The organism is Loktanella sp. Alg231-35, from assembly GCF_900143545.1.
In the GTDB taxonomy this organism is placed as follows: domain Bacteria; phylum Pseudomonadota; class Alphaproteobacteria; order Rhodobacterales; family Rhodobacteraceae; genus Yoonia.
In genome coordinates, this window is sequence record NZ_FREV01000001.1 from 114,702 (window position 1) to 171,610 (window position 56,909).

Annotated in this window: 56 protein-coding genes (2 of these 56 cut by a window edge); 39 read left to right on the forward strand and 17 right to left on the reverse strand. The window is 56.0% G+C overall.

The window, feature by feature from the left end:
• The 4 genes in view from dnaQ to DHN10_RS00575 are tightly spaced (each overlapping or abutting the next) and all read right to left on the reverse strand, a layout consistent with a single transcriptional unit that may run on beyond the window.
• On the reverse strand, window positions 1-632 hold the 5' portion of the coding sequence (gene dnaQ, locus DHN10_RS00560; protein WP_108813315.1) for a DNA polymerase III subunit epsilon. The gene continues 100 nt to the left of window position 1, outside the view; the window shows 632 of its 732 coding nt (coding positions 1-632); its start codon is at window positions 630-632; its stop codon lies beyond the left edge, outside the window.
• Entirely contained in the window at window positions 625-1,215 is a 591-nt protein-coding gene (gene coaE, locus DHN10_RS00565; protein WP_108813316.1) for a dephospho-CoA kinase, read from the reverse strand. Before coaE ends, dnaQ begins: the two co-directional genes overlap by 8 nt.
• Window positions 1,212-2,039, reverse strand: coding sequence for a shikimate dehydrogenase (locus DHN10_RS00570; RefSeq protein WP_108813317.1), 828 nt, complete (start codon window positions 2,037-2,039; stop codon window positions 1,212-1,214). Before DHN10_RS00570 ends, coaE begins: the two co-directional genes overlap by 4 nt.
• On the reverse strand, window positions 2,036-2,635 hold the full coding sequence (locus DHN10_RS00575; RefSeq protein WP_108813318.1) for a Maf family protein: 600 nt from the start codon (window positions 2,633-2,635) through the stop codon (window positions 2,036-2,038). The genes DHN10_RS00570 and DHN10_RS00575 overlap by 4 nt, the downstream gene beginning before the upstream one ends.
• Before the next feature lie 408 nt (window positions 2,636-3,043).
• On the opposite strand from DHN10_RS00575, the gene hemJ reads away from it, so the two are divergent.
• From hemJ to DHN10_RS00610, 7 genes are all read left to right on the forward strand, one after another.
• On the forward strand, window positions 3,044-3,493 hold the full coding sequence (gene hemJ, locus DHN10_RS00580) for a protoporphyrinogen oxidase HemJ (protein ID WP_108813319.1): 450 nt from the start codon (window positions 3,044-3,046) through the stop codon (window positions 3,491-3,493).
• 119 nt (window positions 3,494-3,612) lie between these two features.
• Complete coding sequence (gene rho, locus DHN10_RS00585; RefSeq protein WP_108813320.1) at window positions 3,613-4,884, forward strand: transcription termination factor Rho; 1,272 nt, start codon at window positions 3,613-3,615, stop codon at window positions 4,882-4,884.
• A 29-nt stretch (window positions 4,885-4,913) separates the two neighbouring features.
• Complete coding sequence (gene mnmE / locus DHN10_RS00590) at window positions 4,914-6,194, forward strand: tRNA uridine-5-carboxymethylaminomethyl(34) synthesis GTPase MnmE (protein WP_108813321.1); 1,281 nt, start codon at window positions 4,914-4,916, stop codon at window positions 6,192-6,194.
• 3 nt (window positions 6,195-6,197) lie between these two features.
• Window positions 6,198-8,069, forward strand: coding sequence for a tRNA uridine-5-carboxymethylaminomethyl(34) synthesis enzyme MnmG (gene mnmG, locus DHN10_RS00595; RefSeq protein WP_199910611.1), 1,872 nt, complete (start codon window positions 6,198-6,200; stop codon window positions 8,067-8,069).
• Window positions 8,070-8,072: 3 nt separating this feature from the next.
• Window positions 8,073-8,693 (forward strand): 16S rRNA (guanine(527)-N(7))-methyltransferase RsmG, encoded by a 621-nt coding sequence (gene rsmG / locus DHN10_RS00600; RefSeq protein ID WP_108813323.1) that lies wholly within the window; start codon window positions 8,073-8,075, stop codon window positions 8,691-8,693.
• The gene (locus tag DHN10_RS00605; RefSeq protein ID WP_108813324.1) at window positions 8,683-9,492 is read left to right on the forward strand and encodes a ParA family protein; all 810 of its coding nucleotides are present in this window, start codon (window positions 8,683-8,685) and stop codon (window positions 9,490-9,492) included. The genes rsmG and DHN10_RS00605 overlap by 11 nt, the downstream gene beginning before the upstream one ends.
• Window positions 9,493-10,380 carry a ParB/RepB/Spo0J family partition protein gene (locus DHN10_RS00610; protein ID WP_108813325.1) on the forward strand — a complete coding sequence of 296 codons (888 nt, stop codon included), beginning with the start codon at window positions 9,493-9,495 and terminating at the stop codon, window positions 10,378-10,380.
• Here DHN10_RS00610 and hemW read toward each other — a convergent pair.
• The 3 genes from hemW to rph are packed head-to-tail and all read right to left on the reverse strand — an operon-like array spanning window position 10,377 to window position 12,842.
• A complete protein-coding gene (hemW, locus tag DHN10_RS00615; protein ID WP_108813326.1) occupies window positions 10,377-11,534 on the reverse strand; it encodes a radical SAM family heme chaperone HemW in 1,158 nt (385 codons plus the stop codon). The genes DHN10_RS00610 and hemW overlap by 4 nt on opposite strands.
• Complete coding sequence (gene rdgB, locus DHN10_RS00620; protein ID WP_108813327.1) at window positions 11,527-12,135, reverse strand: RdgB/HAM1 family non-canonical purine NTP pyrophosphatase; 609 nt, start codon at window positions 12,133-12,135, stop codon at window positions 11,527-11,529. Before rdgB ends, hemW begins: the two co-directional genes overlap by 8 nt.
• A complete protein-coding gene (gene rph / locus DHN10_RS00625) occupies window positions 12,135-12,842 on the reverse strand; it encodes a ribonuclease PH (RefSeq protein WP_108813328.1) in 708 nt (235 codons plus the stop codon). The genes rdgB and rph overlap by 1 nt, the downstream gene beginning before the upstream one ends.
• 115 nt (window positions 12,843-12,957) lie before the next feature.
• Here rph and hrcA point away from each other — a divergent pair, with 115 nt between their 5' ends.
• Genes hrcA through DHN10_RS00640 form a run of 3 tightly spaced genes read left to right on the forward strand, consistent with a single transcriptional unit; the run spans window position 12,958 to window position 15,640 of the window.
• Window positions 12,958-14,022: a heat-inducible transcriptional repressor HrcA gene (hrcA, locus tag DHN10_RS00630; RefSeq protein WP_108813329.1), complete on the forward strand. Its 1,065-nt coding sequence runs from the start codon at window positions 12,958-12,960 to the stop codon at window positions 14,020-14,022.
• An 11-nt stretch (window positions 14,023-14,033) separates the two neighbouring features.
• Window positions 14,034-14,591, forward strand: a complete 558-nt coding sequence (locus DHN10_RS00635) for a nucleotide exchange factor GrpE (RefSeq protein WP_108813330.1) — start codon at window positions 14,034-14,036, stop codon at window positions 14,589-14,591.
• Window positions 14,591-15,640, forward strand: coding sequence for a TPM domain-containing protein (locus DHN10_RS00640; RefSeq protein ID WP_108813331.1), 1,050 nt, complete (start codon window positions 14,591-14,593; stop codon window positions 15,638-15,640). Before DHN10_RS00635 ends, DHN10_RS00640 begins: the two co-directional genes overlap by 1 nt.
• A 3-nt stretch (window positions 15,641-15,643) precedes the next feature.
• On the opposite strand, the gene mutS is transcribed toward DHN10_RS00640, so the two are convergent.
• Complete coding sequence (gene mutS / locus DHN10_RS00645) at window positions 15,644-18,271, reverse strand: DNA mismatch repair protein MutS (protein ID WP_234416938.1); 2,628 nt, start codon at window positions 18,269-18,271, stop codon at window positions 15,644-15,646.
• A 123-nt stretch (window positions 18,272-18,394) separates the two neighbouring features.
• On the opposite strand from mutS, the gene DHN10_RS00650 reads away from it, so the two are divergent.
• On the forward strand, window positions 18,395-20,650 hold the full coding sequence (locus tag DHN10_RS00650; protein ID WP_108813872.1) for an NADP-dependent malic enzyme: 2,256 nt from the start codon (window positions 18,395-18,397) through the stop codon (window positions 20,648-20,650).
• Window positions 20,650-21,516, forward strand: a complete 867-nt coding sequence (locus DHN10_RS00655; RefSeq protein WP_108813332.1) for a ribokinase — start codon at window positions 20,650-20,652, stop codon at window positions 21,514-21,516. Before DHN10_RS00650 ends, DHN10_RS00655 begins: the two co-directional genes overlap by 1 nt.
• Here DHN10_RS00655 and msrA read toward each other — a convergent pair.
• Window positions 21,510-22,139 (reverse strand): peptide-methionine (S)-S-oxide reductase MsrA, encoded by a 630-nt coding sequence (msrA, locus tag DHN10_RS00660; RefSeq protein ID WP_108813333.1) that lies wholly within the window; start codon window positions 22,137-22,139, stop codon window positions 21,510-21,512. The genes DHN10_RS00655 and msrA overlap by 7 nt on opposite strands.
• 132 nt (window positions 22,140-22,271) lie before the next feature.
• On the opposite strand from msrA, the gene DHN10_RS00665 reads away from it, so the two are divergent.
• Together DHN10_RS00665 and DHN10_RS00670 are read left to right on the forward strand one after the other, a co-directional pair.
• Entirely contained in the window at window positions 22,272-23,171 is a 900-nt protein-coding gene (locus DHN10_RS00665) for a D-amino acid aminotransferase (protein ID WP_108813334.1), read from the forward strand.
• A complete protein-coding gene (locus DHN10_RS00670; protein WP_108813335.1) occupies window positions 23,168-23,863 on the forward strand; it encodes a sulfotransferase family protein in 696 nt (231 codons plus the stop codon). Before DHN10_RS00665 ends, DHN10_RS00670 begins: the two co-directional genes overlap by 4 nt.
• On the opposite strand, the gene DHN10_RS00675 is transcribed toward DHN10_RS00670, so the two are convergent.
• Both DHN10_RS00675 and DHN10_RS00680 read right to left on the reverse strand, forming a co-directional pair.
• Window positions 23,860-24,321 (reverse strand): GNAT family N-acetyltransferase, encoded by a 462-nt coding sequence (locus tag DHN10_RS00675; protein WP_108813336.1) that lies wholly within the window; start codon window positions 24,319-24,321, stop codon window positions 23,860-23,862. The genes DHN10_RS00670 and DHN10_RS00675 overlap by 4 nt on opposite strands.
• Before the next feature lie 10 nt (window positions 24,322-24,331).
• Window positions 24,332-25,546 carry an argininosuccinate synthase gene (locus DHN10_RS00680; RefSeq protein WP_108813337.1) on the reverse strand — a complete coding sequence of 405 codons (1,215 nt, stop codon included), beginning with the start codon at window positions 25,544-25,546 and terminating at the stop codon, window positions 24,332-24,334.
• A 166-nt stretch (window positions 25,547-25,712) separates the two neighbouring features.
• On the opposite strand from DHN10_RS00680, the gene DHN10_RS00685 reads away from it, so the two are divergent.
• Window positions 25,713-26,507 (forward strand): hypothetical protein, encoded by a 795-nt coding sequence (locus tag DHN10_RS00685; protein ID WP_159086883.1) that lies wholly within the window; start codon window positions 25,713-25,715, stop codon window positions 26,505-26,507.
• Here the strand turns inward: DHN10_RS00685 and DHN10_RS00690 are convergent.
• A complete protein-coding gene (locus DHN10_RS00690) occupies window positions 26,496-26,933 on the reverse strand; it encodes an NUDIX hydrolase (RefSeq protein ID WP_108813339.1) in 438 nt (145 codons plus the stop codon). The two genes, DHN10_RS00685 and DHN10_RS00690, sit on opposite strands and share 12 nt — an antisense overlap.
• Window positions 26,934-27,009: 76 nt before the next feature.
• Here DHN10_RS00690 and hslO point away from each other — a divergent pair, with 76 nt between their 5' ends.
• From hslO to DHN10_RS00730, 8 genes are all read left to right on the forward strand, one after another.
• Entirely contained in the window at window positions 27,010-28,002 is a 993-nt protein-coding gene (gene hslO / locus DHN10_RS00695; RefSeq protein ID WP_108813340.1) for an Hsp33 family molecular chaperone HslO, read from the forward strand.
• The gene (locus DHN10_RS00700; protein ID WP_108813341.1) at window positions 27,995-28,579 is read left to right on the forward strand and encodes a CoA pyrophosphatase; all 585 of its coding nucleotides are present in this window, start codon (window positions 27,995-27,997) and stop codon (window positions 28,577-28,579) included. The genes hslO and DHN10_RS00700 overlap by 8 nt, the downstream gene beginning before the upstream one ends.
• Window positions 28,576-29,712 carry a CCA tRNA nucleotidyltransferase gene (locus tag DHN10_RS00705; protein ID WP_108813342.1) on the forward strand — a complete coding sequence of 379 codons (1,137 nt, stop codon included), beginning with the start codon at window positions 28,576-28,578 and terminating at the stop codon, window positions 29,710-29,712. The genes DHN10_RS00700 and DHN10_RS00705 overlap by 4 nt, the downstream gene beginning before the upstream one ends.
• On the forward strand, window positions 29,705-30,286 hold the full coding sequence (locus tag DHN10_RS00710; RefSeq protein ID WP_108813343.1) for a LysE family translocator: 582 nt from the start codon (window positions 29,705-29,707) through the stop codon (window positions 30,284-30,286). Before DHN10_RS00705 ends, DHN10_RS00710 begins: the two co-directional genes overlap by 8 nt.
• Window positions 30,287-30,333: 47 nt before the next feature.
• The gene (locus tag DHN10_RS00715) at window positions 30,334-32,181 is read left to right on the forward strand and encodes an ABC transporter ATP-binding protein (protein ID WP_108813344.1); all 1,848 of its coding nucleotides are present in this window, start codon (window positions 30,334-30,336) and stop codon (window positions 32,179-32,181) included.
• Window positions 32,178-34,010: an ABC transporter ATP-binding protein gene (locus DHN10_RS00720; RefSeq protein WP_108813345.1), complete on the forward strand. Its 1,833-nt coding sequence runs from the start codon at window positions 32,178-32,180 to the stop codon at window positions 34,008-34,010. Before DHN10_RS00715 ends, DHN10_RS00720 begins: the two co-directional genes overlap by 4 nt.
• Complete coding sequence (locus tag DHN10_RS00725) at window positions 34,011-35,213, forward strand: class I SAM-dependent RNA methyltransferase (RefSeq protein WP_108813346.1); 1,203 nt, start codon at window positions 34,011-34,013, stop codon at window positions 35,211-35,213.
• 90 nt (window positions 35,214-35,303) lie between these two features.
• Complete coding sequence (locus DHN10_RS00730) at window positions 35,304-35,792, forward strand: L,D-transpeptidase family protein (RefSeq protein ID WP_199910613.1); 489 nt, start codon at window positions 35,304-35,306, stop codon at window positions 35,790-35,792.
• Here DHN10_RS00730 and DHN10_RS00735 read toward each other — a convergent pair.
• Window positions 35,789-36,340, reverse strand: a complete 552-nt coding sequence (locus DHN10_RS00735) for a CAP domain-containing protein (protein WP_108813347.1) — start codon at window positions 36,338-36,340, stop codon at window positions 35,789-35,791. The two genes, DHN10_RS00730 and DHN10_RS00735, sit on opposite strands and share 4 nt — an antisense overlap.
• A 171-nt stretch (window positions 36,341-36,511) precedes the next feature.
• Here DHN10_RS00735 and DHN10_RS00740 point away from each other — a divergent pair, with 171 nt between their 5' ends.
• Window positions 36,512-37,093, forward strand: a complete 582-nt coding sequence (locus tag DHN10_RS00740; protein ID WP_108813348.1) for a L,D-transpeptidase — start codon at window positions 36,512-36,514, stop codon at window positions 37,091-37,093.
• A 79-nt stretch (window positions 37,094-37,172) separates the two neighbouring features.
• Here the strand turns inward: DHN10_RS00740 and DHN10_RS00745 are convergent, their stop codons facing one another.
• The 3 genes from DHN10_RS00745 to DHN10_RS00755 all read right to left on the reverse strand — a co-directional run bounded on the left by DHN10_RS00745 (window position 37,173) and on the right by DHN10_RS00755 (window position 40,654).
• On the reverse strand, window positions 37,173-38,426 hold the full coding sequence (locus DHN10_RS00745; protein ID WP_108813349.1) for a serine/threonine protein kinase: 1,254 nt from the start codon (window positions 38,424-38,426) through the stop codon (window positions 37,173-37,175).
• Between the two features lie 266 nt (window positions 38,427-38,692).
• Window positions 38,693-39,778, reverse strand: a complete 1,086-nt coding sequence (hemH, locus tag DHN10_RS00750; protein ID WP_108813350.1) for a ferrochelatase — start codon at window positions 39,776-39,778, stop codon at window positions 38,693-38,695.
• Between the two features lie 51 nt (window positions 39,779-39,829).
• Window positions 39,830-40,654, reverse strand: coding sequence for an SAM-dependent methyltransferase (locus DHN10_RS00755; RefSeq protein WP_108813351.1), 825 nt, complete (start codon window positions 40,652-40,654; stop codon window positions 39,830-39,832).
• A 22-nt stretch (window positions 40,655-40,676) separates the two neighbouring features.
• Between DHN10_RS00755 and DHN10_RS00760 the strand changes: the two genes are divergently transcribed.
• Genes DHN10_RS00760 through DHN10_RS00775 form a run of 4 tightly spaced genes read left to right on the forward strand, consistent with a single transcriptional unit; the run spans window position 40,677 to window position 42,960 of the window.
• Complete coding sequence (locus DHN10_RS00760) at window positions 40,677-41,399, forward strand: double zinc ribbon domain-containing protein (protein WP_108813352.1); 723 nt, start codon at window positions 40,677-40,679, stop codon at window positions 41,397-41,399.
• 33 nt (window positions 41,400-41,432) lie between these two features.
• Window positions 41,433-41,690: a glutaredoxin 3 gene (grxC, locus tag DHN10_RS00765; RefSeq protein WP_108813353.1), complete on the forward strand. Its 258-nt coding sequence runs from the start codon at window positions 41,433-41,435 to the stop codon at window positions 41,688-41,690.
• The gene (locus DHN10_RS00770; RefSeq protein ID WP_108813354.1) at window positions 41,687-42,517 is read left to right on the forward strand and encodes a carbon-nitrogen hydrolase family protein; all 831 of its coding nucleotides are present in this window, start codon (window positions 41,687-41,689) and stop codon (window positions 42,515-42,517) included. The genes grxC and DHN10_RS00770 overlap by 4 nt, the downstream gene beginning before the upstream one ends.
• The gene (locus tag DHN10_RS00775; RefSeq protein ID WP_108813355.1) at window positions 42,517-42,960 is read left to right on the forward strand and encodes a MarR family winged helix-turn-helix transcriptional regulator; all 444 of its coding nucleotides are present in this window, start codon (window positions 42,517-42,519) and stop codon (window positions 42,958-42,960) included. Before DHN10_RS00770 ends, DHN10_RS00775 begins: the two co-directional genes overlap by 1 nt.
• 55 nt (window positions 42,961-43,015) lie before the next feature.
• Here DHN10_RS00775 and ubiG read toward each other — a convergent pair whose 3' ends face one another.
• Complete coding sequence (ubiG, locus tag DHN10_RS00780) at window positions 43,016-43,759, reverse strand: bifunctional 2-polyprenyl-6-hydroxyphenol methylase/3-demethylubiquinol 3-O-methyltransferase UbiG (RefSeq protein ID WP_108813356.1); 744 nt, start codon at window positions 43,757-43,759, stop codon at window positions 43,016-43,018.
• Between the two features lie 51 nt (window positions 43,760-43,810).
• Between ubiG and pip the strand changes: the two genes are divergently transcribed.
• From pip to DHN10_RS00835, 11 genes are all read left to right on the forward strand, one after another.
• Window positions 43,811-44,806 (forward strand): prolyl aminopeptidase, encoded by a 996-nt coding sequence (pip, locus tag DHN10_RS00785; protein ID WP_108813357.1) that lies wholly within the window; start codon window positions 43,811-43,813, stop codon window positions 44,804-44,806.
• Window positions 44,807-44,865: 59 nt separating this feature from the next.
• Window positions 44,866-45,858, forward strand: coding sequence for an ABC transporter permease (locus tag DHN10_RS00790; RefSeq protein WP_108813358.1), 993 nt, complete (start codon window positions 44,866-44,868; stop codon window positions 45,856-45,858).
• The gene (locus tag DHN10_RS00795) at window positions 45,855-47,054 is read left to right on the forward strand and encodes an ABC transporter permease (RefSeq protein WP_199910615.1); all 1,200 of its coding nucleotides are present in this window, start codon (window positions 45,855-45,857) and stop codon (window positions 47,052-47,054) included. Before DHN10_RS00790 ends, DHN10_RS00795 begins: the two co-directional genes overlap by 4 nt.
• Window positions 47,051-48,700 carry an ABC transporter ATP-binding protein gene (locus tag DHN10_RS00800; RefSeq protein ID WP_108813359.1) on the forward strand — a complete coding sequence of 550 codons (1,650 nt, stop codon included), beginning with the start codon at window positions 47,051-47,053 and terminating at the stop codon, window positions 48,698-48,700. The genes DHN10_RS00795 and DHN10_RS00800 overlap by 4 nt, the downstream gene beginning before the upstream one ends.
• Window positions 48,701-48,775: 75 nt before the next feature.
• On the forward strand, window positions 48,776-50,326 hold the full coding sequence (locus DHN10_RS00805; protein WP_108813360.1) for an ABC transporter substrate-binding protein: 1,551 nt from the start codon (window positions 48,776-48,778) through the stop codon (window positions 50,324-50,326).
• Between the two features lie 191 nt (window positions 50,327-50,517).
• Window positions 50,518-51,198, forward strand: a complete 681-nt coding sequence (locus tag DHN10_RS00810) for a hypothetical protein (protein WP_108813361.1) — start codon at window positions 50,518-50,520, stop codon at window positions 51,196-51,198.
• A 175-nt stretch (window positions 51,199-51,373) separates the two neighbouring features.
• On the forward strand, window positions 51,374-51,949 hold the full coding sequence (gene rimP, locus DHN10_RS00815) for a ribosome maturation factor RimP (protein ID WP_108813875.1): 576 nt from the start codon (window positions 51,374-51,376) through the stop codon (window positions 51,947-51,949).
• Complete coding sequence (nusA, locus tag DHN10_RS00820; RefSeq protein ID WP_108813362.1) at window positions 51,949-53,562, forward strand: transcription termination factor NusA; 1,614 nt, start codon at window positions 51,949-51,951, stop codon at window positions 53,560-53,562. The genes rimP and nusA overlap by 1 nt, the downstream gene beginning before the upstream one ends.
• A 23-nt stretch (window positions 53,563-53,585) precedes the next feature.
• The gene (locus DHN10_RS00825; RefSeq protein WP_108813363.1) at window positions 53,586-54,218 is read left to right on the forward strand and encodes an RNA-binding protein; all 633 of its coding nucleotides are present in this window, start codon (window positions 53,586-53,588) and stop codon (window positions 54,216-54,218) included.
• Window positions 54,215-56,698 (forward strand): translation initiation factor IF-2, encoded by a 2,484-nt coding sequence (infB, locus tag DHN10_RS00830; protein WP_108813364.1) that lies wholly within the window; start codon window positions 54,215-54,217, stop codon window positions 56,696-56,698. The genes DHN10_RS00825 and infB overlap by 4 nt, the downstream gene beginning before the upstream one ends.
• A gap of 150 nt (window positions 56,699-56,848) precedes the next feature.
• Window positions 56,849-56,909, forward strand: partial view of a universal stress protein gene (locus DHN10_RS00835; protein WP_108813365.1) — the start only. Its footprint extends 386 nt past the window's final position; only the first 61 of its 447 coding nucleotides appear in the window; it begins with the start codon at window positions 56,849-56,851; its stop codon lies off the right edge, out of view.

The following is a 56,909-nucleotide window of genomic DNA, read 5'->3' on the forward strand; positions in this document are numbered from 1 at the left end:
GGGCGTGCAGATGGCCGCCAATCATCCAATCCACCATTCGCAGATTTACTACCGCTATCAGTGGCTAGCGCGAAATCGGGTTGTCGCCCACCGATAAGCTCAAGATAGACCTCGGCCAGAATCTCACTGTCGAGCAACGCCCCGTGCAGGGTGCGGGAACTGTTGTCGATGGCAAAGCGTCGGCAAAGCGCATCAAGCGATGCGGGGGAGCCGGGAAATCTTCGCCGTGCGATGGCCAGCGTATCAATGGCTTGATCCATGGGCAGCAACGGACGATCAACCCAGCCCAGTTCGGCATTCAGGAACTTCATGTCAAAGGCGGCGTTGTGGATGATCAGTTTTGCATCACCGACGAAATCGACAAATTCTTGCGCGATATCTTTGAAAAACGGCTTGTCGCGGAGCGTTTCCTGTCCCGGCTCTGGCTTTTGCGGCGGCTCGAGCAAATCCGGGCCGATGCCATGCACGCCAAAGGCTTCTGCGGGCATGGATCGTTGCGGGTTTATATATTGGTGATAGGTTCGTCCGGTTGGCACATGTCCCATCAGTTCAACCGCGCCGATTTCGACAATCCGGTCGCCCTCACCAGGTTCAAATCCTGTGGTTTCGGTATCGAGGACGATTTCACGCATCACTTGGCCCTATCAATTCAGCAATCAGATTTTGCACCGCTTTGCGGGTCGCGTCCATATCGTGGGTCTCTATCACATGATCCGCGCGGCTTCGTTTTTCTGTATCAGAGATTTGCAGGTCCAGAATCCGCTCAAACTGGTCTTCTGTCATGTCGGGTCGCGCCATGACGCGGGTCTTTTGAACTTCTGCCGGGACAGAAACAACAAGCACCGATGATAACCAGTCCTGTGCGCTGGTTTCAAACAGCAATGGGATATCAAGGACAACAAGTGGTGCGTCGGTTTCCTTAAGAAAATCCGTGCGGTGTTGGGCGACAAGCGGGTGCACTATTTCTTCGATTTTGCCGATGAACCCCAGATCATCTGCGATCATGGTGCGCAGGACATTTCGGTCAACGGCGCCGCCGACAACCGCATCCGGCATCGCCTCTTGGAAGGCAGGCACGGCGGCGCCCCCTTTTGCGTAGAGTTCATGCACTGCGGCGTCCGCATCCCAAACGGGAACACCTTCATCGCGAAACATCTGTGCTGTTGTCGACTTTCCCATGCCGATGGAACCGGTCAAGCCCAACAGATGTGTCATTCCAAAACTGCACGGCGGGTTGCTTCATCGACTTCAGGTCGCTGCCCAAACCAGCGCTCAAATCCGGGCACACCCTGATGCAACAGCATGCCAAGGCCATCCACTGTCGTGCAGCCTTTTTCCTGAGCTGCTTCAAGGAAGGGTGTGCGGAGCGGGTTGTATACAATGTCGGTCACAACAGCCTCTGGGCGCAAACTGTCGAGCGAGACCTTGAATTCCTGCCCGCCAACCATGCCAAGCGACGTTGTGTTGATGACGGTATTGGCGTCCTCCAACATCTTATCGGCCTGAACCCAATCCATCACAGTCACCCGTGCGCCAAAATCAGCACGTAGTGCTTCGGCTTTGGGACGGGTGCGGTTTGAAATGATGATCTCTGGAACGCCGGCGTCAGCCAAGGCCACGATGATCGCGCGGGCGGCACCGCCTGCCCCGAAAATAGCGGCAGGTCCCGCCTTGGGATCCCAATCAGGCGCACTTTGGCGCAGATTGGCCATAAACCCGTAACCATCTGTATTATCAGCGAAAATTCGACCATCTTCTTTGAAGATCAATGTGTTCGCGGCCCCAATCAGCGTTGCCCGATCAGTGATCTGATCAGCGAATTGCATCACGCTGACCTTATGCGGGATCGTGACGTTGGCGCCGATGAAGCCCTGTTTTGGCAGGTCCCGCAGCGTCGATTCCAACGCGTCTTCGGTCACTTTGATTGCCGTATACTCGCCATCCAACCCATAGCGGTTCAGCCAATAGCTGTGCAATTTAGGTGATAGAGAATGGCTGATCGGGTTTCCGATTACGGCGGCGCGTGGCAGATTGGTCATGTCGGCAATGTTCCGCGAAGTGTCAGATATGACAAGAGTTCGAGAAGCGGCAGACCCAGAACATTGAAATAATCTCCTTCAATGCGTGTAAAAAGTCGCACTCCTTCTTCTTCGAGTTTGTAAGCGCCGACAGCATGGCGGATGCTGTCCCAGTTCCGAGCGACGTAATCTTCTAGATAGCTGTCGGATGCATCACGCATGTGCAGGCGCACAATGCCCACATGCCGCCAAAGCGGTTTGCCATCACCATAAATCACGGCGGCTGAAAGAAGTTGGTGCCGTTGACCGCGCAGCGACTGAAGTTGCGACAACGCCTCGGCTGGTGTTTCAGGTTTAGCCAAGATTTCGCGACCATGGGCAAGGATCTGATCACAGCCGATCACAAGGGCTTCTGGGTGTTTGGCGGCAATGCGCTGGGCCTTCATTTCGGCCAGGGTGTCGGCGATGTCGCGGGGCGAGGCATCCTCGGCCTGAAGAGAGGCGCGGATGGCAGTTTCGTCGATGCGTGCTATGATCACGTCGAAAGTAAGCCCGGCGTTTTGAAGCAATTGGGCGCGGATTTCGGAGCCGGAAGCCAATATGATCCGATCGTTCATGTGGATAACCTTTGGGATAATCTCTGTGTCGTCGTTCGGGTGGTTCTGGGCATATCTAACACGATCAGCCGGACCGTGGAGAAGGTTCGTGTTTCAATTCCGTTCAGTTCATTTTTTCCACGGTGGACGGGGATAAGTAGGGGTTGTGGAAGAATCTGGTCTGGCTGGCCTGTCAAGTGGAACAGTTCGGGTTTTTTGATCCAAAGGTGTTGACGTAAAGTGTTGTTATATTTGTATTTATTTGATGTTTCTTCTTCGTTCTTTATGAAACATTTTGTTGGTTCGCCTTGGGATAACTCTGCGGATGAATGGACAACCCACAGGAAATCGTTGCTCTATCTACAACATCATCTTTTCTTTCTTTTAATATTTATTAGGAAGAGAAGACCGTAGAGAGCAGGAAGAGCGATGATCGGATTTTTGGACAGTATCTATCCCTGGATTAAGGCCCTGCATGTTATGGCTGTGATCGCCTGGATGGCGGGCTTGTTCTATTTGCCAAGATTGTTTGTCTATCATGCTGAGCGGGCCAGTGTCGGGTCTGAGCTTGATCATACGTTTCAGGTCATGGAAGAAAAACTGCTGCGGGTGATTATGAACCCTGCGATGATTGTGGCATGGATCGCTGGCTTGATCATGATCGGTCTTGGGGCGTTTGATTGGGGCGCTGCATGGTCTTGGGTCAAGATAGTGGCTGTGATCGCTATGACCGGTGCCCATGGTTGGATGAGTGCGAGGCGCAAAGAGTTTGTAGCGGGTACCAATACGCGAACCGGGCGGACGTATCGGTTGTTCAATGAGGTGCCGACTGTTTTGATGGTGTTCATTGTCGTCGCTGTGGTTGTACGGCCGTTTTAAGCCACTGATTGACTCTGGCAGGCACACTGCCTATGTCTGACGCCGCTGCCCGTCCGGGATAGCGGTTTCCATTCCAATACTAGAAATGCAGGCCTGATGCGCCTGCAATGGATTTATGTATGTCACAGCACCGTCTGAACCTTGCTGATCTGAAGGCCCAAAGCCCGAAGGATCTTTTGTCTTTGGCTGAAGAGCTAGAGATTGAAAACGCCTCGACCATGCGGAAGGGCGATATGATGTTCGCCATCCTCAAAGAGCGGGCGGATGAAGAGTGGGTCATCGGTGGTGACGGTGTGTTGGAAGTTTTGCAGGACGGGTTTGGCTTTTTGCGGTCGCCTGAAGCAAACTATCTTCCGGGCCCAGATGATATTTATGTCTCTCCTGATATGATCCGTCAGCATTCGTTGCGTACCGGTGATACGGTCGAAGGTGTGATGAAGGAACCCAACGACACTGAGCGTTATTTTGCGCTGACGTCGGTGGAGACCATCAACTTTGAAGAGCCTGAGAAAGCCAAGCACAAAGTTGCCTTTGATAACCTCACACCGCTTTATCCTGATGAGCGTCTGAATATGGAAGTGGCTGATCCAACGGTGAAGGATCGATCCGCTCGGATCATTGATCTGGTGTCGCCGATTGGTAAGGGGCAGCGGTCGCTGATCGTGGCACCGCCACGTACGGGTAAGACGGTGCTGCTGCAGAACATCGCGAATTCCATCGAGAAGAACCACCCTGAGTGTTACCTGATTGTGTTGTTGATTGATGAACGTCCCGAAGAAGTGACGGACATGCAGCGGTCAGTGAAGGGTGAGGTTGTGTCTTCGACTTTTGATGAGCCTGCGTCACGTCACGTGGCTGTGTCAGAAATGGTCATTGAGAAGGCCAAGCGTCTGGTAGAGCATAAGCGTGATGTTGTGATCCTGCTGGATTCGATCACGCGGTTGGGTCGGGCGTTTAACACGACTGTACCGTCCTCTGGTAAGGTGCTGACCGGTGGTGTGGATGCCAATGCTTTGCAGCGTCCAAAGCGGTTCTTTGGTGCGGCACGGAATATTGAAGAAGGCGGGTCGCTGACCATCATCGCGACGGCCTTGATTGATACCGGTAGCCGGATGGATGAAGTGATCTTTGAAGAATTCAAAGGTACGGGCAACAGCGAGATTGTTCTGGATCGCAAGGTCGCAGACAAGCGCGTGTTCCCGGCGATGGATATCCTCAAGTCTGGGACGCGGAAAGAAGAGCTGTTGGTGGATAAGGGTGATCTGGCGAAGACATATGTGTTGCGTCGGATCCTGAACCCGATGGGCACCACGGATGCAATCGAGTTCCTGATCGGGAAGCTGAAGCAGACCAAGACCAATTCGGACTTCTTCGATTCAATGAACACGTAACTTATTGTTATAAAACAATGGGTTAGGATATGGATACCATTTTTGCTTTAGCGACTGCGCAGGGTCGTGCCGGGGTTGCGGTTGTCCGTCTGTCAGGGCCTTCAGCTGTTTCCGCTGGTGGGCGGCTGTGTGGTGATGTGCCTGCACAAAGGGGGCTGCGTGAGGTCCGGGATGTGGATAGTGCCTTGCTTGATGAAGCGCTTGTGCTGCGGTTTGCAGAAGGCAAGAGCTTTACCGGCGAAGAGGTTGTTGAACTACATCTGCATGGAAGCCCGGCCATTGTTAAAGCTGTGTTGCGGGCCTTGGCGGCAATGCCGGGGTTGCGGCAGGCGGAGGCTGGTGAATTTACCAGACGTGCATTGGAGAATGGGCGGCTCGATCTTGCTGAGGTTGAGGGGTTGGCCGACCTCATTGATGCGGAGACAGAGAGCCAGCGGAAGCAGGCGGTGCGGGTGTTTTCTGGTGCTTTGGGGGCCCTGGCCGATACGTGGCGGCGCAAACTTATCAGAGCGGCGGCTTTGCTTGAGGCGACGATCGATTTTGCCGATGAAGAGGTGCCGGTTGATGTGAGCCCGGAGGTTCTTTCGCTGTTGTCAGCGGTCATGGATGAAATGCAGCGCGAAGCCGAGGGTGTGATGATTGCCGAACGGCTTCGGGATGGTTTTGAGGTGGCGATCATTGGCGCGCCAAATGTCGGAAAGTCGACGTTGCTGAACCGTTTAGCAGGCCGAGATGTAGCGATCACGTCCGAGATAGCCGGAACGACGCGGGACGTGATCGAGGTGCAGATGGATCTGGGCGGGCTGCCGGTAACGGTGCTGGATACGGCTGGACTGCGCGAGACGGAAGATCGGATTGAGGGGCTGGGTGTTGCTAAGGCGCGGGAGCGTGCGGCGCAGGCGGATCTGCGGATACACTTGATTTTGTCAGGGCATCTCCTGCCGGATGCGCTGGGCGACGATGATCTGGTTGTTTTGGCAAAGGCTGATCTGGGTGAAACAGAACGCCTTGCGGTTTCTGGTAAGACCGGTGCGGGAGTTGATGAGCTAATCTTGGCTGTGTCCAAAAGGCTGAATGTAAAGGTCGCGCGGATTGGCATCGCCATGCGAGAGCGGCATCGGGTGGCAATGCTGGATGCGATAGCGTTTCTCGCTGATGCCGAAATGGCGATGCGCTCTGAGGAGGGTATGACGGATTTGATCGCAGAAGATCTGCGCAGTGCTATCCGCGCCGTGGATAGCATCGTGGGCCGAGTTGATGTAGAGCATGTGCTGGACGAGATTTTTGCTAGTTTCTGCATCGGAAAGTAGGGAGTGTTTCACGTGAAACATCATGACTACGACGTGATTGTTATTGGTGGTGGCCATGCCGGCGCAGAGGCTGCGCATGCTGCTGCACGTATGGGAGTCCGCGTGGCGCTGGTGACATTGACCCAACAGTCGATTGGTGTGATGTCCTGTAACCCAGCCATTGGTGGCTTGGGCAAGGGTCACCTTGTCCGAGAGATTGATGCGCTTGATGGTGTTATGGGGCGTGTGGCCGACAAGGCTGGAATCCAGTTCCGTCTTTTGAATCGCAAGAAGGGCCCCGCTGTACAGGGACCGAGGGCGCAAGCTGACCGTGAGATTTACCGGACAACGATGCAAGAAGAGCTCGCGGCCCTTAAAAACCTGACGATTGTTGAGGGTGAAGCCGTTGATCTGATGATGCAGGATGGTCGCGTCACCGGGGTTAAGATGCGTGATGGCGCCACACTGCGTGCCGATGGCGTCATTCTAACGACGGGAACATTCCTGCGCGGTATTATTCATATTGGTGATGTGTCGCGTCCTGGCGGACGGATGGGCGATGATCCATCCGTCAAGATGGCGGAACGGCTGGATAGTTTCGGGTTGCCTCTGGGGCGGCTCAAAACGGGGACGCCACCGCGTCTGGACGGGCGCACAATTGCTTGGGACAAACTGGAAGTGCAGCCAAGTGATGCGGACCCCGTGCTGTTTTCATTCCTTTCAAAGGGCGTGTCCGCCAAGCAGATAGACTGCGGTATCACCCATACGAATGCACGAACACATGAGATTATCAGAGCAAACCTTGGCCGCTCTGCGATGTATGGTGGGCAGATTGATGGGGTTGGGCCACGCTATTGTCCGTCGATCGAAGATAAGGTTGTGCGCTTTGCCGACAAAGAGTCGCATCAGATATTCCTCGAGCCTGAGGGGGTTAGCGACCACACGGTTTACCCCAATGGCATCTCGACATCGCTGCCAGAAGATGTCCAAAAAGAGTATGTGCGGTCGATCTATGGTCTTGAAAATGCAGTGATTTTGCAGCCTGGCTATGCGATTGAATACGATTACGTTGATCCACGCGCTTTGCGCGCGACGCTTGAAATACGCGATGTGCCAGGTCTCTATCTGGCTGGACAAATCAACGGGACAACCGGTTATGAGGAGGCCGCCGCCCAAGGTTTGGTCGCTGGATTGAATGCAGCCGCAAAGGCAAAGGAAGCAGAGTCGATTACCTTTAGCCGTCGGGAATCCTATATCGGAGTGATGATTGACGATCTGATCACGCGCGGTGTGTCAGAACCTTACCGCATGTTTACCTCTCGAGCCGAGTTTCGGCTGTCCCTGCGGGCAGACAATGCCGATCAGCGGTTGACAGAACGTGGGCGTCGGCTTGGTTGTGTTGGTGATGACCGTTGGGCACAGTTTTCGGCGAAAATGGATCAGATCAAGGCAGCCAAGGAACAATTATCAGATATGAGCCTTTCTGCCCGCGAAATGGCTGAACTTGGTATCAAACTCAACGCTGATGGGCCACGGCGCAATGCGCTGGATGCTTTGGCGCTGACTGACTTTGGGTTCGCGCATCTAAAGGAATTGGGACAAGATATTGATAGAATTCCTGGTGACATACAAGATCAGGTAAAGAAGGACGCGCTGTATGCCCATTACATCGCCCGACAAGAGCGTGACATTGCGGCGATGGAGCGGGATGAAAACCACATAATTCCCGACGGTTTGGATTTTGGATCAATCAAGGGCATCTCGAATGAGTTGCGTACCAAACTTAACGCTGCACGCCCGGCGACGATTGCGCACGCTGGCCGGATTGAGGGCATGACCCCTGCTGCGTTGATGTTGTTGATCGGAGCGACCAAGAAACACGCAAAGGCGGTCTGATTGATGACTGGTCAAATTGCCTGTGTGGATGTTTCACGTGAAACAATAGCAGATTTAGAGAGTTTTGCCGCGCTCACTACTAAATGGACGCAGAAGATCAATCTCATTTCCCGGAACACGTCTGATGCGATCTGGGACAGACATATCGTCGACTCGGTTCAGATCTACCGGTATGCGCCAAAGGTTTTCACAAAGTGGGTCGATCTGGGAAGCGGCGGTGGCTTTCCAGGCATCGTCATGGCGATTCTCGGCAAAGCGCGGCATCCGGAAGCGCAGTTTACCTTGATCGAAAGTGATCAACGCAAGGCAGCTTTCTTGCGCACAGCCGCAAGAGACCTGTCATTGAAGGTTGATGTCATTGCAAAGCGCGTCGGTGATGTTGCCCCCCAAGAGGCAGATGTTGTATCTGCCCGTGCGCTTGCACCACTATCTGCCCTTCTGGGCATGACGTCCCGCCATCTGCACACAGATGGCGTCGCACTTCTTCCCAAAGGAAAGCAGGCCCAACAAGAAATCGCCGAAGCGCAAAAATCATGGCGCTTTCAGCTTGAAGATCATGCTAGTTTCACTGATCCTGAAGCCTGCATACTTGCCATTCAAAGGATAGAATCCCGTGGTCAATGACACCCACACCGGGCCGCTTATCATTGCGATTGCCAACCAAAAGGGCGGAGTCGGCAAAACGACGACCACAATAAACCTCGGCGCTGCGTTGGCAGAGCAAGGTAAAGAAGTGTTGTTGATCGACCTAGACCCGCAAGGCAACGCCTCGACCGGCTTGGGGATCGACCATGATCAGCGCGAGGTGACGACCTATGATCTGCTGTCTGGTGAGGTTTCACTGACTGATGCGATCCAGAAAACCAACGTTGATCACCTTACCATCGTGCCCGCAACAACTGACCTCAGTTCGGCCGATATAGAGCTGATGGATAACGCCAAACGCAGTTTTCTGATGCGGGATGTCTTGCGCGCCGAGACATCAGACACCAGTGAATACGACTACATATTGATCGATTGCCCGCCATCCCTCAACATATTGACAGTGAACGCCATGGTGGCCGCGCACTCTCTTATCGTGCCACTGCAAAGTGAATTCTTCGCGCTCGAAGGTCTCTCGCAGCTAATCCTGACGGTCCGCGACGTTCGACAAACCGCAAACCCTGATCTACGGATCGAGGGCATCGCTCTCACCATGTACGATCAGCGCAACAACCTCTCGCTCCAGGTCGAAGACGACGCACGCGAAAACATGGGCGATATGGTGTTCAACACGGTGATTCCCCGCAACGTGCGCCTAAGCGAGGCCCCCTCCTTCGCGATGCCGGTGCTTTCCTACGATAGTGGCTCCAAGGGCAGCAAGGCCTACCGGGCGCTTGCCGGTGAATTGATCGCCCGCACAACTGACAAAAAGGTCGCATAGATGGCACGGACACCCGCAAAATCTCGTGGTTTGGGCCGTGGCCTTTCGGCGCTCATGTCGGACGTATCGGCGGATGAGGCACCAACAAACGCGCCCAAACGACCCGATTTCGTCGTCCCCGTCGAACAGGTGCAGCCAAACCCAGACCAACCCCGCCGCACCTTTGCTGAAGGTGCGCTGCAGGAACTTGCCGCATCCATCGCGGAAAAAGGGATCATTCAACCTCTCATTGTGCGCGCCGCCCCTGGTAAAACCGACACCTACGAAATCGTCGCAGGTGAACGCCGCTGGCGGGCTGCTCAGATCGCGAAACTGCACGATGTACCTATCGTCGTGCGCGACTACAACGACACTGAAGTCCTCGAAATTGCGATCATCGAGAACATCCAACGTGCCGATCTGAACCCCGTGGATGAGGCCGCAGGCTATAAGCAACTGATGGATCGTTTTGGATATACGCAAGACCAAATGGCCACCGCGCTGGGCAAAAGCCGTAGCCACATCGCCAACCTGCTTCGCCTGCTAAATTTGCCCGATGAAGTCCAGAACTACTTGATCAGCGGTCAGTTTTCGGCAGGCCACGCCCGCGCTCTTGTGGGCCATGATCAGGCTGTGCGGTTGGCGCGCGAAGTGTTGCAACGCAAACTTTCTGTGCGCGAAACAGAAAAGCTCGCGAAAAAGGGCCCCGCCATCAAAAAACGGTCAGTGCCCGGCGCGCCAGTTCCCAAAGACGCGGACACCGTACAGATCGAGAATGAGCTGACCGCAACTCTTGGCATGAAAGTCACGATCGATCATTCAGCCGGTGCCGAGGGCGGCAAACTGGCGATCAGCTACAAATCACTTGAACAGCTCGATGATCTATTACGGGCCCTTTCGGGCGGCTAAACGTCCAACAACGCGCGCAAGACAGCATTAAGAACAGGTCTACCCGGCGGCGTGATCCGTAACACATCTGCGTCCAGCGCTAGCATGTCAATTTCACTCAAGTATTTGATTTTATTCATATATTTTGCGTTGGACAGCTCAGGAAAACGGCGTACATCCACGCCGTCCGTCAATCGCAATCCCATCAACAAGAACTCAGAAAGCTGCGCCTCGTCATCCAGTGCTTCACGGGCCAATTCGCCATGCTCTAGCCTATTCACCTGCTGCAACCAAGCACCCGGCGCTTTCGGCGCCTCTGTTGCAAATCGCCTGCCCCCAAGGGTCAGCCGTCCATGCGCCCCCGGCCCGATCCCGGCATAATCACCATAGCGCCAATAGATTTTGTTATGAACGCTCTCAAAGCCCGGCCGCGCATGGTTCGACACCTCATAACCCGCAAGCCCGGCTGCCGCGCAAATTTCCTGAGTCGCCGCATACATATCAGCCGAAACATCGTCATCCGGCAGCCCGCGCAACTTACCAGCGGCGTAACGATCACCAAATGCTGTGCCCTCTTCAATCGTCAGCTGGTACAGCGACAGATGATCCACGGCGAGCGACAGGGCCTGACGCAACTCTGCTTGCCAATCTGAAACGCTCTGCCCTTGACGGGCATAAATGAGATCAAAACTCACCCGGTCAAACACCCCACGCGCGACATCAAAGGCCGCCATCGCATCCGCCGCCGAATGTAACCGCCCCAGCGCCTTCAAATCACGATCGTTCAGCGCCTGAATCCCCATCGACACCCGGTTTACACCGGCATCGCGATACCCTGCAAACCGCCCTGCCTCAACAGAGGTTGGGTTGGCCTCCAGCGTTACTTCCAGATCATTTGCGATAGGCCATGTTGCGCGTACCTTAGTTAAGATCGCATCAACAACACCCGGATCCATCAGGCTTGGAGTGCCGCCACCAAAGAACACTGATCGGAGCACCCGGCCCTCGGTTTCGGCCCCAACCCGATCAATCTCGCTCACATAGGCCGCGGCCCAGGCAGTCTGATCAATCTGCGCCACCACATGAGAGTTGAAATCGCAATAAGGGCATTTCGCTTGGCAGAATGGCCAATGAATATAAAGGCCAAAGCCCCCATTCTCCCAGTCTTCAGGCAAAACAACCCGCAATCAATTTGGCAAAGGCATCCGCCCGGTGACTGATCTTGTTCTTTTCCCAACGGTCCATTTCACCAAAAGTGATGTCATATCCATCAGGTTGGAAAATTGGGTCATACCCATGCCCTTGATCGCCGCGCATGGGCCATACAATTTGGCCCGGCATGACACCGGGAAACACCTCGTCATGGCCATCTGGCCAGGCCAGAACCAACGTGCAACAGAACCGCGCTGTTCGCGGAAATGGAGCGGAAACAGTCTCTAACTCTGCCCAACTCCGCTCCATCGCCATCTTGAAATCACGACCATCGGGTGTTTCGGCCCAATCTGCGGTGTAAACGCCAGGCGCCCCACCAAGCCCGTCAATTTCGATCCCGCTGTCATCGGATAACGCAGGCACGCCTGTTGCTTTCGCCGCCGCATGCGCCTTGATCCGGGCATTTCCGACAAAGGTGGTTTCGGTCTCCTCGGGCTCTGGCAATCCATGATCGGCATTCGACGTCAAAGACACACCATAGGGCGACAGCAGATCAGCGATCTCCACCAGCTTCCCCTTGTTGTGGGTCGCAATCACTAGATCTTTGCCGTCAAAGCGCCGCATCAGCCGACTGCCGCTATCTGCGCAGCAGTCAACTCAGCCACACCTTTTGCCGCCAGATCCAGCAGCTTATCCATCTGATCGCGGGTATACGTCGACCCTTCCGCAGACATCTGCACCTCGATCAGTTTCCCGCCGGTCATGACAAAGTTCCCGTCAACGCCCGCTTCGCTATCTTCGGGATAGTCGAGATCAAGCACCTCCTGCCCCGCATAAATCCCGCATGAAATCGCGGCAACAGGATCAACCAGCGGATCGGAAATCACATCGCCCGCCTTCATCAACTTTTGCACTGCCAACTTCAACGCAACCCAACCGCCGGTGATAGACGCACAGCGCGTCCCGCCATCGGCTTGGATTACATCACAATCCACAACGATCTGACGCTCGCCCAGCGCAACGCGATCCACGCCAGCCCGCAAAGAGCGGCCAATCAATCGCTGAATCTCTTGTGTCCGGCCAGATTGGCCATTCTTCGCCTCACGGCGCATCCGTGTATTGGTTGCCCGTGGCAGCATGCCATACTCGGCAGTGACCCAACCAAGGCCTGAGTTTTTCAGAAACGGCGGCACGCGTTCGTCAATCGTCGCTGTACACAGCACATGGGTATTCCCACATTTGATCAGGCACGACCCTTCTGCATGCATCGTCACGCCCGTTTCGATCAAGATTTCGCGCATTTCATTTGTCTGACGGCCGGATGGGCGCATGGGATCACTCCTGTTGGTTGCACTCCTCGGATACGCTGCCCACATATGAAATCCAACCCCGATTGACGCCCCGGCAGGTTTCGTTTTAATTGCCCAGCCTTCATCAGAGGATGTGATGACCGAACAACCGCCAAATATCGACGAAATGAACCACCGTTCGCGCGAAGTGTTTCGGCGCGTGGTTGAGGGCTACTTGGAAAGCGGTGCGCCCGTTGGATCACGCACGCTGACCCGTGATTTCTCGGAAAAAATCAGCGCGGCTACAATTCGCAACGTGATGCAGGACCTCGAATACCTAGGGCTGGTGGGTAGTCCGCACGTAAGCGCCGGGCGTATCCCCACGCAGCTTGGCCTGCGCATGTTTGTTGATGGTCTGCTTGAAGTCGGCGATCTTGACGGTAAAGACCGTGAAACAATCGACCGCACGCTCACGTCAAACGATCAGGATGTCACTTCGATGCTTGATCAGGTGGGCACCGCACTATCCGGCGTGACCCATGGCGCCAGCCTCGTGCTGACCCCAAAGCATGAAGCGCCGATCAAACATATTGAATTTGTCTCGCTCTCGCATGACCGCGCCCTTGTTGTACTGGTCTTTGCGGACGGGCACGTGGAAAACCGCGTGTTTACCCCGCCGCCGGGGCAAACGCCCTCGTCCATGCGCGAGGCCGCGAATTTCCTCAATGCCATTGCCGCGGGACACACGCTTTCCGAACTCGGCGCTGTTATCGCACGCGAAATTGCCGCCCGTCGTCAGGAAATCGATGCCCTCGCCGCCGAACTGATCGCCGACGGCTTTGCGCTTTGGGAGAACGAAGGCGAAGCGACAGAGCGATTGATCGTTCGCGGTCGCGGAAACCTTCTGGGCGAAGGCGAAAACGAAGACGATCTTGCGCGCATCAGAACCCTCTTTGATGACCTAGAACGCAAGCGCGATATTGCCCAATTCCTTGATCTGGCCGAGGACGGCGACGGGGTGCGCATTTTTATTGGCTCAGAGAACAAATTGTTCTCACTTTCGGGTTCATCTCTCGTCGTTTCCCCTTATATGAACGCCGACCGCAAGATTATCGGTGCAGTGGGTATCATCGGGCCAACCCGGCTTAACTATGGACGCATTGTGCCAATCGTGAATTACACCGCCAAACTGGTTGGCAAAATGATCGCCGACCGGGCGTGAAGGGAAAATACATGCCTCAGAAAGAAGAACCATTGCAAAGCCTTGATGAACTCGCCGCAGAGGGCGATGAGATTGATTTTGACGTAGCTGCCGCCAGCTTTGACGAGATTGAGGCGCTGCGCGCAGAACGCGATGATTTCCGTGACAAATTCATGCGTGCCTTGGCGGATGCAGAAAATACACGCAAACGGGCCGACCGTGACCGTCGTGAGGCGGAAAACTATGGCGGTTCTCGGCTCGCCCGTGATTTGCTGCCGGTTTACGACAACATGCATCGCGCATTGACCGCCGCCAAAGAAGGCGAAGAGAAAGTGCCGGATTCCCTGCTGGAAGGGATTGAGCTGACGATGCGCGAGTTGATCAACGTCTTTAAAAAGCACGGCATCGACACGATCACACCAGAAGTCGGCGACCGTTTTGACCCCAAAATGCACGAAGCGATGTTTGAAGCTCCATTGCCTGGCACCAAAGCGGGCGACATCATTCAGGTTTCCACGAATGGTTTCATGTTGCACGACCGCTTGCTGCGCCCTGCGCAAGTTGGGGTGTCATCGACACCAAAATCATAATGCGGATTTGGCAAGCAGCCGTCGCGCTTTGGCTGCTTGTCGTTCCGCCGCTCGCGGCACAGACGTTTCCCGAAGACGCTGATTTTTACGTCAATGACTACGCGGATATTCTGACCGATGCGCAAGAAGATGACCTCGCCGCTGTGCTTGAGGAACTCTTTCAGGCCCGCGACATTGAATTCACGGTTCTGACGATCCCGCGGATGGCGGACTATGGTCACACTGGTAGCATCGAAAACTTCGCAACGGCGCTTTTCAACACATGGGGCATCGGCGATGCCGATCGCAACGATGGTCTGCTGTTGCTTGTCTCACGATTTGACCGCGAACTGCGGATCGAGGTCGGTGCAGGTTACGGCGACACGCTGAACGCACCGATGAAACGGGTAATTGACAACAAAATCACCCCCTACTTCCGCCTTGATGACTACGCCAAAGGCATTCGCTTCGGTGTGGATGAGGTGATCTATGAAGTCACGAACCGCTATCCGGGCGAATATGATAATTCCGGTCCAGCGCAGCTTTGGGCGAACTTCAAACGCTTTCTGGTGAATCTCGGATGGTGGCTACTTGCCCCTTTCGCGGCGGTGATGCCCTTTGCGGTCAAGCTGTTCCGTCGTTTCCAACGCAACAAACCACGGATCTGCCCCAACGACGGAAATCGCATGCGCCGCTATCTCGAAGAAACCGAGGATGGAAGCCTATCCGCCGGCCAACTTGCCGAAGAGCGTCTTGAGAGCGTGGACTATGACGTTTGGTATTGCGACCGCTGCGAGCATGTAACGATTGAAGCTTATCGCAAATGGTTCTCTCGCTATGGGGCGTGTCGCGAGTGCGGTTTTCGCACGGTTGAGGGAGACAGCCGCACCATTCGATCAGCCACATATTCGTCAACGGGCCTGAGGGAAACCGACTACAACTGCCACCACTGCAATGCCCACTACACAGTGCAAAAGACTATTCCCAAAAAGACCCGCAGCTCCAGTTCCAGCTCAGGCGGTCGCGGCGGCGGCAGTTCAAGCGGTGGTGGTGCCAGCGGTAGTTGGTGACGATTAGAGCAAATCACGCAGTTCATAGATCAGCGCCAAGGCCTCTTTCGGCGTTAGCTCATCTGGCAAGACGGTCTTCAACTTCTCTTCAACTTCGGATTCCGCCGCCTGAATGGTTTGTGGCGCTGGTGTTGCAGCAAACAGCGGCAAATCATCAATCACGGCCTTACGCGACGCCCCACCTTCACGCTCGCCCTTTTCCAGTGCCTCCAAAACAACCTTTGCACGCTCGACTACCATTGGCGGCAGCCCGGCCAATCGTGCCACCTGAACGCCATAACTCCGGTCCGCCGTTCCGCGCTTCACCTCGTGCAGGAAAATCACGTCGCCGTCCCATTCTTTGACGGTCACAGTGGCGTTCTCAACCCCATCCAGCTTGTTCGAAAGTGCCGCCATCTCGTGATAATGGGTGGCAAAGAGCGCGCGGCAGCGGTTCACATCGTGCAGATGCTCCAAGGTTGCCCATGCGATGGATAAGCCATCATAGGTCGCTGTGCCGCGCCCGATTTCATCCAAAATTACCAACGCACGATCATCGGCTTGATTAAGGATCGCAGCCGTTTCCACCATTTCCACCATAAAGGTCGAACGCCCACGAGCGAGATCATCCGACGCGCCCACACGGCTGAAAATCTGACTGACAATCCCGATATGCGCCTCTGCGGCAGGCACAAAACTCCCCATTTGTGCCAAAATCGCAAGCAACGCATTCTGCCGTAAGAACGTCGATTTACCTGCCATATTTGGCCCGGTCAGCAGCCATATCGGTGCATCGGTCAACCCGCAATCATTGGCAATGAAGGGCGCACCGTCCTTTTGCAGTGCTGCCTCGACCACTGGATGCCGCCCGCCTGTGATGTCAAAAGACCGACTATCATCGACCTTGGGTCGCACCCAGTTTTCAGTCACAGCCAGATGGGCAAGTGCAGTCGTCAGATCAATCTCTGACAGCGCGCGCGCCAATGCGCCAAGCGGTCCCGCTTGCGCAATAATTGCCTGTTTTAGGCTGGAATAGAGTCTCTTTTCAATCTCAAGCGCCCGTCCGCCAGCGTTCAATATCCGGGTTTCAATCTCGGATAGGTCCACGGTGGTAAAGCGCACCTGATTGGCAGTTGTCTGGCGATGAATGAAAGTCTCGCTCAATGGCGCTGCCATCATTTTGTCGGCGTGGGTTGCTGTGGTTTCGATAAAATACCCCAGCACGTTGTTGTGCTTGATCTTCAGCGACGACACGCCGGACGTCTGGATATACTCGGCCTGCATGCCCGCAATCACGGACCGGCCTTCGTCGCGTAGTTTGCGGGCCTCATCCAGTTTTGCATCATACTCTGGCGCGATGAACCCGCCATCGCGCGACAAAAGCGGGGGCTCTGCGACCAAAGCCTGATCAAGTAGGTCGAGCAGCGCGTCATGCCCTGTCAAATCCTTGGCCGCATCTGCCAAGACCAGGGGCAAATCACCGGATAGCGCCTCTGACAGATCCGTAGCCTGCCCGATCGTGTTGCGAATGGCCGCCATATCGCGTGGTCCGCCGCGATCCAGTGCTAGCCGCGATAAAGCGCGATCCAGATCATGCACGCCGCGCAGGATCTCGCGGATATCTTCGGCAAGGCGCGAATTATCAATCAACGCGACCATGGCATCGTGCCGTTTGGCAATCACATCGACACTGCATGACGGTGACGACAGCCGCCGTTCCAGCAAACGCGCTCCGCCTGCCGTCACGGTGCGATCAATGCAATGCAAAAGCGAGCCCTGGCGTCCGCCGCCCAACACATGGGTCAGTTCCAATGATTTACGGGTCGCGGCATCGATCTGCATCGCCGCGGATTGGCCTTCTTGCACCGGCGGGCGCAGTAAGGGCAGGTTCCCTCGCTGGGTGATATCAAGGTATTCAGCAACAGCGGACATCGCCGCCACTTCGGCGCGGCTAAACCCGCCAAAAGCATCAAGCGAGCCGACATTATAGAGACTGCACAGGCGTTTTTCCCCCGCCGTGCTATCAAATGCGGCGGCGCCCAATGTGGTGAGCGTGGCGCCTGAATCAGACACTATTTCAGCCCAACTGATCTCTGATCCATCCACGACAATCACCTCACGTGGGGTCAGCCGTGCAAGCTCTGGACCCAAAGCGGCCCCCGCGCAGGGCATCACGTGAAATGCCCCGGTCGAGATATCAACCCAGGCCAACGCGCCCTCATCCCGAACCACATGAAAGGCGGCCAGAAAGTTGTGGCGGCGCGCGTCCAGCAGCGAATCTTCGGTCAGGGTGCCGGGCGTGACCAAACGCACCACCTCGCGTTTGACGACGGCCTTGTAGCCACGCTTTTTTGCCTCGGCGGGGCTTTCCATCTGTTCGCAAACGGCCACGCGAAACCCTTTGCGGATCAGCGTCAGAAAATACCCTTCGGCGGCATGGTGCGGCACGCCGCACATTGGGATGTCTTCGCCGTCATGCTTGCCGCGTTTGGTCAGCGCAATATCCAGCGCCTCTGCGGCGGCCACGCCATCATCAAAAAACATCTCGTAGAAATCGCCCATACGATAGAACAGCAAGGCGTCAGGATGATCGGCTTTGATCTCCAGATACTGTGCCATCATTGGCGTGACGGTGTTCTTGGTGCTGCTCATGCATCCCCCGGATCATTCCGCGCACATTAGCAGTCCAAGATGGCGGCGAAACCCCGAAATCAACCCGTTGCGGCCTGCCATCGGAACCCGCTATATCTGGCTGATCAATTTTGGGGGAGCATGATGCAAAAGAACAAACACACGCGCGAAGATGCACTGCAGTTTCATATGCATCCCAGCCCCGGCAAATGGGAGATCCAAGCAACGGTTCCCATGACCACGCAGCGTGATCTATCCTTGGCCTATTCCCCCGGCGTCGCCATCCCATGCGAAGAAATAGCCGCTGATCCTGCAACGGCGTATGATTATACCAACAAGGGAAATCTGGTCGCTGTCATTTCAAACGGCACGGCTGTTCTGGGCCTTGGCAACCTTGGCGCGTTGGGCAGCAAACCGGTGATGGAAGGCAAATCAGTGCTTTTCAAACGCTTCGCTGATGTGAATTCCATCGATCTGGAACTAGATACCGAAGACCCTGAAGAGTTCATCAAGGCGGTCCAGCTGATGGGTCCGACCTTTGGCGGTATCAATCTGGAAGATATCAAAGCACCAGAGTGCTTTATTATCGAACAAACGCTCAAAGAGCAGATGGATATCCCTGTCTTCCACGATGACCAGCACGGCACGGCGGTGATTTGTGCCGCTGGACTGCTGAACGCGCTGCATCTGTCGGGCAAGAAAATCGAAGAGGTCAAGATTGTCCTTAACGGTGCAGGGGCCGCTGGCATTGCCTGTCTTGAGCTGCTCAAGGCGATGGGCGCCCAGCATGACAATTGCATTATGTGCGACACCAAAGGTGTCATCTACCAAGGCCGGACCGAGGGGATGAACCAATGGAAATCTGCTCATGCCGCCAACACCAAGGCGCGGTCGCTTGATGATGCGATGAAGGGTTGCGACGTGTTTCTGGGGGTCAGTGCCAAAGGTGCTGTGACGCAAGAAATGGTGTCTAATATGGCGAAAAATCCTGTTATTTTCGCCATGGCTAACCCCGATCCCGAGATTACACCCGAAGATGCACATGCCGTCCGCGAGGACGCGATTGTTGCCACCGGGCGCAGCGATTACCCCAATCAGGTGAACAACGTGTTGGGGTTCCCATACCTTTTCCGCGGCGCTCTCGATATCCATGCGCGCGCCATCAACGACGAGATGAAGATCGCCTGCGCCGAAGCGCTTGCCGCCCTCGCCCGCGAGGACGTGCCGGATGAGGTCGCAATGGCCTACGGCAAGAAACTGACTTTCGGACGTGACTACATCATCCCGACGCCATTTGACCCGCGCTTGATCCACCGCATCCCAACGGCGGTGGCGCAAGCTGGCATGAAAACAGGCGTCGCCCGCAGGCCCATCATCGACATGGACGCTTATGAGCTCTCACTGAAATCGCGCATGGACCCAACGCAATCTATCCTGCGCAGTCTGAACGCGCGGGCGCGGGCCAACCAATCGACGGTTGTCTTTGCCGAGGGTGATGATCCACGCGTGCTTCGTGCTGCTGTGCTTTATCAGCGTTCAGGCATGGGCAAGGCGCTTGTCGTCGGGCGCGACGATGATGTGAAAGAAAAGCTGACCGCTGAGGGGCTAGCGGATGCGTTTGAAGAACTGGAAGTCGTCAACGCCGCCATGACGCCGCATCTGGAGACGTATAAGGCATTTCTTTACGAGCGCCTGCAACGCAAAGGATTTGATGCCCAAGACGTGCATCGACTTGCCGCACGTGACCGGCATGTTTTTGCGTCGCTGATGCTTGCCCACGGGCATGCCGACGGCATGATTACCGGGGCGACACGCAAATCGGCCCATATTCTTGAATTGATCAATCACGTCTTTGATGCGCAACCACATGACGGCGCGGTTGGTGTTACAGCCGTGCTGAACAAAGGGCGGATTGTGTTGATCGCGGACACGCTGGTGCATGAATGGCCGGATGAGAACGATCTGGCAGACATTGCCGAGCGCGGGGCGTTTGTGGCGCGCGAACTGGGTCTGGAACCACGGGTCGCGTTCCTGTCTTTCTCGACCTTTGGCTATCCGGTGTCCGAACGCGCCGAAAAAATGCATGTTGCCTCAACCGTATTGGACGGACGCAAGGTTGATTTCGAATACGAGGGCGAGATGACTGTGGACGTGGCGCTCAACACTCAGGCACAGGAAAGCTATCCGTTCCAACGGCTGACTGGCCCTGCCAACGTGTTGGTCGTTCCGGCGCGGCATTCGGCTTCGATCTCGGTCAAGCTCATGCAGGAAATGGGGGGCGCGACGGTCATCGGGCCAATCCTGTCAGGCATCGGCAAACCCGTGCAGATCTGCTCAACCGTTTCAACTGTGAATGACATCCTCAATATGGCGGTCATTGCTGCCTGCAAAGTCGACTGATGGCGATCTGGAATCTGGGATCAATTAACGCCGATTTTGTCTATGCAGTGCCGCATGTGCCTGCACCGGGCGAGACGCTGTCGTCCACCGGACGGCAGGTGTTTCTTGGTGGCAAAGGGGCCAATATGTCCGTTGCGGCAGCGCGCGCTGCGGCCCGCGTTCACCACATCGGGGCTGTTGGCGAAGACGGGCGCTGGGCCACACAGCGTCTGCTCGAATACGGTGTCGATACACGCAATATCGCTGAAATAGACACTGATACAGCGCAAGCGATCATCATGGTCGACCCGCAGGGCGAGAATGCCATCCTACTGCACCCCGGCGCCAATGCCGAGATTCCGCAGGTCACCTTGCAGGCCGCCATGGCCGAAGCTGAAACTGGCGATTGGCTGGTCATACAAAACGAAACCAATCTGCAACGCACGGCGGCCCAAATGGGCAAAAAGCTGGGGCTACAGGTGGCCTATGCCGCAGCTCCTTTTGATGCGGAACGGGTACAGGCGGTTCTGCCGCATCTTGATTTCCTGATCCTGAATGCGGTTGAAGCCCAACAGTTGCAAGATGCCACCGGGCAAGCACCGCAGGACTTGCCGGTCCGCGATGTGATCGTGACGCTTGGCGGTGATGGTGCCGATTGGTACGGCGCCGAAGGTAAGACGCATTTTCCAGCGATCAAAGTTGACCCCGTTGATACAACAGGTGCCGGAGATACCTTTACCGGCTACGTGCTGGCAGGGTTGGATCGGGACATGCCAATGGCGCAAGCCATCAAACTGGCAACCAAAGCGGGGGCATTGATGGTCACCCGCCATGGTACGGCGGATGTAATCCCTGATCTATCCGAAGTGCAGGCCTTTATTCAGTGATCAGCAAAGGGTGCCGCATCACCCCAAAGCTGCGTTACCCGCTGATCGCGGCCACAGGCATTGCGATAGAACGCATAGGCGTCTGACTGCACCTTGATCCCGCGCCGGGTAATGACCCGGTTTTCACCACGATAGTAGTTCTGGTGATAGTCTTCGGCATCATAAAAGGTGGCGGCATCCAGAATTGGGGTGACAATCCGCTGACCCAGATCGCGGCGGGCCTGTGTCTTGGCGGCCTCGGCAGCAGTGCGTTCCGCCGGGTTAGAGACGAAAACAGCGGTGCGATAGCTGTCGCCACGATCACAGAACTGGCCGCCAGCATCGGTCGGATCAACTGACCGGAAGAAAGCATGTAGCAACTGGCCATAGCTGACAACATCCGCGTCATATGTGATCTCTACCGCCTCATAGTGGCCAGAGCCCTTGAGCGTTTCATAATTTGGATTGGCCGTCGTGCCGCCAGTGTAGCCTGAAACGACCTCTTGCACGCCCTGCACTTTTTCAAAGTCGCTTTCGACGCACCAGAAACAGCCACCTGCGACAATCGCGGTCTGGATGTCTTCGGCAACGACCGTTTGGGCAACGGGGAAAATGGCAAGCGCCAAGGCAATGGATCTGAACATCTGGAATCTCCTTTGCTCGTACCCTTTCAGGCAACCATGGCGCGGCGCAACGACCTCGCGCCGGTATCACGCGCTCTTTACCTCTTGGAACATTTCGGCGGCTGTCCTAGCGTTCGCAGAAAGGAGAATTCAATGTCAGATGTGACCACCCATCAGGCCCAAGATGATGCCCGCAACGAAAACATCCTGATTTATGTCGATGGCAAACTGGTGCCCAAGGCCGACGCCACCGTCAGCGTCTATGACAGCGGGTTCATGCTGGGTGATGGCGTGTGGGAAGGGTTGCGGCTTTATGATGGTAAGTGGGCGTTCATGGACGAACATATCGACCGGCTGTTTGAGGCGGCAAAAGCGATTGATCTCGATATCGGAATGGATCGAAACGGTGTGGTTTCGGCCTTGTTAGAGACACAAACTGCCAATCGAATGACCACTGACGCCCATGCCCGCCTCATGGTCACACGCGGCATTAAGGTGCGTCCTTTCCAGCACCCCAGCCTGTCGCAATCCGGGCCGACTTTCGTGATCATCATGGAGCATTCGCAACCCAAAATCCCGCGCCCAATTGCGCTGGCGACTGTGCCACATCAACGTGGCCTGCCCATGACGCAGGACCCCAAGCTGAACAGCCACTCAAAACTGAATTGCATTCTCGCCTGCATCGCCGCGCAAAAGGCTGGCGCAGATGAGGCGCTGATGCTGGACGTCCATGGGTTTGTGAACACGACAAACGCCTGCAACTTCTTCATCGTCAAAAACGGAGCGGTTTGGACCAGCACCGGTGATTACTGCATGAACGGGATCACGCGCCAAAAGGTGATCGACCTATGCCGCGCCAACGAAATCCCGGTGTTTGAGCGGAATTATTCGTTGGTAGACACCTATTCCGCCGATGAGGCGTTCTTGACCGGCACGTTCGGTGCGCAAACGCCTGTGAGCACTATCGACGGGCGGGTCATCGGCAGCGGAGAGTTGGGACCGGTGACCCTGCGTCTGCGTGATCTTTACAAAGATCTGGTGGCCAAATCATGAGAATTGCAATGTGGTCCGGGCCACGAAACCTCTCAACCGCCATGATGTACGCTTTTGGAAACCGATCCGATTTCGCGGTTTGGGATGAACCGTTTTACGCACCCTATCTTGCCGCAACCGGATTGGATCACCCCATGCGGGACGAGATTCTGGCCGCACATGAAACCGATCCGCTGATCGTGGCGCGGCGCTGTTTAGACACTATTCCAGCCCAAAAGCCACATTTTTACATGAAGCACATGCCGCATCATATGATTGATGGCGTCCCATTGGATTGGGCCAAGGACTGCGTGAATATCCACCTGATCCGGCACCCCGCCCGTGTGATTGCAAGCTACGGCGCCAAGCGGGACGAGATGGCTTTGGAGGATATTGGTTATCGGCAACAGGCGGCGATTTATGAGACGCTCGGCGGCGTGGTCATCGACAGCAGCGACATCCGACAAGACCCCGATGGGATGCTGCGCAAGTTATGCGATGCGATTGGATTGCCGTTTGATCCAGCGATGCTTCGGTGGAATGAAGGACCACGTGACGCAGACGGGGTTTGGGCGTCGCACTGGTATGGGGCTGTGCATCAAAGCACCGGTTTTGCGGGTGCTGAAGGCACATTGCCGGATGTGTCTGCGTATCGTGAAATGGTCAATAGCGCCATGCCGCTCTACGAACGGATGAAGCGGGCGAAACTCTAAAGCAGTTTTTCCAGTTGAACTTCAACACCTGACCTCTTGCCCGTCAGTACATAGCCAAGCGATTGATACATTGCGATTGCCGCTGCATTATCCTCGACCGCCTGAATCTGCATGACGCGCCGTCCGCGGGCACGCCCCCAGTTTTCTGCAAAAGCCATTGCGGCTGCGCCATACCCTTGCCGCTGAAAATCCTGCCCGATCAGCAAGCGCCAGACATAGATCGCGTCGGGTGCGTCAATCTTGTGGCGGTCCTTGTGTTCAACCATGTCGACCAGCGCCATCAATCCGACGCGCGTCTGGTCGTTCCACAAGCAGAAATCGTGGGCTCCCGTTTTAAACCGGACTTGTGCGATGGTCACGATGTTAGGGGCGATAAAGCGGTCCTGATCCGCGTGAACCGTGATATTCTCAAGCGGGACAACGTCAGCGCCGATGATCGGGCGTGCCGCAAATGACATGATTATCCCCTCAGCCCTTCCTGTTGCGTGCCGCCAACAGCTTCAACCGCAACGCATTCAACTGGATGAACCCCTGCGCATCGGTCTGATCATATGCGCCCATGTCATCCTCGAACGTTACGTGCTCTTCGGAATAAAGCGTCTGATCTGACCAGCGCGCCACGGTCACAGCTGACCCTTTGTAGAGTTTCACACGCACGGTGCCGGACACATGTTCCTGGCTTTTGTCGATCAGCGCTTGCAGCATTTCGCGTTCGGGCGAGAACCAGAATCCGTTATAGATCAGTTCCGCATAGCGCGGCATGATGCTGTCTTTGAGGTGCCCAGCGCCTGCGTCCAAAGTGATTTGTTCAATCCCACGGTGCGCTTCCAACAGGACAGTGCCGCCCGGCGTTTCATAAACACCGCGTGATTTCATGCCGATGAACCGGTTTTCCACCAGATCAAGACGACCGACGCCGTGTTTGCCACCCAATTCGTTAAGCTTGGTCAGGATCGTTGCAGGCGACATCATCTCGCCATTGATCGCAACGGCATCGCCGCGTTCAAAGGTGATCTCGACCATCTCTGGCGTCTCAGGTGCATCTTCGGGTGCTACGGACCGTTGATAAACGTACTCTGGCGCTTCCTCGGCAGGGTCCTCAAGAACCTTACCTTCCGAAGACGTGTGCAGCAGGTTTGCATCCACACTGAACGGCGCTTCGCCGCGTTTGTCCTTGGCAATCGGGATTTGATGCTTTTCGGCAAACTCGATTAGCTTGGTCCGGCTGCCAAGGTCCCACTCGCGCCACGGGGCGACGACCTTGATCTCGGGGTTCAGCGCATAGGCGGCCAGTTCAAACCGGATCTGATCGTTGCCCTTGCCCGTGGCACCATGGGAAATCGCATCTGCACCTTCGGCTTCTGCAATCTCGACCAGGCGTTTTGAAATCAGTGGGCGCGCGATAGATGTGCCCAGCAGATAGAGCCCTTCATAAAGCGCATTGGCCCGAAACATCGGGAACACAAAGTCGCGCACAAATTCTTCACGCAGATCTTCGATATAGATGCCTGTCGCACCCATCATCTCGGCTTTCTTGCGTGCAGGCTCCAGCTCTTCGCCCTGACCAAGGTCAGCGGTAAAGGTCACGACTTCGCAGTTATATTCTGTCTGAAGCCACTTGAGGATGATCGAGGTATCAAGGCCACCGGAATAGGCCAGAACAACTTTTTTCGGAGCGGTCATACGAGGTGCGCCTTTTGTGCGTGTGGGATTTGCCACGCGCGATAGCGGTTTTCGCAATCAGGGGCAAGGATCGGTGCACGCGGCAGAGCATGACAGTCAAAGGCCAGTTGACCATTCGCGGTCTACATGATGGATTGCGCCAAGATATCAGACAAGGTTTTCTTCCATGGCATTTCAAATCATTCGTCACGCATTTCGCATGATCTTTGGCAATCTTGGGCAGGCTTTGCGCGCCTCTGTCGGGCCCTACATTGTGTTGATAGTCGGTTATCTTGCCGTCTATGCAATGGTCGGCCAAACCGGCGCATTCATGCAATTGGCAAGCGGTGCAGGTTCTATTCCTGAGGATGCAGGTGGTGTTTTTGTGCTTGCCCTATTGGTTTTGGTCCCGTTCACTTTGTTCGTGCTGGCATGGATCGCGGTTTCTTGGCACCGTTTCATCCTTCTTGAAGAATACAGTGGGATTTTGCCTGCTGTATCAGGCCGTCCGATCTGGCCCTATGTCGGTCGGTCCATCCTCTATGGCCTGCTGATCGTGTTGTTGGCGATCCCGTTAGTCTTTGTTGTGGGGTTCATTGCGTCGCCATTCCTATCGTCGGGCTCTCAGGCGCTACTTTCTCTGCCCGCTCTGATGGTGTTTATCGCTGTAACCGCCGTGTTGTCCTTCGTTTGGTTCCGCATCGGGCTTGCCCTGCCATCTGTTGCCGTTGGAGAGCCGATAACAATGGGCGCGGCGTGGGCCGCCTCGCGTGACATGTCAGGGACGATCTTTGGCGTGGCGCTGTTGCTGATGGCAATCAATGGGATTGCGACGTTGTTGGTTAATCAGATCAGCGGCATAGCCCCGGTCGTTGGTGTGGTTGTCGATCTGGCGTTGCAGTGGACGATCCTGATGCTTGGTGTCAGCATCCTGACGACGCTTTACGGCCATCTGATCGAGAAACGCCCGCTAATCGATTAACCCTGCCACAAAGGCCGCATCGCCGTCGTTGTAAAGTGCGGCGAGGGCCTCGTGTGGGTTCATCCAGACGGGGATGTGCCCTTCCTCGTGCGGGGGGCCGTGTGGCCGGACGGGCCGTGCCAAATAGATATGGCAGAGCTTTTCGGCCCACATCTCGTATTCCGGCATGAACACAAACCGCCGGAACGCGCCCAGTTTGCGGGGTGATGCAATGCGCCAGCCAGTTTCCTCGAACACTTCGCGGTGCAGTGCGGTCAAAGGATGTTCGCCGGGGTCAATGCCGCCGCCGGGCAGTTGAAATTCAAAATGCGGGTCGCCCTGATAGGTCAACAGCAGCTTTCCATTGAGGGGTAAAATAGCATAGACGCCGGGGCGATGCTGGTAGCGTTGCCCGCTTACTGGTGTGTCGCCATACCGTCTGATCATAGCTTGCCCCTTGGACGCGTGGTTGCCCCACCTATATAGGCGCGGTATGCCACCCTAAGACTTGTTAGGAAAGACTATGACCACAGGCACCCAAATCGCCTGGGACGATACCGTCCTGCCGTTTCAACTTGATGCCTCCGACATCCGTGGCCGGGTGGCGCGTCTTGATGGCGTGTTGGAACAGGTTCTGAAACAACACAACTATCCGCCGATGATCGAAGGTCTGGTGGCCGAGATGGCATTGCTGACTGCGTTGATCGGTCAAACGGTGAAACTGCGCTGGAAACTGTCATTGCAGGTGCGCGGCTCTGGTCCTGCGCGTCTGATTGCAACGGATTATTATGGCCCTACCGATGATGGGCAGCCCGCTCGCATCCGCGCCTATGCATCATATGACGAGGAAACGCTTGATCAAACGGCGGATCCGTTCAGCCAGCTTGGCAACGGCTATTTTGCCATTTTGATTGATCAGGGCGAAGGCATGGCCCCTTATCAGGGTATTACGCCTATCGCCGGTGGTTCGCTTTCTGCCTGTGCAGAGACTTATTTTGCGCAGTCAGAGCAGTTGCCGACCCGGTTCCAACTGACCTACGGCCAGTCGCAACTGCCCGGAGAAGCCCCCCATTGGCGCGCTGGTGGTGTGATGTTGCAGCATATGCCAAAGGCATCGCCGCATGTGACCGGTGAAGGGGGATCAGGCGAAGCTGGATTGCTGGATGCCACCGATATCCTTGAAGCGGACGAAGGTGAAAACTGGACCCGTGCCAATACGCTGCTGGATACTGTGGATGAGATTGAACTGATCGGCCCAACCGTTGCTCCGACGGATCTGTTGGTGCGTCTTTTCCATGAGGAACAGCCGCGTGTCTATGACGCCCAACCGGTTAAATTCGGCTGTAGCTGTTCGGAAGACAAAGTGCGCCAAAGCCTGTCGATCTATTCGGCCAAGGATATCGCCACAATGACGACCGACGAGGGCACCGTGACGGCCGACTGCCAGTTCTGCGGCTCACATTACATCTTTGCGCCTGAAACCCTTGGGTTTGAAGCCAAGGACGCCAGTGCCTGACCTGCGTAAAAAACTGCTCGGCGCGCTGTCCCATGCGGGCAGCGCGTCATCTGACTTTGACCTCAATCCTGATGTGAAAATCCCCGGTGGGGCGCTGACCCCAGCTGCCGTACTGATCGGTGTGCGTCAAGATCGCCAAACAGTGGTTCTGACCAAACGCTCTGCCCGGTTGAAACATCATCCGGGCCAGATTGCTCTGCCCGGCGGCAAACAAGACCCCAGTGATTCAACACTGATCGATGCCGCCTTGCGCGAAGCGCGCGAAGAGATCGGCCTGCCCGGTTCGGTCGTCGATGTGCTGGGCACTTTGCCGCCGCATCAGACCGTGACGGGGTATCAAGTGACCCCTGTGCTTGCCATCATCAATGATGATTTCCAAAGCATGCCCGAAGCAGGTGAAGTGAGCGAAGTTTTTGATGTGCCGCTGGCCCATCTGCTGGACCCTGCCCGATATCACGTTCAAGGCCGCCACTGGCAGGGCCGCCGCAGGTATTATTACACCGTACCCTTTGGACCCTACTACATCTGGGGCGCCACTGCCCGGATCATGCGCGCGCTGGCAGAGCGGATGTCATGACCCGGATCAAGGCCGATTGGCTAGAGGATGCTGCATCGCAAACGGTGTGCCGTCTGCTGACTGACGCGGGGTATCAGGCGTGGTTTGTGGGTGGTTGTGTGCGTAACGCACTTTTGGGTGCGCCTGTTGCAGATTTGGATATCTCGACCGATGCCCATCCTGAAAAGGTCATGAAATTGGCCGCTGCGGCTGGGATCAAGAGTATTCCGACAGGGGTCGACCACGGCACGGTCACCTTGGTGCTGAACGATATTCCGTTTGAGGTGACGACTTTCCGCCGCGATGTGGCCACTGATGGCAGGCGGGCCACCGTCGCCTTTGCGGACAATATCGAAGATGACGCGCGCCGTCGTGATTTCACGATGAATGCGCTTTATGCCGATGCCGAAGGGCGGATAGCTGACCCGTTGGGCGGTTTGCCTGACTTGCACGCACAGCATGTACGTTTCATCGAAGACCCCGCACAGCGTATCAAAGAAGATTATTTGCGGATCCTGCGCTTTTTCAGGTTCTACGCCTGGTACGGTGACCCGAATGAGGGGCCGGACCGCGATGGATTGGCGGCCTGTGCAGAGCATATCGACGGCTTGCAGTCGCTGTCTGTCGAGCGTGTGACGGCAGAAATGCTTAAGCTGCTGGGCGCGTCTGACCCTGCTCCGGCGCTTGCGGCGATGGCCTCGACTGGTGCTTTGGCCCAGGTTTTGCCAGGCGCTGATGCAGGGGTGCTGCCAGTTTTGGTGCATCTGGAGCAAGAGAACACCATCGCCCCGGATGCGCTGCGCCGCTTGGCTGTCATTGGCGGGCAACCGGGGGAGGCTTTGCGCCTTTCGAAACATCAAGCACGCCGGTTAGAGCAAATCAACAGCAACGCCGGCCCCGCCGAAGTCGCCTATCGTTTTGGCGCGGATGCAGGGCGTGACGCTTTGCTTGTTACAGCGGCATCGCTGGGCCAACCCGCGACCCCGAATGAATTGCGCGCGATCACACATGCCGCAGAGCAGGTTTTTCCTTTGAAGGCGGCAGACCTGATGCCCGCCTTGTCCGGTGCCGTACTCGGCGATGCACTCAAACAGGCAGAGGTGCGGTGGATCGCGTCTGGTTTCACGCTTACCAAGGCTGACCTGCTTGAGTGAGCTTTTCCCACTGATCGGCTTTGTATTTCTGGGGTTGTTCTCACCGGGACCAAACGTGATCCTGATCACGGCGTCCGGGGCTAGATTTGGCATTCAGCGCACTGTTCCGCATGTCATCGGTGTTGCGCTGGGCGTGGGTGTGATTGCGGCCGTCACAGGCATTGGCATCGGCACATTGATGGCAGCGCAACCGGGTTTGGCGATTGTGCTTATGGTCGTGGCGAGCTTTTGGATATTGTGGATGGCATACAACCTGTGGCGCGCGGACCCGGCCACCCCAAAACAGAACGATAGACCATTCAGTTTTGTTGAAGCCGTCTTGTTTCAATGGGTGAACCCCAAGGTTTGGGCGGTCGCGTTAAGTGCCACGGCCTATGTCGCAACTTACCCGCCCTTGCAGCAGGCAGGCACCTTGGCTGCAATTTTTTCAACATTGAATTTGGGCGTTGGTACCTTCTGGGCCGTGGCTGGCACACTGCTGTCCTATCTTCTGACGAACCCTGCCGCCTGGCGTATTTTTATGCGCGCAATGGCGCTTGCGCTTGCCGGGTTCTCGGTGCTTGTTTTCCTTTAGGGAAACCTTTGTTATAGCGGTCGTATAACACCCGAATAGGCAAGCCGATGTTTCGTTTTTTCGAAGGTCTTGTCGATCCCTATGTAACATACAAGGAGAGCGACACGCCGCCAAAGCGGCTCTATCCGTTTCTGCGTGGCTACGCAGAGCCGTTTATGCGTGTGTTCTGGTTCACCGGTATCGCATCGGTCGTTATCGCTATCGTTGAAATTTGGTTGTTGGGCTATCTCGGGCGTTTGGTCGATATCCTGACGAATGGCACGCCTGCACAGGTCTGGGCCGAAAGCGGGGGCGAGTTTGTACTGGTTGCCGTACTGATCCTGACGCTGCGCCCGGCGATCCACATGTTCCAGATCATGCTGTTGAACAACACTATCCTGCCGAACTTTGGCACGTTGGTGCGGTGGCGTGCGCACCGGCATGTGTTGCGGCAATCCGTGGGTTGGTTCGAGGATGATTTTGCGGGCCGTATCGCCAACCGGATCATGCAAACACCGCCCGCCGCGGGCGAGGTGGTATTTCAACTCTTTGATGCCATCACATTTGCGCTTGCCTATCTGGTGGCCGCCGCTGTGTTGATGGGTCAGGCTGACGCGCGGCTGCTGATCCCGCTGCTGCTGTGGATCGTGCCTTACATGTTCCTGTTGCGTTGGGTTGTGCGGCGCATTGGCCCGGCTTCCGAAGCCGCATCGAATGCGCGAAGCGCCGTCACCGGCCGCGTTGTGGACAGCTATACCAACATCCATTCGGTCAAGATGTTCGCGCATCATGACCGCGAGGTGGGCTACGCAAAAGAAGCGATTGAAGAAGCGCGCCGCACGTTCCAGATCGAAATGCGTCTTTATACGGTGATGGACGCAGGTCTGATGCTGTTGAACGGCTTTTTGGTTGTGGCGGTTGTGGGTTGGTCGATCTGGCTTTGGATGCAGGGTGCTGCTTCGGTCGGATTGGTTGCTGTTGCCACGTCACTGGCGCTGCGCCTGAACGCAATGTCGGGCTGGATTATGTGGGCCGTGACGAATTTTTTCCGTGAATTGGGCGTGGTGTCAGAAGGCATGCAGACAATTGCGCAACCGGTGACTCTGCTGGATCAGGCCAAGGCCAAGCCATTGTCGATAGACGCAGGCGGTGTCGAAATTTGTGACCTTTCGCACCATTATGGCAAGCAAACAGGTGGTTTGGACAAAATCAATCTGACGATTGCTCCGGGTGAAAAGGTGGGTTTGGTCGGGCAGTCGGGTGCTGGGAAATCCACGCTGGTGAAGCTGCTTTTGCGGTTCTACGACGCGGAACACGGCCAAATACTGATAGATGGTCAGGATATCGCGCAGGCATCTCAGGACAGCTTGCGCAGCGCGATTGGTATGGTGCAACAGGACAGCGCGTTGCTGCATCGATCAGTGCGCGAGAACATTCTGTATGGCAAACCCACAGCGACGCAGGATGAAATGATCGCTGCCGCCTGCAAGGCTGAGGCGCATGAGTTCGTTCAAACGCTGGAAGATAGTGAAGGTCGCAAAGGATACGAGGCACGCGTCGGTGAGCGCGGCGTGAAATTGTCGGGTGGCCAACGCCAGCGGATCGCCCTTGCGCGGGTGATTTTGAAAGATGCGCCGATCTTGCTGTTGGATGAGGCGACAAGCGCCCTAGATAGTGAAGTCGAAGCCGCAATTCAGCAGACGCTTTATGGGATGATGGAAGGTAAGACTGTCATCGCAATTGCACACCGCCTGTCGACGATTGCCCAGATGGATCGGATCATTGTGATGGATCAGGGGCGCATCATCGAGGACGGCACGCACAACAGTCTGCTGGCGGCAAATGGACAATACGCAAGGTTCTGGGCGCGCCAATCGGGGGGCTTTCTGGGCCAGACTGCCGAAGGACAAAAATGACGCCAGAGCGCTGGATTGACCCGTTTGAACGCGCCGATGGACCGCCGCCCCAATCGTTGATGGCGTTCCTGGCATGGTGCCTGAAAGGGAGTACAAAAATCACGCTTTTGGCGGGATTAGTGTCTGCATTGGCCGGTACGCTTGAGGTGGCAACAGCGCTCATGCTTGGTTGGATTGTTGATACAACGCTGAATTCGGTGGGTGAAACGTACTTTGCCGACAACCTGCTTTTGCTTGCGGCTGTCACAGCATTCTTTGTGATCCTGCGCCCTCTGATCCTTGGGGTGTCGGGTGTTATGCAGTCGGTTGTTGTTGGGCCCGCTTTGGGGAATTTGATACTGTCGCGGTTGCATCGACATTCGCTGGGTCAATCGGTGACATTCTTTGATGATGATTTCGCCGGGCGCATTTCGCAGAAGCAGATGCAGGCCGCACGCGCCGCCGGTGATCTGGTGGTGGATATGATCCACACCGTCGCCTTTGCGCTGGCGTCTTTGGTTGGGTCGGTGATCCTGCTGTTCACAATAGATGCGCGGTCCGCCCTGCTGCTCGCGGTTTGGGCGGTGTCCTACATTCTTTTGATCCGGTTTTTCATGCCGCGCATCCGGGAACGGTCCAAAGCACGGGCTGCCACCCGTGCCATGGTGACCGGGCAGGTTGTCGACACGATCACGAATATCAAGACCGTCAAGCTTTTTGCACATGACGCCCATGAGGACCGCGCTGCGACCGATGCAATGGCGACTTATTGGGGGACTGCTGTCAGCTTTGGCTGGCTATCGGCGTCTTTCCGGTTCTGGCTGATGATGCTGGGGGGTTTGCTGCCCATCATTCTTGTGGGTGTGACGCTTTATTTTTGGACACAGGGCACTGCGACACCGGGCGACATCGCCGCCGCCGGCGCCATTGCGCTGCGTTTGTCGCAAATGACCGGTTGGGTCAGTTTCACGCTGATGGGCATGTATGCCAATGTGGGCGAGGTTGAGGACGCAATGCACACCCTCAGTCCTGAACATACGTTGGTCGATACACCTGATGCGGTTGACCTTGTGGCAAAGAACGGGGCCATCGCGCTTGAAAACGTATCTTTCAGCTATGGCGGTGGTCCGGGCGGTCTGGATGGTGTCAGCCTTACGGTCAATCCGGGCGAGAAGCTGGGGCTCGTGGGTGCGTCCGGTGCCGGGAAATCGACGCTCGTTGCGCTGCTGTTGCGGCTTTATGATGCTGAAGACGGCAGCATTGCCATCGATGGCATGAATGTGTGCGATGTGACGCAAGAAAGCCTGCGCCGCCAGATCGCAATGGTCACGCAGGAAACGGCGATGTTCAATCGCTCGGCCCGTGACAACATCAAATACGGCAAGCCCGATGCGACCCAAGTTGAAATCGAAGATGCCGCGCGACAGGCCGAGGCCCATGAATTCATTCAAGACTTGCGCGACCACAAGGATCGGCAAGGCTATGACGCGCATTTGGGCGAGCGTGGCGTCAAACTGTCCGGCGGCCAGCGCCAGCGGATCGCCATCGCTCGCGCCATCTTGAAGGATGCACCAATTTTGGTTCTGGATGAGGCAACAAGCGCGCTTGATTCAGAGGTCGAAGCATCGATTCAAGGTGCGTTAGAGACGATTATGGGCGGCAAGACGGTGATTGCTATCGCCCACCGACTGTCCACGCTGGCGCGTATGGACCGCATCATCGTGCTTGACGCGGGCCGCATTGTCGAAGAAGGCACACACGGAGATCTGCTGGCGAAAAACGGACTTTATGCCCGGTATTGGAACCGGCAATCCGGTGGTTTTATCAATGTGAAAGAAGCGGCGGAATAAATGCTGACAATCGAAAGTCTGACCCATCTTGGGATGGGGCGTGTCTCTGATGGGCAATCGCTGTTGCCGCGTGTTCTGCCGGGTGAAGAGGTGGATGTCGCGCAGGATGGGACTGTGCGGATTGTGACACCGTCAACAGATCGGGTTGCCGCCCCCTGTCGTCATTTCAAATCCTGTGGTGGGTGCGCGATGCAGCATGCCACTGATGCATTTGTGGCGGATTGGAAGCAGGACATTGTCGTCAAGGCATTGGCAGCGCGCGGGCTGTCACCTGAGTTTCGCCCGATCAAGACGTCACCAGCACAATCGCGCCGGCGTGCCAAGTTGTCGGGCCGCCGTACCAAGAAAGGGGCGATGGTTGGGTTTCACGCCCGCGCCTCCGGTACATTGGTACAGGTGCCAGAGTGTCAGCTTTTGACCCCCGCCTTGATCGCCAGTTTCCCTGCTCTAGAGGCGCTGACTGTTTTAGCCTGCTCGCGCAAAGGCGAGATTGATCTGACTGTGACCGAGGCCGCATTAGGCCCGGATGTGCTGGTTGGGACAGACAAGGACCTTACCCCGCCCTTGCGGGTCGAACTGGCGGCGTTGGCCAATCAATACGGTCTGTCGCGGTTGGTGTGGAATGAGGAACCGGTCGTGACAATCAACCCTCCCGCACAGGATTTTGGCGGGGTATCTGCCGTACCACCGCCCGGCGCGTTCTTGCAGGCGACGACGCACGGTGAAACAGCATTGCGTGGCGCAGTGGCAGAGATCACCCAAGGGGCCGCGCGCATTGCGGACCTGTTTGCAGGGTGCGGCACCTTCGCGCTGCCTTTGGCCAAACGGGCCGAGGTGCATGCGGTTGAAGGTGAAAGCGCGATGCTAGAGGCGCTGGACCGCGGTTGGCGAGAGGGGCGCGAGTTGCGCCGGGTCACGACCGAAACCCGCGATCTGTTTCGTCGCCCGTTGGAAGCGGACGAACTGCGCCATTTCGATGCCGCTGTGATCGACCCGCCGCGCGCCGGGGCCGAGGCGCAGATTGCCACGCTCGCCGCATCAGACGTTAAGGTGATCGCGCTGGTATCTTGCAACCCGGTAACCTTTGCCCGCGATGCACAAACGCTGGTGGAAGCGGGCTTTGCGATGCCATGGGTCCAGGTCGTTGATCAATTCCGCTGGTCCCCGCACACAGAGGTTGTTGCGGGCTTCACACGGAAATGATCGCTGCGACGATCGATTGTCTACCTTCTGCCATGATTGTGCTGTAGAAATCGTCAAAAGGCGGCACAGACCGTAGCGATGGGCAGTGACATGATTTCAAGACGAACAGTAGTGGTTGGAGCGGCCCTTGGGCTCGCGGGATGTACCAGTGGTTTGCCAGTTTACACTGGGCCAGAGGTGACACGCATTCAGGTGTTCAAAGGTGATCGCCGGATGCAGCTTTTGCATCATCGCAGTCTTTTGCGGGAATACACGTTTAACCTTGGCTTTGCACCGACTGGTCACAAAGAACAGGAAGGCGACGGGCGCACGCCCGAGGGCGCCTATCTGATCGATCGGCGCAATCCCAACAGCAGCTTTCATCTTTCATTGGGGATTTCCTACCCCAATTCTGACGATGTCGCCGCCGCGCGCGCCAAAGGCGTCGAACCCGGTGGCGATATCTTTATCCACGGCACGCCTGACAAATGGGCGGCTACGCCGGACTGGACATGGGGCTGCATTGCGGTGACGAACAGCGAAATGGACGAGATTTTTGCGATGGTTCAGACCGGGACGAAGATCTTTCTCTACACCTAGAACGCAACACCACCCAGGGGACGGCTGACCATTGGGTCGCTGCCGACGTTCAGGGTCCACCACAGTTTGCCAGAATCTTCCTGAAACCACGAAAAACCCATGAAACGCGCGTTTGGATCAAGGAGCACGGCGCGGGTGTCGGGCTGTGCCATCCATGCGGCCAAGGTCTGTAGCTCTGATTCAAACGATTCCGAGATGTTTTCACCCAAAAGCCGCCCTGGAAATCCGACGCGCCGCGCACGGTCCAGTGGACTGGACCCGTCAGAACCAAAAAGCCAGGGCCGGTTCTGAACAGCCATATCGCGCGAATGCGTGGCCGCCGCAGCATTCAGTGCGGCGTTCAGTTCGACCGGGGATAAACTGGCCTGCTGGCGCAGCGCGTTGACGCTGTCCAGCATACGGAATTGCACGACGGCTTCCTCGCCCGGACGGATGCGGTAGGCAGAGGGCAACGGCAGACCATCCGGGCCCAAGGGCCGGTTTGGTGCCGTGCTACAGGCGGCCAAGCCAACCGCAGCCAGTCCCATGATCAATTCGCGTCGCAACATGCCAATACTCGCTTTGTTCGGGTCTTTCTTCCTTAGCGGGATCAGTGCGCCACATCAAACACACATCCCTCCGCCGGTCATAGCAATGACATATCTTTGAATTGAAGTGCTATCCGAGACACATTAAGTGTCACGTTTGAAACGTATTGGGCCCCAAAAAGGGAGACTACAATGACACATGATTTTTCGCGGCGCGGATTTCTGGCTGCCTCTGCTGCCATGATTTCGACCGGTGCTGCGGCGCAGACCGCCAATTCCACCGAAATTGAAGGTGACATTTCCGCCGGTGTGCAGCGCAATATCTCAAGTTTCCGTTCGCTGGACTGGGAGCCTTACTTTAACAACCTGAACAATGGCGCGGTGCTGGTGGACTTGCAGTCGCGCGCTCTGCACTTCTGGTCGGAAGATCAGACAGTTTACAAACTGTTCCCAACAAGCGTGCCACTGACGGATGATTTGACCCGCACGGGCCGCACCTCGATTACCCGCAAGGTTGAAGGCCCAAGCTGGGCACCAACCCCGTCGATGAAGATTCGCAACCCGGAATGGCCCGATTTCATTGGTCCCGGCCCCGATAATCCGCTGGGCACACACGCGTTGCACTTGTCATGGCAGTACTACCGTATTCACGGCACCCACGACACACGCAAGATCGGGCGCCGGTCATCGAATGGCTGTATCGGGCTTTATAATGAACAGATCGCAGAGCTTTATAACCTGACCAAAGTGGGCACGCAGGTCTTGCTGATTTGAGGTCCGAGAACGGTTTGGAAAAACAAAAGGGCGCGCCGGAGAGGCGCGCCCTTTTGTTTTTAGAATCTGCAGGCTTGGGCTACGCCTTACCAAACCACGCCAGAATGCCACGCTTGCGCGTTGGCTCAGGCACGGCAAGCCTACCGGGCTGCGGTTGCGATGTGTTGCGCTTGCTGTCGCCTGCACCCCCATCGCTCGATTTTTCGGAGGTTTCACGGTTGAACTCGTCAGCCCATTCCGGCTTGGAGTTGACCTTTTTCACTGGCAAAGGCAGCGGCGGCAGATCTTTGGTTGCCCGCGGCTCTGAATTGAGGACGTATTCGTTTGTTTCCGACACCAGACGGGTCAGCACCTTGCCCAAATCCGCTTTGGCGCGGGGCTTAAGTGGTTTCACACGCTCTTCTTCGGAATTGATCAGGTGCATCCATTCGCGGGCGGATTGGATCCGTGCCTTTGGCAGGATCTGCATCGCTTTGTCGATCGCTTCAAGAAACACATCATCGTATTCGGGGAAACGGCCCGCCAATGGCTCGCATGGGTCAGGGTTGTTACCGGCAAATTCGGCCATACGGGTCTGGCTGTTAGGCGGCGCTTCACCGCTGATCAGGTGATAGAAGGTCGCGCCCAGCGCATAGATATCGCTGCTGGGGCCTTGCTTACTGCCAGCAAAGTAGAATTCTTGCGGGGAATAGCCATCCTTGACCACAAGCACAGAAGACACGGCACGTGTTTCGCGGCTGGCCTCTTCGCGGGCAGCGCCAAAGTCAATCAGCACCGGGTTGCCCCATTTATCGAGCAGGATGTTGTCTGGAGAAATATCGCGGTGCAGCAAGTCATTTTGGTGAACCAGGTCAACCGCATCCAATACCTTGATCAGGATCTCTTTGACCTGATCCGGCGTCAGGCGGTGACGCTCTTCTCTGATGACGCTGAGAAGGTCGCGACCATGGATCAGATCGAGCACCATGTAAGCGGTTTCATTGTCCTCAAAAATGCGATGAACACCAACGATGTTGGGATGACGCAGCTTGGCGATGCTGCGCGCTTCGCGCATGAACATTTCAACAATGGCGCGATATTTTTCGGTGTGCTGGTTTGAGCGCACCAAGACGTTCTTGCCTTCGCGGCGGCAGAAGACCTCAGGATAGCATTCCTTAATGACCACATCGCGGCCAAGGAAGTTGTCTCTTGCTAGGTAGGTAATTCCGAATCCGCCATTGCTCAGCGGTCGTTCGATTTTGAACTGATCGCCTAGGAGGTCCGTACCATCTGGAAGTGCTTCACTTCCTGCTTGCGGTTCCATTTCTAGTTCAGGCTTTTTCACAGCTGACATGTCTCACCAATCATCGTGCCAACATGCGGCACGTCCTCACTCACAAATAATCAACGCATTTATATAGCCTTTGAAATATGGTTGCTTTGCGGCGCGCTTGAGGAAACTTACGGCTAATACTATGAGTTTCCTAGGTGTTTTAGTCGAATTTGCACGTTCTGCGCGATTTTTATTAACTGATTGTGAACGACAATAGGAATCGCCTCAAAATTTTGCAAACTGCCTCATGTCACATCAGCAGTGCGTGCAAACAGATTCGCTGAGGTTTATTCCAGCCAGCCACGCAGGTTGTTTGTGATCACGCCGGACAGGGCATCGATATGTGCCGGATCATCGTTGAGGCATGGGATGTAGGTGAAATGCTCTCCCCCAGCCTCTTCAAAGCTCTCTTTGATTTCTTCGTTGATCTCTTCAAGCGTTTCGATGCAGTCAGCCGAGAATGCAGGCGCGCAGACGGCGATGTTCTTCACCCCGTCCTCTTCGGCCAAACGTGCGACCTCTTCTACTGTATAGGGCTTGAGCCATTCTTCTGGTCCAAAGCGGGACTGGAAAGTGGTCACGATCTGGGTGTCGTCCCAGCCCAGACGCTCTTTGAGCAGGCGCGTCGTTTTCTGGCACTGACAGTGGTAAGGGTCACCTTCACGCAGATACCGTTCTGGCACACCGTGATAGGAACAGATCAGTTTTTCGGGCTTGGCATCAGCCTTTGCATATGCCTTTTCAATCGATTGCGCGAGCGCCTCGATATAGGCGGTATCCGCGAAATACGGTTCAACCACGCGCGCGACCGGCTGCCACTTCTCTTTCATCAGGGCACGAAAGAACTGATCGTTCGCGGTCGCAGAGGTGGCGCCTGCGTAATGTGGGTAAAGCGGGAAGAACAGGATCTTGGTGCATCCGTCCTCGACCATCTCGCGCACTTTGGATTTGGTGGATGGGTTGCCGTAGCGCATGCAGAAATCGACCCGCACATCGTCGCCATAGCGTTTCACCATTTGCGCCTTAATCGCAGCTGTCTGCTTTTTGGTGATCGTCAGTAGTGGGCTTTCGTCATCGTCTTCGTTCCAGATTGATTTATAGGCCGCCCCGGAAGAAAACGGGCGTTTCGTCAGGATGATCAATTGTAACAGCGGCTGCCAGATCCAGGCGGAGTAATCGACAACCCTCTTGTCAGATAGAAATTCGTTTAGATAGCGGCGCATCGACCAATAGTCGGTGCCATCAGGTGTGCCGAGGTTTGCAATCAATATGCCAACACGCGCCGGTTTCACGGCAGGGTGGTCATCCCCCGCATGCATCGGGCAAGTTGCTGGACGTTCTTCTGGCGGGCTTTGGGTATCGAACACATTCATCGTCCTTGAGTAGCGCGATTCAATGGCTAGTTAAATGGGATACGAGCGGCGTCAATCATTGGACCGATCAACGGGTGTCTCTTTTGTGCCCAAAGCATCAGCCAGCCGCGTTGTGGCGCTGCCGGGGCGCAAGGGCTGGGGTTGATCCTTTGACGGGGCCCAGCCGGTCAGGGTGATGACCTCAAACGTGGCATCAACTCGGTTGTCATCATTGCGAAAGTTCTCGGCATAAATGCAGGCCGCTTCTGTAAGAACATTGCGCCGGGTGGGGTGTTTGATGCGATCGGTCAGGGCGTTGTTTTCACCCATCTTGCGCAGGTCATGCATCAGGTGGAATGCATTGGCGTAGCTGGCCGTGATCGGATTGCTGTCCGCCACCGGTAATGCAAAGCCAGCACGCTGCAGAAGCCCACCCAGATCACGAATTTCACCCATGGGTGCAATCCGTGGGGAGAGCCCGCCGGTAACGGCTGCCTCGGCCTCGGCCAAAGAAGAGCGTAGTTCGTGCAATGTCTGCCCCCCCAGAAAAGTGCAAAGCAACAAGCCATCCGGTTTCAGCCCGTGCCGTGCCTGAACCAGCTGGCCAACAGGGTCATTTGCCCAATGCAGGCACATCGTGTGCAGGATCAGATCGTAAGCACCCGAAGCGAGGTTGAGCGTATCGTCATCGGGGATGATGTGGGCGTCGGGATAGCATTGCGCCCAGAAATCGGGGAAACCAGTAACAATCGCAACTGACGTAAAGGTTCTGTTAACTTCGTTGAGTCTTTCTTGCAGCTCATCGGCTGTATGCTCGTGCAGGAAGAGCGCATCGTTGTCAGCGCGGCTGCGGTTACGCGTCAGCGCTTTGCGGTCTGTCAGTTTCTGCATGCTCATTAGCGTCATTTAGGGTGCATTCATGCAGTTGCAAAGCATCATTCGCGCAATTTACCCCGCACAATGCGTAGCATGTGATGCGCAGACCGAAAGTGACTATGGATTATGTGGGTCCTGCTGGGCGCAAACGACGTTCCTCGGGGGCCTGGTTTGCGATACATGTGGCACCCCGTTGCCGGGTGAGGACGGTGGCGAAGCCGTTCAATGCGACGACTGCATGACCATCGCCCGCCCATGGGATCAGGGCCGCGCCGTGCTGGTATATGATGGGATCGGGCGGCGATTGGTTCTGGGCTTCAAGCACGGTGATCGGACGGAATTTGCGCAATCGGCAGCCCGATGGATGATACAAAAACTGTCTCTAATGCGTCTAACAGACCCTGTTATCATCCCTGTACCTCTTCATTGGACGCGGCTTGCGCGGCGGCGTTACAACCAATCCGCCTTGCTGGCGCAGGCGCTGGGCGCTCAGCTGGAACGTCCGGTTTGCGTTGATGCATTGCTGCGACCCAAGCAAACCAAATTGTTGGATGGGCTTAGCCGCGATGCGCGCTTTGCTGCCCTAGCCGGTGCAATTGCCCCCAACCCCAAACGGATCGACCAGATCAAGGGCCAGTCCGTTCTGCTGGTTGATGATGTCATGACGTCGGGTGCAACCCTTGCCGCCAGTGCAGAGGCCGCGCGTGCTGCGGGTGCCACAAACGTGTCAATTGTGACACTGGCACGCGTCGTCAAAGATGCTTAGATCAGAGGTATCACTGAACTAAGGAGCCTGCTGATGGCCACTGTCGAGATCTACACCAAACCAACCTGCGGCTTTTGTCTGATGGCAAAGCGGTTGCTGAAGACCAAGGGCGTCAGCTTTGCAGAAGTGAATATCACCGCGCAGCCAAAGCGTCGCGCAGAGATGATCCAGCGTGCAAATGGCCGCAGCACAGTGCCGCAGGTTTTCATTGATGGTGCGCATGTTGGCGGCTTTGATGATCTTTCTGCATTGGAGCGTGGCGGCAAGTTGGACGCGCTGTTGGCGGCATGAAAACCGCGCTCCTGCAACTGAATGTGAGTGATGATCCGGCGGCGAACCTTGCCGAAACAGTAGGGTTGATCGCGGATGCGGCTGGTCAGGGCGCCGGGTTCGTGGTGACGCCCGAGGTGACCAATTGCCTGTCGATGGATCACGCCCATCAGTTGCAGGTGCTGCAGCACGAATCTGATGATCAAACACTGAAAGGCCTGCGCGAAGCGGCGGTCCGGCATGGTTTGTGGCTGTCGATTGGTTCGCTTGCATTGAAGACGGGGGATGCCGATGGCCGTTTTGCCAATCGTTCATTCCTGATTGATCCCGCGGGCCAGATCGTGGCGCGTTACGACAAGATTCACATGTTCGATGTGAACGTATCGGCCACAGAGACATTCCGCGAGTCGGCGAGTTACCGGCCAGGTGACCAGGCCGTGGTTGCTGATACGCCCTTTGCTAAGATCGGGATGAGCGTCTGCTATGATGTGCGCTTTGCCTATCTTTACCGCGCATTGGCGCAAGCAGGCTCCGAGATTTTGCTGATCCCTGCGGCTTTTTCACCCGTCACAGGCGCGGCCCATTGGGAACCCCTTTTGCGCGCACGCGCGATTGAAACAGGGTCTTATGTCATAGCTGCTGCCCAGACCGGGACCCATGCCTCAATATCTGGAAAATCACGTGCGACCCATGGGCATGGCATGGTGGTATCACCCTGGGGCGAGGTCTTGGTGGATATGGGAACTGATCCCGGAATAGCACTGGTTGATCTTGACCTCGCAGAAGTGGCACAAAGCCGGCAGCGGATTGCCGCGCTCAACCATGATCGCCCTTTCGAAGGTCCCTAATGTCTGATCCCTCAAACAGCCTTGCCGTTTCGCTTTTCAGCGAGATTCTGGTTGTTGATCAACTGGCGCGTGCCAGTGTGGCGCGCGTGCTGCCAAAGGGCATGGAACTGTCGCATTTTTCGGTACTCAACCATCTGGCCCATACCGGCGCAGAACGGTCACCGGCGCAATTGGCCAAGACATTTCATTTGACCCGTGGGGCGATGACCAACACCCTGCATAAACTGGAATGGGCCGGATGGGTGCATGTGCGCCCTGATTGGGATGATGCCCGCCGCAAGATGGTGACAATCAGCCCTGCTGGTCAGGCCGCCCGCGATGCAGCCCTCGCAGCGATTGCGCCTGTGATTGATGATGTTGTGGCCAAGGTTGGCGTAGACAAGGTGCGCACGGTCGTGCCGGTCCTGCGCGAAATGCGGTTGACGTTGAGTAAGTTCGAATAGACGGGATCAAATCCTCGATGAGGATTTGGCCGCAAACTTTCTACGAAAGTTTGGACTATGCCGGTTTAGTCGCTGCCGTGACATAGTTCACCGATAAATCCCGATCCGAGATCGACCACGTGAACTGCGCAAAATTGAACACATAGCCTTTGCGATCTACCGGCGTCATGCCCGCCTTTTCCATCAGCGAAAAAAGCTCGTCAGGTGTGATGAATTTTTTCCACTCATGTGTGCCCTTGGGCAGCCAGCGCATGACATATTCCGCACCTACAATCGCCATGGCAAAGCTCTTGGGGTTGCGGTTGATGGTAGAGCAAAGATGTAATCCACCGGGCTTCATCAGTTGTTGGCAGGCATTCAGATAGCCCTGTGGATCGGCCACGTGTTCAACCACTTCCATATTCAGCACGACGTCGAACTGCTCGCCCGCCTCGGCAAGGGCCTCGGCGGTTGTATGGCGGTAATCGATATCCAGCCCGGATTGGGCGGCGTGGACCTTCGCCACTGGAATGTTCCGCTCAGCCGCGTCGGCACCAACAACTGTAGCGCCCAACCGCGCCATGGGTTCGCAAAGCAATCCGCCGCCACAGCCAATGTCCAGAATGCGAATATCCGTAAATGGTTTGGGTTTGGCCAGGTCGCGTCCGAACTCGGCAGCGATTTGGCTGGTGATATAGTCCAACCGCACGGGATTCATCATGTGTAGCGGTTTGAATTTTCCGTTCAAATCCCACCACTCGGCGGCCATCGCCTCGAACTTGGCAATTTCTTCGGGGTCTACGGTATTTGTGGCCGACATTTTGCGCCTCGTGTGATGGTCAGTAGGTCTGATACGCGATATAGGATGCATATGGACAAAGTCGTAGGACAAAAGCGCCCAGGTGCGCATCTTTATCAACCGATTGATCCCTTTGATCAGCGGATGCTGAAGGTTGGCGACGGCCATCGCATCTATGTAGAGCAATGCGGTAATCCTGACGGTATTCCCGTTGTTGTCCTGCATGGCGGGCCCGGCGGCGGCTGTAGTCCGGCGATGCGCCGCTACTTTGATCCTAATACCTTTCGTGTGATTCTGTTTGATCAGCGCGGCTGCGGACGGTCGCGGCCTCATGCATGTGTAGAATCAAACACCACGTGGCATCTGGTCGATGATATTGAACAGATCCGTCAGACACTCGACATTGATCGCTGGATTGTTTTTGGCGGATCTTGGGGTGCGACGCTGGCGCTCATTTATGCGCAGGCCCATCCTGATCGCGTTGCAGCACTGACCTTGCGCGGTGTGTTCCTGATGACCCAGCCAGAGCTTGATTGGTTCTATGGTGGTGGTGCCGGGAAATTCTGGCCTGATCTTTGGGAACGATTTACCAGTATCATTCCAGAAGATGAGCATGATGATCTGATCGGGGCATATCACCGCCGTCTGTTTTCTGGCGATATCCCGCAAGAAACCCGCTTTGCCCGCGCTTGGGCATCTTGGGAGAACGCCCTGGCCTCAATCGACAGTGATGGAATCACCGGCGAAAGCCCCGCTGATTATGCCCGTGCTTTTGCCCGATTGGAAAACCATTACTTCCACAACGCGGGCTTTCTGTCAGAGCAACAGCAAATCCTGCATCCTGATCAGATTGCCAAGATTGCCGATATTCCCGGCGTCATTGTGCAGGGCCGCTATGACATGATTTGCCCACCTGTTTCTGCACATAATCTCTCGCAGCTTTGGCCGAAATCGCGACTTACTTTCATTGGACGGGCCGGACACGCCTTGTCAGAGCCGGGAATAAGTGTTGAATTGGTTCGCACGATGGACATGCTGGGCGCGCAGCGGCATTCGTTGGGGCTTTAGCCTTTGACAGATGAAAAAATGCCCCTACTATTCACGCAGGCAAACGGAGACTTCATAGTTTGGGCAACGTCCTAAAGATTATCTTACAGCGCCTAGCGCTGGGTCTTCTCACTCTCTTGATCGTGTCGATGGTGATCTTTGTGGCGGTTAATCTGCTGCCAGGTGACTTTGCGCAATCCATCCTTGGACAGGGCGCAACGCCAGAGGCTGTTGCCTCGATTCGTACCGACCTTGGCCTCGATCGGCCGCCCGTCACCCGCTATTTCCAATGGCTGGGTGGTGTGTTGCAGGGCGATCTTGGTACCAGCTTTGCACAGGCCAACTTTGCCAGCTTTACCGGTACAGATTCGGGTGCCACCACTGTGGCCCAACAAATCGCACCGCGTTTTGCCAACACCATGTTTCTTGCGATGGTAACTGCGGCGATTGCCGTCCCGTTTTCGATCATCCTTGGTATTCTGGCGGCACTTTACCGGAACACAGTGTTTGACCGTGCCACCAATATTTTCACGCTGTCGTCGATCTCGAGCCCGGAATTCTTTCTCGCTTATATCCTGATCCTGTTTTTGGCGGTGCTGACCCCTATCTTCCCGTCCCTGTCGAACATCTATGAAGGCATGGCGTTCAGCGAGCGTTTGGAGAAATCCATGTTGCCTGCGCTGACGCTCACACTGGTAGTAACAGCGCATATGATGCGCATGACCCGTGCGGCGATTATCAACCTGCTTGCTTCGCCCTATATCGAGATGGCGCGCCTCAAAGGTCTGTCGCCCATGCGCGTGATTGTGAAACATGCTCTGCCAAACGCGCTGGCTCCTATCATCAACGTCATCGCATTGAACCTTGCCTACCTGATCACCGGTGTGGTCGTGGTCGAAGTGGTGTTTGTCTATCCCGGCATCGGTCAGTTGTTCGTTGATAGTGTGAAAATCCGCGATATCCCGGTTGTGCAGGCCTGCTGCCTGATCTTTGCAACTGCGTTTATCCTTCTCAACCTGACGGCTGACATCATGTCGATCCTGTCCAACCCACGGCTGAGGCATCCAAAATGATCTTATGGGCTGTCATAGCACTTGTCGGTATGGGCGCACTCGCTTGGGTGTTCCGGTTCGCGGGGCAATCTGTCACGGGCAATGCGCCCAAGTTCCGCGACATGCCCTATGGGGTTGCTTTCGGATATGTCTTGGGCGCTGCTGTTTTGCTGTGGTTGGTCTGGGCCTATACGCAAGGCCGTAGTTCTGATCAGGCGATTGCCAACAAATTCTTCTTCCTGCGTATCGCCATTGAAGGGTTCATCATCTTTGCGGTTGCCGCTTGGCTGTTCCGTATCCTTGGCCGAAGCCTTGGCACTGCGTGGAGCAAGAAGATGTTCCGCTCGATGCCGCTGACTGCATCTTTCGGTATTCTGACCATCATCATTTATGCCATCTTCGCGATCTTTGCCGGGGCTATCGCGCCTTATGGGCAAGAACAGATCATCCCCGGTGTTGCGGCAAATATCGTGCCGGGCGGTGATCCAGCGCTGGGCGGGAACCCCGAATTCTACTTTGGTACAGACCAAATTGGCCGCGATATTCTAAGCCGCCTGATCTATGGGGCGCAGAACACCGTGGGCATCGCCTTTGCGACGACGCTGCTGGCGTTCTTTATCGGCGGCACCCTAGGTTTCCTTGCGGCGACATTGGGGGGTTGGCTTGATCAGATATTGTCGCGCTTGGTTGATGTCTTGATGGCGATCCCATCGCTGATCTTTGCGCTGCTGTTGATGACCATTGCCAGCGTCTGGGCTCCGCAACTGGGCATTCCGCTGACCGTCTTCATGGTGATCATTATTGCCGTTATCGACAGCACACGCGTCTATCGTTTGGCCCGTGCTGTGGGTCAGAACATCGTGGTCATGGACTACATCGAAGCAGCGAAACTGCGTGGTGAAGGGCTTGGCTATCTGGTGTTCAAGGAAATCCTGCCCAATGCGACGGCACCATTGCTGGCCGAGTTTGGTTTGCGCTTCTGCTTTGTTTTCCTGACCATTGCTGCCCTGTCATTCCTTGGCGTGGGTATCCAGCCACCGCTGGCTGACTGGGGTACGATGGTGCGTGATCTAGGTGGTTTTGTGAACTACGCGCAATTTGCACCCTTGGCTGCAACTGCACCGCTGTTGGCGGCGGGTGCCATTGCATTGCTCACGGTTGCCGTGAACTTTGTGGTCGACTGGATGCTGCATAAATCCTCGGGGCTGAAAGAATGACCGATCAACCGCTCGTCAAAATGCGCGATGTCTGGCTTGAGGGCCGCAGTGATGAATTGTGGAACCCGATTATCAATGGCGTCGATCTGACCCTGCAAAAGGGTGAAGTGCTCGGCTTAATCGGTGAATCCGGTGCGGGCAAATCCACGCTTGGTCTGGCCGCGATGGGGTATACTCGTGATGGTGTGCGTATCAGCAAGGGCTCGGTTGAATTCGACGGAATTGATCTGCTGACGGCATCTGCTGCGGTCAAACGTGAATTGCTGGGCAAGCGCATTGCCTATGTCGCCCAATCTGCCGCGGCGAGCTTCAACCCTGCACACAAGCTGATGGATCAGCATGTGGAAGGCCCGGTGCAGCACGGTGTCATGGGCCGTGGCGACAGCGAGGCTGACGGGATCGAGCTTTACCGCAAGCTGCGTCTGCCAAACCCTGATGAGATTGGTTTCCGCTATCCGCATCAGGTGTCAGGTGGCCAGTTGCAACGCTGCATGACGGCGATGGCCATGTCTTGCCGCCCAGATCTGATCATCTTTGATGAGCCGACAACGGCGCTGGATGTGACAACCCAGATCGAAGTGCTCGCCTCGATCCGCGACATTGTTGAACAGTTTGACACGGCTGCGATCTATATCACCCACGATCTGGCTGTTGTGGCGCAGATGGCGGACACCATTAAGGTACTGCTGAAGGGTGATGAGGTTGAAACCGCCGATACCCGCACAATGCTTTCCGCTCCGACGCAGGAATACACCAAATCACTCTGGGCCGTGCGCAGCTTTGAACGGCCATTGAAACCAGCCGTCCAGACCGGTGCGGTTCCTGTTGTGAGTGTGCAGAACGTCGATGCCTCTTACGGTACAGTGCCTGTTTTGCACGATGTCAGTTTTGATATGCATGAAGGCCGCACTGTGGCCGTTGTGGGTGAAAGTGGATCGGGTAAATCGACGACTGCGCGTTGCATCACCGGGCTTTTGCCGCCCAAGGCGGGGCAAATTCTGGTGAATGGCGAAGTAATGCCGCCGGATTATCGCAAACGGAACAAGGATCAACTGCGCCAGGTTCAGATGATCTATCAGATGGCTGACACCGCGCTGAACCCGCGCATGTCCATTGGTCAGATCATTGCGCGTCCGGTTGAATTCTATCTTGGACTGAAAGGCCGCGAACGGCGCAAGCGCGTGGACAGCCTGCTTGAACAGATCGAGCTTGAGCCGTCGCAGTATTATCACCGTCTGCCATCCGAGCTGTCGGGCGGCCAGAAACAGCGCATCGGGATCGCCCGCGCATTGGCGGCAGAGCCCAAGTTCATCATCTGTGACGAGGTGACATCCGCGCTGGATCAACTTGTCGCTGAAGGCATTCTGCGACTATTGGCGCGATTGCAGGACGAACTGTCGCTTTCATATATGTTCATCACACATGATCTTGCGACCGTTCGGGCAATCGCAGACGAGGTTGTGGTGATGAAGGATGGCCGTGTGGTCGAGCAAGGACCAAAGAAAGACATGTTCAAGCCACCGCACCACGCCTACACCGATCTGTTGCTATCATCGGTCCCCGAAATGGACCCTGATTGGCTGACTAATCTGCTCAATGAACGTGGAGTTGATAACATCGGCGACGCGGCAGTTGATAAGATGTAAAACGAATCGCCTGATTGGTGATCCAGATAACCGGGCGAAGAACGCCTGTTCCAAAAAACTAGGGAGAACGAAAATATGCATGGAATTAGTAGACGCGGTTTATTGAAAACAGGTGCGGCGGCTGGTGTGCTTGGCCTGACGGGTATGCCCCTGCGCGCCCAAACACGTGGTGGCAAGCTGACAGCGGGTCTGTCCGGCGCCAACACATCCGATAGCTGGGATGGCCGGACACACTCTGACCTTTTCATGATTGCATCGGCGCAAGGTGCTGTTTTTGACGGCCTGACGGAAATTGCCGCTGATGGATCGCTCAAGGGTGAATTGGCCGAAAGCTGGGAAGCCTCAGCCGATGCCAAGACATGGACATTCAACCTGCGCCAGGGCGTGACGTTCCACAACGGCAAGTCCTTTGGTGCGGATGATGTGATTGAATCGTTGCAACTGCACGTGGCCGAGGGCGCGAAATCTGCCGCACAGCCGATCGTTGCCGCGATCACAGAGATGACAAAGATTACGGACAGTCAGGTGCAGTTCACGCTGGCATCGGGCAACGCCGACTTCCCGTATCTGATGTCTGACTATCACCTTCTGATGTATCCAGCTGGTCAAACAGAAGAGGCGATTGCCCAAGGCATCGGCACAGGCCTTTATCAGGTCCAGTCATTCGATCCCGGTGTGCGCATGGTCGCTACACGGTATCCAGACCACTATAAGGGCGACAGCGCCGGTTTCTTTGACGAGATCGAATACATCGCCATCAACGACAACACCGCGCGTATGAATGCGCTGATGACCGGTCAGGTTGATGCGGTTAACCGGATCGACTTTAAAACCGAAGCGCTGCTGCGGGCGAACCCTGCATTGCGTATTCAGGAAGTAACCGGGAACCAGCAGTACACATTCCCGATGCTGACAGACACCGCGCCGTTCAACGATGTGAATGTCCGTCGTGCGCTGAAGTACGGCATCAATCGTCAGGAAATGGTCGACAAAATCCTGCTTGGTCACGGTGCTGTTGGCAACGACACGCCAATTGGCCCAGCAAACCAGTACTACGCCGCTGACATGGAGCAGCTGGAGTATGACCCGGATCAGGCCAAGTTCTACCTGCAGCAGGCGGGTCTCGACAGTCTCGACATCGACCTGTCCGCATCCAACGCAGCGTTCGAAGGTGCGGTTGATGCGGCGCAACTGTTCCAAGCCTCTGCGTCTGCGGGTGGTATCAATATCAACGTGGTACAAGAACCATCTGATGGTTACTGGTCCAACGTCTGGCTGAAAAAGCCATTCTGTGCGTGTTATTGGTCTGGTCGTGCAACCGAAGACTGGATGTTCTCAACAGCCTATGAGGCTGGTGTTCCTTGGAACGACAGCCAGTGGGACGAGACCGACAGCGCCCGCTTCCAAGAACTGCTGCTGACCGCGCGTGCGGAACTCGACAGTGATAAGCGTCGCGATCAATACACCGAAATGCAGCAGATCCTGCGTGACGATGGCGGCGTTCTGGTGCCGATGTTTGCCAACTACGTGCAGGCCGTGAACAACCGGATCTCGTCACCTGATACCGTGGGTAACCTCTGGCAGATGGACAACGCCCGCATGGCCGAGCGTTGGTCTGTAGCGTAAGATTGATCACATAAGACGACGACGCCCCGCCGGTCTCCGGTGGGGCGTCTGCATTTTGAAGAGGTGGCAATCCGCCTATTGAACAAGTTGTGAACGGGTTGTTTCAACCTGGTTCACTGGCTCACAGACATAAGATTTCGACATGGCGATCCTTCATCTTGGGGATTGCATTGAACGAATAGGAAGCACTTATGTCTTACACTGTCTTGCGCAAAATCATGCATGTCAGCGCAATCGCGCTGATCGTCACAACTGCTGGTGGCGCGGGTGTCATGCTCACAGCCGATGCCGCCTATGCCGAGCGCGGCGGCAACGGAAATGGCAACGGAAATGGCAATGGTGGTGGCAATGGTGGTGGCAATGGCAACGGTCGCAACAACGATCGCGATAGTGCGGGCAGCAGCAATGGCAATGGTCGCGACAATGCTGGCAATGCAAATCGCAACAGAAACAACGGAAATGGCAACGGTCGCGGCGCGATAGCAAGCGAACTTAGGGGATTGAACGCGGCCCATGCCAACCAGCGCGCCATGGAGAATGCATCACCCAACAGCATGCCCGGCAGGCTTTACGCGTATCAAGTTGAACAGCAGGACATCGAAGCGGGGATTGAAGGTGCCGAAGCTGATGAGCGCATAGCGCAGGCGGAATATGACCGTCTTATTGGCCTGTCCGAAGATGAGATTGCCGCAGAGTTCCCTGATGGGGGCTACGAAGACGCCCTCACTGTTGCAGCCAACGACTTGTTGACTGCGCAAGGAAATACTGATGCGGCGCAGGAACGCGAGAATGAGAGCCTGATGGTGCTAACTGGTGGGCGTACCCTAAGTGAGGATGCTCTTGCAGAGCTCAATCGCTTGTTAGGCCTCTGACACTCACGTTCTTTGGAGCAAGCTGCCAATGGTGGCTTGCCCCTTGCACCTTCCCCCACCTTCTACTATATCATCGACAACAGCGGCATCTGGCTTCCACCCCCAGACACCACCGAAATTCACAACGGGCCGCGCGCCCGTTTTTTTGTGTCCGAATGATAAGTCGGAAAGTATGATGAACGACCTGATCGCCAAAGCGGCCATTGACCGCCGCATCGCTGAAATTATTACCCCAGTTGTCGAGGACATGGGGTTCGAAGTTGTGCGCGTCCGACTGATGTCGGGCAAGGAAAGCATCTTGCAGATCATGGTGCAGCGCCCAGATGGCCAGATTGAGGTTGATGAATGTGGTCAGGTTTCGACCGCACTCAGCGCCGTGCTGGATGTCGAAGACCCTATTCTGGATGTCTATAACCTCGAAGTGTCCAGCCCCGGTATCGACCGCCCGCTCACACGGATGAAAGATTTCGATCAGTGGGAAGGCTTTGAAGCCAAGATCGAAACTGATGAGCTGATTGATGGCCGCCGCCGCTTTAAGGGCCAGTTGGCTGGCACCGAAGGCGATGAGGTTTTGATCGAAATCGCTGAAGGCACGATTGGCCTCAAATTTGAATGGCTGTCAGACGCCAAATTGGTCCTGACAGATGAGTTGATCCGCGACGTATTGCGCGGACGCAAAGATGCGGGTCAGATTGACGAGACCCAGTTTGATGAAATCGAAACCATCATTGATGGCGAGGAGAACACTTAATGGCATACACATCCGCCAACCAGTTGGAGCTTTTGCAAACAGCAGAGGCCGTGGCCCGCGAAAAGAACATCGAGCCCGGGCTTGTTGTGGAAGCGATGGAAGAATCGCTCGCCCGTGCGGCGAAGTCTCGCTATGGGGCCGAGATGGACATTCGTGTCGCCATCGACCGCAAGACCGGTAAGGCGACGTTTACGCGTGTGCGGACTGTCGTCGAGGAAGAAGAGCTTGAGAACTATCAGGCGGAGTTTACCGTCGCGCAGGCCAAAGAGTACATGGAAGACCCAGAGGTCGGCCAGCAATTCATCGAAGAAGTGCCCCCGGTTGAGCTGGGCCGGATTGCCGCACAGTCCGCCAAGCAGGTCATCCTGCAAAAGGTCCGCGAAGCCGAACGTGACAAGCAGTACGAAGAATTCAAGGATCGCGCTGGCACGATCATCAACGCGCTGGTCAAGCGTGAAGAATACGGCAATGTCATTGTTGACGTCGGCGCTGGTGAGGCCGTTCTGCGTCGCAACGAAAAGATCGGTCGCGAGGCTTATCGCCCGAATGACCGCATCCGTTGTTTCATCAAGGAAGTGCGCCGCGAACAGCGTGGCCCGCAGATTTTCCTGAGCCGCACAGCGCCTGAGTTCATGGCCGAACTGTTCAAAATGGAAGTGCCCGAGATTTACGAAGGTATCATCGAAATCAAGGCCGTCGCCCGTGATCCCGGTTCGCGTGCGAAGATTGCTGTGATTTCCTATGACGGTTCCATCGACCCGGTCGGTGCCTGTGTCGGTATGCGTGGTTCGCGCGTTCAGGCCGTTGTGAATGAATTGCAAGGCGAGAAGATTGATATCATTCCGTGGAATGAAGATATGCCGACGTTCCTTGTGAACGCGTTGCAGCCTGCTGAGGTGTCCAAGGTCGTTCTGGACGAAGAAGCTGGTAAGATCGAAGTCGTTGTTCCAGAAGAGCAACTGTCGCTGGCCATTGGCCGCCGCGGCCAGAACGTGCGTCTTGCGTCACAGCTGACCGGCCTCGACATCGACATCATGACCGAGGAAGAAGAGAGCAAGCGTCGTCAGGCCGAGTTCGAACTGCGCACGAAATTGTTCATGGATACCCTTGATCTGGACGAATTCTTTGCCCAACTTCTAGTTTCAGAAGGGTTCACGAACCTGGAAGAAGTCGCCTACGTCGAACTTGACGAACTTTTGGTCATCGAAGGCGTAGACGAAGGTACGGCTGGCGAATTGCAGGCCCGTGCGCGTGACTATCTGGAAGCCGAAGCCAAGAAAGCCATGGAAGCGGCCCGCGCATTGGGTGTCGAAGACAGCCTTGCGAATTTCGAAGGTCTGACACCTGCGATGCTTGAGGCGCTGGGTAAAGATGGCGTGAAAACGCTGGAAGACTTTGCAACCTGTGCTGACTGGGAGCTGGCCGGTGGGTGGACCACGGTTGATGGCGAGCGCACCAAGGACGACGGTGTGCTTGAGCCGTTTGATGTCTCTTTGGAAGAGGCACAAAATATGGTCATGACCGCCCGCGTTATGCTGGGCTGGGTTGATCCCGCCGATCTTGAGCCCGACGTCGAGGAAGACGAAGAGCTGACCGAGGAGGCTGAGGCCTGATTTCAGGCCTCTGAGGTTCGCAGATGGCGCGTGGTGGCCATAACAAAGACCGGGGCGATGCGGAACGTAAATGCATCGTCACCGGTGGGGTACAGCCAAAGGCTGGGCTGATCCGCTTTATTGTGGGGCCGGATAATCAGGTTGTGCCTGATATCTTGGGCAAGCTGCCGGGCCGGGGCATGTATGTGACCGCTGACCGCAAGGCGCTTGAAGAAGCGAAGAAGGGTCAGTTCTCACGGTCGGCCAAGCAGGCAGTGACTGTACCTGATGGTCTGGCGGACGAAGTTGAACGCCAACTGGCCCGCCGCACCGTCGATCTGATCGCGTTGACCCGGAAATCGGGGCGTGCGGTTTGCGGATTTGAGAAGGTAAAGGGCTGGCTTGCCGGTGGTGAGCGGGTCCGTGTTCTGGTTCAGGCCTCTGACGGGTCCGAGCGGGGCAAAACAAAACTATGGACCCCCGAAGGGGCCCGATATTTCGGCTGTTTGACGGCGCAGGAATTGGGTTTGGCATTTGGGCGGCAAAGTGTGATACATGGCGCGCTTGCGACTGGTGGACTCAGCAATCGTGTTGTAGACGAAGCCACAAAGCTACGCGGTTTGCGCGAAACGAACGGGGGCGATGCGGCCTCCGGGAAGGATAAAGAAGCTAAATGAGCGATAACGACGGTAAAAAGACACTCGGCCTTGGTGGTTCACGTCCTTCAAACGTAAAGCAGAGCTTTAGCCACGGGCGGACCAAGAACGTCGTGGTGGAAACCAAACGCAAACGCGTTGTGGTCCCCAAGCCCGGTGCGGCCAAGCCTGCGGTCTCTGGCGGCGGTTCCTACGGTGGTGACCCTTCCAAGCGTCCTGCCGGTATTTCCGATGTGGAACTTGAGCGCCGGATGAAGGCGCTGAAGCTGGCGAAAGCCCGTGAAGCCGAAGAAACTGCAAAACGCGAAGCTGAAGAAAAAGAACGTGCCGCTGAACGCGAGGCGCGCCGCGCCCAGATCGAAGCCAAAGAGGCCGAAGATCGCGAACGCGAGGAACGTGCCAAAGCCAAGGCCGCAGAAGAAGAGCGCAAGAAAGCCGCAGAAGCCAGCGCAAAGGCTGCTGCCGCTGCACCGCCTGCCGCTGCCGCAGTGCCCGGCGAGACCGAGATTTCGCGCCCAACTGCTGCACCGCGCAAGACGGACCGCCCGCAGGAAAACCGCGATAACAAATCCAAGGCAAAGCCTGGACGTGGCAACGACGGGCGCCGCTCTGGCAAACTGACCGTGAGCGATGCGATGGCCGGCCGCGATGGTGGCCGTCAGCGTTCGATGGCTGCAATGAAGCGCAAACAGGACCGCGCCCGCGCGAAAGCGATGGGTGTATCTGCTGAGCGTGAAAAGGTTTTCCGCGAAGTGGCACTGCCAGAGGCGATTACTGTTTCTGAATTGGCCAACCGCATGACCGAGCGTGTGGCTGACGTTGTGAAGGCGTTGATGACAAACGGCATCATGGCGACACAGAACCAGACAATTGACGCGGATACCGCAGAACTGATCATCGAAGAATTCGGCCACAAGGTTGTCCGCGTGTCTGACGCTGATGTCGAGGACGTCATCCAGGCTGTGGAAGACAAGCCAACAGACCTGCAAGGTCGCCCACCGATCATCACAATCATGGGCCACGTTGACCATGGTAAAACATCGTTGCTTGACGCGATCCGTAACGCGAAAGTTGTGGCTGGCGAGGCTGGTGGCATTACCCAGCACATCGGTGCCTATCAGGTGACAACCGAAAGCGGCGCTGTGCTGTCCTTCCTTGATACACCGGGCCACGCGGCGTTTACGTCGATGCGCTCACGTGGTGCGCAAGTGACTGATATCGTGGTACTTGTTGTGGCTGCTGACGATGCGGTTATGCCGCAGACGATTGAGGCGATTAATCACGCCAAGGCCGCTCAAGTGCCAATGATCGTGGCGATCAACAAGATCGACAAACCCGAAGCAAACCCCGACAAAGTCCGTACGGACCTGCTCCAGCACGAGGTCATCGTTGAAAAGATGTCCGGTGATGTGCAGGACGTTGAGGTTTCTGCCATCTCTGGTCAGGGTCTGGATGAACTGCTTGAGGCGATTGCGCTGCAGGCAGAAATTCTCGAACTCAAAGCCAACCCGGATCGTGCCGCCGAAGGTGCCGTGATCGAGGCACAATTGGACGTGGGTCGCGGCCCAGTGGCCACCGTTCTGGTTCAGAACGGTACGTTGCGCCAAGGCGATATCTTTGTTGTGGGCGAGCAGTACGGTAAAGTTCGTGCGCTGATCAACGACAAGGGTGAGCGCGTTAAAGAAGCTGGTCCAGCGGTACCTGTTGAGGTGCTTGGCCTGAACGGCACACCCGAAGCAGGCGACGTGTTGAACGTTGTTGATACAGATGCGCAGGCCCGTGAAATCGCGGAATACCGCGAGAAAGCTGCGAAAGAGAAACGCGCAGCAGCTGGCGCTGCGACAACGCTTGAACAGTTGATGGCGAATGCCAAGGCGGACGAAAACGTCAGCGAATTGCCAATTCTGGTGAAAGCGGACGTGCAGGGTTCCGCCGAAGCGATCGTGCAAGCGATGGAGAAAATCGGCAACGATGAGGTCCGCGTGCGCGTCCTACACTCTGGTGTCGGTGCGATCACCGAAACCGATATCGGTTTGGCCGAAGCGTCCGGCGCCCCAGTGTTTGGTTTTAACGTGCGTGCGAATGCATCCGCCCGGAACACAGCCAACCAAAAGGGTGTCGAGATTCGCTATTACTCTGTCATCTATGATCTTGTGGATGATGTGAAAGCAGCGGCTTCTGGTCTGCTTTCTGCTGAAATTCGCGAGAAATTCATCGGCTACGCCAAAATCCAGGAGGTCTTTAAGGTCTCTAACGTGGGTAAGGTCGCTGGCTGTTTGGTGACCGAAGGTGTGGCGCGTCGTTCCGCTGGCGTGCGTTTGCTGCGCGACAACGTGGTGATCCACGAAGGCACACTGAAGACGTTGAAGCGCTTCAAGGACGAGGTGCCAGAGGTGCAGTCCGGTCAAGAATGCGGCATGGCGTTTGAGAACTACGAAGACATCCGCCCTAATGACGTGATCGAGATTTTCGAGCGCGAAGAGGTTGAACGGAACCTGTAAGTTTCAGGAACAGATTGTGAAAAAGGGCGGCCCACTGGGCCGCCCTTTTGCGATTGATCTTAGAAACATTAAGCCGATTGATGCACATCAAGGCCCATGTTTCCCACATTAGCTATCATTTCCTTATCCAATCACATGAAAGGATAAGACATGTTTAAGAAGATTGTTGTCGGTATTGATGGGTCGGATAACGCAAACCATGCGCTCACAT

Bases quoted from the DNA above. Each gene is read 5' to 3' on its own strand.
- coaE (WP_108813316.1), bottom strand. From the start codon at position 1,215: ATGACACATCTGTTGGGCTTGACCGGTTCCATCGGCATGGGAAAGTCG.
- DHN10_RS00570 (WP_108813317.1), bottom strand. From the start codon at position 2,039: ATGACCAATCTGCCACGCGCCGCCGTAATCGGAAACCCGATCAGCCAT.
- DHN10_RS00575 (WP_108813318.1), bottom strand. From the start codon at position 2,635: ATGAACGATCGGATCATATTGGCTTCCGGCTCCGAAATCCGCGCCCAA.
- hemJ (WP_108813319.1), top strand. From the start codon at position 3,044: ATGATCGGATTTTTGGACAGTATCTATCCCTGGATTAAGGCCCTGCAT.
- rho (WP_108813320.1), top strand. From the start codon at position 3,613: ATGTCACAGCACCGTCTGAACCTTGCTGATCTGAAGGCCCAAAGCCCG.
- mnmE (WP_108813321.1), top strand. From the start codon at position 4,914: ATGGATACCATTTTTGCTTTAGCGACTGCGCAGGGTCGTGCCGGGGTT.
- rsmG (WP_108813323.1), top strand. From the start codon at position 8,073: ATGACTGGTCAAATTGCCTGTGTGGATGTTTCACGTGAAACAATAGCA.
- DHN10_RS00610 (WP_108813325.1), top strand. From the start codon at position 9,493: ATGGCACGGACACCCGCAAAATCTCGTGGTTTGGGCCGTGGCCTTTCG.
- rdgB (WP_108813327.1), bottom strand. From the start codon at position 12,135: ATGCGGCGCTTTGACGGCAAAGATCTAGTGATTGCGACCCACAACAAG.
- rph (WP_108813328.1), bottom strand. From the start codon at position 12,842: ATGCGCCCATCCGGCCGTCAGACAAATGAAATGCGCGAAATCTTGATC.
- hrcA (WP_108813329.1), top strand. From the start codon at position 12,958: ATGACCGAACAACCGCCAAATATCGACGAAATGAACCACCGTTCGCGC.
- DHN10_RS00635 (WP_108813330.1), top strand. From the start codon at position 14,034: ATGCCTCAGAAAGAAGAACCATTGCAAAGCCTTGATGAACTCGCCGCA.
- DHN10_RS00640 (WP_108813331.1), top strand. From the start codon at position 14,591: ATGCGGATTTGGCAAGCAGCCGTCGCGCTTTGGCTGCTTGTCGTTCCG.
- mutS (WP_234416938.1), bottom strand. From the start codon at position 18,271: ATGAGCAGCACCAAGAACACCGTCACGCCAATGATGGCACAGTATCTG.
- DHN10_RS00650 (WP_108813872.1), top strand. From the start codon at position 18,395: ATGCAAAAGAACAAACACACGCGCGAAGATGCACTGCAGTTTCATATG.
- DHN10_RS00655 (WP_108813332.1), top strand. From the start codon at position 20,650: ATGGCGATCTGGAATCTGGGATCAATTAACGCCGATTTTGTCTATGCA.
- msrA (WP_108813333.1), bottom strand. From the start codon at position 22,139: ATGTTCAGATCCATTGCCTTGGCGCTTGCCATTTTCCCCGTTGCCCAA.
- DHN10_RS00665 (WP_108813334.1), top strand. From the start codon at position 22,272: ATGTCAGATGTGACCACCCATCAGGCCCAAGATGATGCCCGCAACGAA.
- DHN10_RS00670 (WP_108813335.1), top strand. From the start codon at position 23,168: ATGAGAATTGCAATGTGGTCCGGGCCACGAAACCTCTCAACCGCCATG.
- DHN10_RS00675 (WP_108813336.1), bottom strand. From the start codon at position 24,321: ATGTCATTTGCGGCACGCCCGATCATCGGCGCTGACGTTGTCCCGCTT.
- DHN10_RS00680 (WP_108813337.1), bottom strand. From the start codon at position 25,546: ATGACCGCTCCGAAAAAAGTTGTTCTGGCCTATTCCGGTGGCCTTGAT.
- DHN10_RS00685 (WP_159086883.1), top strand. From the start codon at position 25,713: ATGGCATTTCAAATCATTCGTCACGCATTTCGCATGATCTTTGGCAAT.
- DHN10_RS00690 (WP_108813339.1), bottom strand. From the start codon at position 26,933: ATGATCAGACGGTATGGCGACACACCAGTAAGCGGGCAACGCTACCAG.
- hslO (WP_108813340.1), top strand. From the start codon at position 27,010: ATGACCACAGGCACCCAAATCGCCTGGGACGATACCGTCCTGCCGTTT.
- DHN10_RS00705 (WP_108813342.1), top strand. From the start codon at position 28,576: ATGACCCGGATCAAGGCCGATTGGCTAGAGGATGCTGCATCGCAAACG.
- DHN10_RS00715 (WP_108813344.1), top strand. From the start codon at position 30,334: ATGTTTCGTTTTTTCGAAGGTCTTGTCGATCCCTATGTAACATACAAG.
- DHN10_RS00720 (WP_108813345.1), top strand. From the start codon at position 32,178: ATGACGCCAGAGCGCTGGATTGACCCGTTTGAACGCGCCGATGGACCG.
- DHN10_RS00725 (WP_108813346.1), top strand. From the start codon at position 34,011: ATGCTGACAATCGAAAGTCTGACCCATCTTGGGATGGGGCGTGTCTCT.
- DHN10_RS00730 (WP_199910613.1), top strand. From the start codon at position 35,304: ATGATTTCAAGACGAACAGTAGTGGTTGGAGCGGCCCTTGGGCTCGCG.
- DHN10_RS00735 (WP_108813347.1), bottom strand. From the start codon at position 36,340: ATGTTGCGACGCGAATTGATCATGGGACTGGCTGCGGTTGGCTTGGCC.
- DHN10_RS00740 (WP_108813348.1), top strand. From the start codon at position 36,512: ATGACACATGATTTTTCGCGGCGCGGATTTCTGGCTGCCTCTGCTGCC.
- DHN10_RS00745 (WP_108813349.1), bottom strand. From the start codon at position 38,426: ATGTCAGCTGTGAAAAAGCCTGAACTAGAAATGGAACCGCAAGCAGGA.
- hemH (WP_108813350.1), bottom strand. From the start codon at position 39,778: ATGAATGTGTTCGATACCCAAAGCCCGCCAGAAGAACGTCCAGCAACT.
- DHN10_RS00755 (WP_108813351.1), bottom strand. From the start codon at position 40,654: ATGAGCATGCAGAAACTGACAGACCGCAAAGCGCTGACGCGTAACCGC.
- DHN10_RS00760 (WP_108813352.1), top strand. From the start codon at position 40,677: ATGCAGTTGCAAAGCATCATTCGCGCAATTTACCCCGCACAATGCGTA.
- grxC (WP_108813353.1), top strand. From the start codon at position 41,433: ATGGCCACTGTCGAGATCTACACCAAACCAACCTGCGGCTTTTGTCTG.
- DHN10_RS00770 (WP_108813354.1), top strand. From the start codon at position 41,687: ATGAAAACCGCGCTCCTGCAACTGAATGTGAGTGATGATCCGGCGGCG.
- DHN10_RS00775 (WP_108813355.1), top strand. From the start codon at position 42,517: ATGTCTGATCCCTCAAACAGCCTTGCCGTTTCGCTTTTCAGCGAGATT.
- ubiG (WP_108813356.1), bottom strand. From the start codon at position 43,759: ATGTCGGCCACAAATACCGTAGACCCCGAAGAAATTGCCAAGTTCGAG.
- pip (WP_108813357.1), top strand. From the start codon at position 43,811: ATGGACAAAGTCGTAGGACAAAAGCGCCCAGGTGCGCATCTTTATCAA.
- DHN10_RS00795 (WP_199910615.1), top strand. From the start codon at position 45,855: ATGATCTTATGGGCTGTCATAGCACTTGTCGGTATGGGCGCACTCGCT.
- DHN10_RS00800 (WP_108813359.1), top strand. From the start codon at position 47,051: ATGACCGATCAACCGCTCGTCAAAATGCGCGATGTCTGGCTTGAGGGC.
- DHN10_RS00805 (WP_108813360.1), top strand. From the start codon at position 48,776: ATGCATGGAATTAGTAGACGCGGTTTATTGAAAACAGGTGCGGCGGCT.
- DHN10_RS00810 (WP_108813361.1), top strand. From the start codon at position 50,518: ATGTCTTACACTGTCTTGCGCAAAATCATGCATGTCAGCGCAATCGCG.
- rimP (WP_108813875.1), top strand. From the start codon at position 51,374: ATGAACGACCTGATCGCCAAAGCGGCCATTGACCGCCGCATCGCTGAA.
- nusA (WP_108813362.1), top strand. From the start codon at position 51,949: ATGGCATACACATCCGCCAACCAGTTGGAGCTTTTGCAAACAGCAGAG.
- DHN10_RS00825 (WP_108813363.1), top strand. From the start codon at position 53,586: ATGGCGCGTGGTGGCCATAACAAAGACCGGGGCGATGCGGAACGTAAA.
- infB (WP_108813364.1), top strand. From the start codon at position 54,215: ATGAGCGATAACGACGGTAAAAAGACACTCGGCCTTGGTGGTTCACGT.